Annotated in this window: 55 protein-coding genes and 1 tRNA gene (2 of these 56 running past the window's edge); 23 read left to right on the forward strand and 33 right to left on the reverse strand. The window is 62.7% G+C overall.

Annotated elements, in window-relative coordinates; genetic code table 11:
• The 7 genes from lapB to BLR25_RS07960 form a co-directional block, all read left to right on the forward strand.
• Positions 1-845 carry the 3' portion of a lipopolysaccharide assembly protein LapB gene (lapB, locus tag BLR25_RS07930; RefSeq protein ID WP_091936570.1) on the forward strand. 322 nt of this gene lie to the left of the window's left edge, so 845 of the gene's 1,167 nt are visible here — the last part of the coding sequence; its start codon lies off the left edge, out of view; the stop codon is at positions 843-845.
• Positions 846-854: 9 nt separating this feature from the next.
• The gene (gene rfaE1, locus BLR25_RS07935) at positions 855-1,787 is read left to right on the forward strand and encodes a D-glycero-beta-D-manno-heptose-7-phosphate kinase (protein ID WP_091936310.1); all 933 of its coding nucleotides are present in this window, start codon (positions 855-857) and stop codon (positions 1,785-1,787) included.
• A 9-nt stretch (positions 1,788-1,796) separates the two neighbouring features.
• Positions 1,797-2,792 carry an ADP-glyceromanno-heptose 6-epimerase gene (gene rfaD / locus BLR25_RS07940; RefSeq protein ID WP_091936312.1) on the forward strand — a complete coding sequence of 332 codons (996 nt, stop codon included), beginning with the start codon at positions 1,797-1,799 and terminating at the stop codon, positions 2,790-2,792.
• Positions 2,785-3,684 (forward strand): cysteine synthase CysM, encoded by a 900-nt coding sequence (gene cysM, locus BLR25_RS07945; protein ID WP_091936314.1) that lies wholly within the window; start codon positions 2,785-2,787, stop codon positions 3,682-3,684. The genes rfaD and cysM overlap by 8 nt, the downstream gene beginning before the upstream one ends.
• On the forward strand, positions 3,681-4,469 hold the full coding sequence (locus BLR25_RS07950; protein WP_091936316.1) for a 3'-5' exonuclease: 789 nt from the start codon (positions 3,681-3,683) through the stop codon (positions 4,467-4,469). The genes cysM and BLR25_RS07950 overlap by 4 nt, the downstream gene beginning before the upstream one ends.
• A gap of 322 nt (positions 4,470-4,791) precedes the next feature.
• Positions 4,792-6,375: an NAD+ synthase gene (locus tag BLR25_RS07955; RefSeq protein WP_245715497.1), complete on the forward strand. Its 1,584-nt coding sequence runs from the start codon at positions 4,792-4,794 to the stop codon at positions 6,373-6,375.
• Between the two features lie 53 nt (positions 6,376-6,428).
• The gene (locus BLR25_RS07960; RefSeq protein WP_091936320.1) at positions 6,429-6,767 is read left to right on the forward strand and encodes a P-II family nitrogen regulator; all 339 of its coding nucleotides are present in this window, start codon (positions 6,429-6,431) and stop codon (positions 6,765-6,767) included.
• Between the two features lie 51 nt (positions 6,768-6,818).
• Here the strand turns inward: BLR25_RS07960 and BLR25_RS07965 are convergent, their stop codons facing one another.
• Positions 6,819-7,382 carry a Smr/MutS family protein gene (locus BLR25_RS07965; RefSeq protein ID WP_091936322.1) on the reverse strand — a complete coding sequence of 188 codons (564 nt, stop codon included), beginning with the start codon at positions 7,380-7,382 and terminating at the stop codon, positions 6,819-6,821.
• Positions 7,383-7,474: 92 nt separating this feature from the next.
• The gene (gene trxB / locus BLR25_RS07970; protein WP_091936324.1) at positions 7,475-8,434 is read right to left on the reverse strand and encodes a thioredoxin-disulfide reductase; all 960 of its coding nucleotides are present in this window, start codon (positions 8,432-8,434) and stop codon (positions 7,475-7,477) included.
• 127 nt (positions 8,435-8,561) lie between these two features.
• Between trxB and BLR25_RS07975 the strand changes: the two genes are divergently transcribed.
• The 5 genes from BLR25_RS07975 (at position 8,562) to serS (ending at position 14,898) form a co-directional block, all read left to right on the forward strand.
• The gene (locus BLR25_RS07975) at positions 8,562-9,209 is read left to right on the forward strand and encodes a Crp/Fnr family transcriptional regulator (protein ID WP_091936326.1); all 648 of its coding nucleotides are present in this window, start codon (positions 8,562-8,564) and stop codon (positions 9,207-9,209) included.
• Positions 9,210-9,320: 111 nt separating this feature from the next.
• Positions 9,321-11,654, forward strand: a complete 2,334-nt coding sequence (locus BLR25_RS07980) for a DNA translocase FtsK (protein ID WP_091936328.1) — start codon at positions 9,321-9,323, stop codon at positions 11,652-11,654.
• Positions 11,654-12,277: an outer membrane lipoprotein periplasmic chaperone LolA gene (lolA, locus tag BLR25_RS07985; protein ID WP_091936329.1), complete on the forward strand. Its 624-nt coding sequence runs from the start codon at positions 11,654-11,656 to the stop codon at positions 12,275-12,277. The genes BLR25_RS07980 and lolA overlap by 1 nt, the downstream gene beginning before the upstream one ends.
• The gene (locus tag BLR25_RS07990) at positions 12,270-13,613 is read left to right on the forward strand and encodes a replication-associated recombination protein A (protein WP_245715498.1); all 1,344 of its coding nucleotides are present in this window, start codon (positions 12,270-12,272) and stop codon (positions 13,611-13,613) included. The genes lolA and BLR25_RS07990 overlap by 8 nt, the downstream gene beginning before the upstream one ends.
• Positions 13,614-13,617: 4 nt before the next feature.
• Complete coding sequence (gene serS / locus BLR25_RS07995) at positions 13,618-14,898, forward strand: serine--tRNA ligase (RefSeq protein ID WP_091936333.1); 1,281 nt, start codon at positions 13,618-13,620, stop codon at positions 14,896-14,898.
• On the opposite strand, the gene mltF is transcribed toward serS, so the two are convergent.
• Positions 14,840-16,252 carry a membrane-bound lytic murein transglycosylase MltF gene (gene mltF / locus BLR25_RS08000; RefSeq protein ID WP_091936334.1) on the reverse strand — a complete coding sequence of 471 codons (1,413 nt, stop codon included), beginning with the start codon at positions 16,250-16,252 and terminating at the stop codon, positions 14,840-14,842. The two genes, serS and mltF, sit on opposite strands and share 59 nt — an antisense overlap.
• Before the next feature lie 36 nt (positions 16,253-16,288).
• Between mltF and BLR25_RS08005 the strand changes: the two genes are divergently transcribed.
• From BLR25_RS08005 to BLR25_RS08015, 3 genes are all read left to right on the forward strand, one after another.
• Positions 16,289-16,376 (forward strand) — tRNA-Ser (locus BLR25_RS08005).
• A gap of 211 nt (positions 16,377-16,587) precedes the next feature.
• Positions 16,588-17,226: a DUF47 domain-containing protein gene (locus BLR25_RS08010; protein ID WP_091936336.1), complete on the forward strand. Its 639-nt coding sequence runs from the start codon at positions 16,588-16,590 to the stop codon at positions 17,224-17,226.
• 13 nt (positions 17,227-17,239) lie between these two features.
• Entirely contained in the window at positions 17,240-18,250 is a 1,011-nt protein-coding gene (locus BLR25_RS08015; protein WP_091936339.1) for an inorganic phosphate transporter, read from the forward strand.
• A 114-nt stretch (positions 18,251-18,364) separates the two neighbouring features.
• Here BLR25_RS08015 and BLR25_RS08020 read toward each other — a convergent pair whose 3' ends face one another.
• Entirely contained in the window at positions 18,365-18,580 is a 216-nt protein-coding gene (locus tag BLR25_RS08020) for a YdcH family protein (RefSeq protein ID WP_091936341.1), read from the reverse strand.
• A 442-nt stretch (positions 18,581-19,022) separates the two neighbouring features.
• Here BLR25_RS08020 and greB point away from each other — a divergent pair, with 442 nt between their 5' ends.
• The 3 genes from greB to BLR25_RS08035 all read left to right on the forward strand — a co-directional run bounded on the left by greB (position 19,023) and on the right by BLR25_RS08035 (position 22,343).
• Positions 19,023-19,583, forward strand: a complete 561-nt coding sequence (gene greB / locus BLR25_RS08025; RefSeq protein ID WP_091936343.1) for a transcription elongation factor GreB — start codon at positions 19,023-19,025, stop codon at positions 19,581-19,583.
• Positions 19,584-19,670: 87 nt separating this feature from the next.
• Complete coding sequence (locus BLR25_RS08030; RefSeq protein WP_091936345.1) at positions 19,671-21,272, forward strand: gluconokinase; 1,602 nt, start codon at positions 19,671-19,673, stop codon at positions 21,270-21,272.
• 39 nt (positions 21,273-21,311) lie between these two features.
• On the forward strand, positions 21,312-22,343 hold the full coding sequence (locus BLR25_RS08035; protein ID WP_091936348.1) for an NAD(P)-dependent oxidoreductase: 1,032 nt from the start codon (positions 21,312-21,314) through the stop codon (positions 22,341-22,343).
• A gap of 63 nt (positions 22,344-22,406) precedes the next feature.
• Here the strand turns inward: BLR25_RS08035 and gnd are convergent, their stop codons facing one another.
• A complete protein-coding gene (gnd, locus tag BLR25_RS08040; RefSeq protein WP_091936350.1) occupies positions 22,407-23,879 on the reverse strand; it encodes a decarboxylating NADP(+)-dependent phosphogluconate dehydrogenase in 1,473 nt (490 codons plus the stop codon).
• 188 nt (positions 23,880-24,067) lie between these two features.
• On the opposite strand from gnd, the gene htpG reads away from it, so the two are divergent.
• Both htpG and BLR25_RS08050 read left to right on the forward strand, forming a co-directional pair.
• Positions 24,068-25,978: a molecular chaperone HtpG gene (htpG, locus tag BLR25_RS08045; protein ID WP_091936352.1), complete on the forward strand. Its 1,911-nt coding sequence runs from the start codon at positions 24,068-24,070 to the stop codon at positions 25,976-25,978.
• A gap of 49 nt (positions 25,979-26,027) precedes the next feature.
• A complete protein-coding gene (locus tag BLR25_RS08050) occupies positions 26,028-26,516 on the forward strand; it encodes a DNA-deoxyinosine glycosylase (RefSeq protein ID WP_091936572.1) in 489 nt (162 codons plus the stop codon).
• Here BLR25_RS08050 and BLR25_RS08055 read toward each other — a convergent pair whose 3' ends face one another.
• The 3 genes from BLR25_RS08055 to BLR25_RS08065 are packed head-to-tail and all read right to left on the reverse strand — an operon-like array spanning position 26,517 to position 28,411.
• On the reverse strand, positions 26,517-26,993 hold the full coding sequence (locus BLR25_RS08055) for a hypothetical protein (protein ID WP_091936354.1): 477 nt from the start codon (positions 26,991-26,993) through the stop codon (positions 26,517-26,519).
• Positions 26,986-28,068: a lactate/malate family dehydrogenase gene (locus BLR25_RS08060; protein WP_091936357.1), complete on the reverse strand. Its 1,083-nt coding sequence runs from the start codon at positions 28,066-28,068 to the stop codon at positions 26,986-26,988. The genes BLR25_RS08055 and BLR25_RS08060 overlap by 8 nt, the downstream gene beginning before the upstream one ends.
• 28 nt (positions 28,069-28,096) lie before the next feature.
• Positions 28,097-28,411, reverse strand: a complete 315-nt coding sequence (locus BLR25_RS08065; RefSeq protein WP_091936359.1) for a hypothetical protein — start codon at positions 28,409-28,411, stop codon at positions 28,097-28,099.
• Positions 28,412-28,614: 203 nt separating this feature from the next.
• Between BLR25_RS08065 and tfpB the strand changes: the two genes are divergently transcribed.
• The 3 genes from tfpB (at position 28,615) to BLR25_RS08080 (ending at position 32,473) form a co-directional block, all read left to right on the forward strand.
• Entirely contained in the window at positions 28,615-30,408 is a 1,794-nt protein-coding gene (gene tfpB, locus BLR25_RS08070) for a type IV pilus assembly ATPase TfpB (protein WP_091936361.1), read from the forward strand.
• A 27-nt stretch (positions 30,409-30,435) separates the two neighbouring features.
• Complete coding sequence (locus tag BLR25_RS08075; protein ID WP_091936364.1) at positions 30,436-31,401, forward strand: MBL fold metallo-hydrolase; 966 nt, start codon at positions 30,436-30,438, stop codon at positions 31,399-31,401.
• A gap of 76 nt (positions 31,402-31,477) precedes the next feature.
• A complete protein-coding gene (locus BLR25_RS08080; RefSeq protein ID WP_091936366.1) occupies positions 31,478-32,473 on the forward strand; it encodes a sensor domain-containing diguanylate cyclase in 996 nt (331 codons plus the stop codon).
• Positions 32,474-32,497: 24 nt separating this feature from the next.
• Here the strand turns inward: BLR25_RS08080 and BLR25_RS08085 are convergent, their stop codons facing one another.
• The 25 genes from BLR25_RS08085 to BLR25_RS08200 form a co-directional block, all read right to left on the reverse strand.
• Complete coding sequence (locus BLR25_RS08085; protein WP_091936367.1) at positions 32,498-32,983, reverse strand: hypothetical protein; 486 nt, start codon at positions 32,981-32,983, stop codon at positions 32,498-32,500.
• On the reverse strand, positions 32,980-33,870 hold the full coding sequence (locus tag BLR25_RS08090) for a prepilin-type N-terminal cleavage/methylation domain-containing protein (protein ID WP_091936368.1): 891 nt from the start codon (positions 33,868-33,870) through the stop codon (positions 32,980-32,982). Before BLR25_RS08090 ends, BLR25_RS08085 begins: the two co-directional genes overlap by 4 nt.
• Positions 33,867-34,430: a type IV pilus modification PilV family protein gene (locus tag BLR25_RS08095; protein ID WP_091936369.1), complete on the reverse strand. Its 564-nt coding sequence runs from the start codon at positions 34,428-34,430 to the stop codon at positions 33,867-33,869. Before BLR25_RS08095 ends, BLR25_RS08090 begins: the two co-directional genes overlap by 4 nt.
• Positions 34,348-34,806, reverse strand: coding sequence for a GspH/FimT family pseudopilin (locus BLR25_RS08100; protein WP_176785803.1), 459 nt, complete (start codon positions 34,804-34,806; stop codon positions 34,348-34,350). The genes BLR25_RS08095 and BLR25_RS08100 overlap by 83 nt, the downstream gene beginning before the upstream one ends.
• Positions 34,787-37,633 (reverse strand): DUF6701 domain-containing protein, encoded by a 2,847-nt coding sequence (locus BLR25_RS21245; RefSeq protein WP_176785804.1) that lies wholly within the window; start codon positions 37,631-37,633, stop codon positions 34,787-34,789. Before BLR25_RS21245 ends, BLR25_RS08100 begins: the two co-directional genes overlap by 20 nt.
• A gap of 300 nt (positions 37,634-37,933) precedes the next feature.
• Positions 37,934-38,359: a DUF1841 family protein gene (locus tag BLR25_RS08105; RefSeq protein ID WP_091936373.1), complete on the reverse strand. Its 426-nt coding sequence runs from the start codon at positions 38,357-38,359 to the stop codon at positions 37,934-37,936.
• Between the two features lie 5 nt (positions 38,360-38,364).
• Positions 38,365-39,288 (reverse strand): dihydroorotate dehydrogenase, encoded by a 924-nt coding sequence (locus BLR25_RS08110; protein WP_091936375.1) that lies wholly within the window; start codon positions 39,286-39,288, stop codon positions 38,365-38,367.
• A complete protein-coding gene (locus tag BLR25_RS08115; RefSeq protein ID WP_091936377.1) occupies positions 39,285-40,109 on the reverse strand; it encodes a dihydroorotate dehydrogenase electron transfer subunit in 825 nt (274 codons plus the stop codon). Before BLR25_RS08115 ends, BLR25_RS08110 begins: the two co-directional genes overlap by 4 nt.
• 102 nt (positions 40,110-40,211) lie before the next feature.
• Complete coding sequence (locus tag BLR25_RS08120) at positions 40,212-40,538, reverse strand: hypothetical protein (RefSeq protein WP_091936379.1); 327 nt, start codon at positions 40,536-40,538, stop codon at positions 40,212-40,214.
• On the reverse strand, positions 40,535-41,254 hold the full coding sequence (locus tag BLR25_RS08125) for an orotate phosphoribosyltransferase (RefSeq protein ID WP_218122669.1): 720 nt from the start codon (positions 41,252-41,254) through the stop codon (positions 40,535-40,537). The genes BLR25_RS08120 and BLR25_RS08125 overlap by 4 nt, the downstream gene beginning before the upstream one ends.
• Positions 41,251-42,198, reverse strand: a complete 948-nt coding sequence (locus BLR25_RS08130; protein WP_091936381.1) for a helix-turn-helix domain-containing protein — start codon at positions 42,196-42,198, stop codon at positions 41,251-41,253. The genes BLR25_RS08125 and BLR25_RS08130 overlap by 4 nt, the downstream gene beginning before the upstream one ends.
• 10 nt (positions 42,199-42,208) lie before the next feature.
• Positions 42,209-43,465 carry an allantoate amidohydrolase gene (locus BLR25_RS08135; protein WP_091936383.1) on the reverse strand — a complete coding sequence of 419 codons (1,257 nt, stop codon included), beginning with the start codon at positions 43,463-43,465 and terminating at the stop codon, positions 42,209-42,211.
• Positions 43,466-43,650: 185 nt separating this feature from the next.
• On the reverse strand, positions 43,651-44,883 hold the full coding sequence (locus BLR25_RS08140; RefSeq protein WP_091936385.1) for an MFS transporter: 1,233 nt from the start codon (positions 44,881-44,883) through the stop codon (positions 43,651-43,653).
• Between the two features lie 258 nt (positions 44,884-45,141).
• On the reverse strand, positions 45,142-45,759 hold the full coding sequence (locus tag BLR25_RS08145; protein WP_091936387.1) for an HD domain-containing protein: 618 nt from the start codon (positions 45,757-45,759) through the stop codon (positions 45,142-45,144).
• Complete coding sequence (gene nth, locus BLR25_RS08150; RefSeq protein ID WP_091936389.1) at positions 45,756-46,433, reverse strand: endonuclease III; 678 nt, start codon at positions 46,431-46,433, stop codon at positions 45,756-45,758. The genes BLR25_RS08145 and nth overlap by 4 nt, the downstream gene beginning before the upstream one ends.
• Positions 46,434-46,438: 5 nt before the next feature.
• The gene (locus BLR25_RS08155; RefSeq protein ID WP_091936391.1) at positions 46,439-47,128 is read right to left on the reverse strand and encodes an electron transport complex subunit E; all 690 of its coding nucleotides are present in this window, start codon (positions 47,126-47,128) and stop codon (positions 46,439-46,441) included.
• A complete protein-coding gene (rsxG, locus tag BLR25_RS08160) occupies positions 47,125-47,775 on the reverse strand; it encodes an electron transport complex subunit RsxG (RefSeq protein ID WP_091936393.1) in 651 nt (216 codons plus the stop codon). The genes BLR25_RS08155 and rsxG overlap by 4 nt, the downstream gene beginning before the upstream one ends.
• Complete coding sequence (locus BLR25_RS08165; protein ID WP_091936395.1) at positions 47,772-48,785, reverse strand: RnfABCDGE type electron transport complex subunit D; 1,014 nt, start codon at positions 48,783-48,785, stop codon at positions 47,772-47,774. The genes rsxG and BLR25_RS08165 overlap by 4 nt, the downstream gene beginning before the upstream one ends.
• A 55-nt stretch (positions 48,786-48,840) precedes the next feature.
• Complete coding sequence (gene rsxC, locus BLR25_RS08170; protein WP_218122670.1) at positions 48,841-50,556, reverse strand: electron transport complex subunit RsxC; 1,716 nt, start codon at positions 50,554-50,556, stop codon at positions 48,841-48,843.
• Complete coding sequence (rsxB, locus tag BLR25_RS08175; RefSeq protein WP_091936399.1) at positions 50,556-51,098, reverse strand: electron transport complex subunit RsxB; 543 nt, start codon at positions 51,096-51,098, stop codon at positions 50,556-50,558. The genes rsxC and rsxB overlap by 1 nt, the downstream gene beginning before the upstream one ends.
• Positions 51,098-51,682 (reverse strand): electron transport complex subunit RsxA, encoded by a 585-nt coding sequence (rsxA, locus tag BLR25_RS08180; RefSeq protein ID WP_091936401.1) that lies wholly within the window; start codon positions 51,680-51,682, stop codon positions 51,098-51,100. The genes rsxB and rsxA overlap by 1 nt, the downstream gene beginning before the upstream one ends.
• A gap of 135 nt (positions 51,683-51,817) precedes the next feature.
• Positions 51,818-52,573: an arginyltransferase gene (locus BLR25_RS08185; RefSeq protein ID WP_091936403.1), complete on the reverse strand. Its 756-nt coding sequence runs from the start codon at positions 52,571-52,573 to the stop codon at positions 51,818-51,820.
• Between the two features lie 30 nt (positions 52,574-52,603).
• Entirely contained in the window at positions 52,604-53,311 is a 708-nt protein-coding gene (gene aat / locus BLR25_RS08190; RefSeq protein ID WP_091936576.1) for a leucyl/phenylalanyl-tRNA--protein transferase, read from the reverse strand.
• A 115-nt stretch (positions 53,312-53,426) separates the two neighbouring features.
• The gene (locus tag BLR25_RS08195; RefSeq protein ID WP_425438685.1) at positions 53,427-53,897 is read right to left on the reverse strand and encodes a C40 family peptidase; all 471 of its coding nucleotides are present in this window, start codon (positions 53,895-53,897) and stop codon (positions 53,427-53,429) included.
• Between the two features lie 138 nt (positions 53,898-54,035).
• Positions 54,036-55,571: the 3' portion of a diguanylate cyclase domain-containing protein gene (locus BLR25_RS08200; RefSeq protein ID WP_091936407.1), read on the reverse strand. The gene runs 282 nt beyond the window's last position; only the last 1,536 of its 1,818 coding nucleotides appear in the window; its start codon lies beyond the right edge, outside the window; the stop codon is at positions 54,036-54,038.

The raw sequence follows: 55,571 nt of genomic DNA on the forward strand, positions 1-55,571 counted from the left end.
TGCAGGCGATGTCCGAACTCGGTCAGGATTTTCTCAAGGCCGGTCTGCTTGATCGCGCCGAGGAAATTTTCGAAAAACTGCGCGAAAGCAGCATCGCCGAAGAGGCCAAGCGCTATCTGCTGGAAATCTACCAGCAGGAAAAGGATTGGGCGAAAGCGATCGCGATCGCCGCCGAACTGCCCGATGTCGCGACGCTCAAGGATGTCGCCGAATACTATTGCGAACTGGCAGCGGCCGAACAGATGCGCTCGCGGCCCGAGCAGGCGCGTCAGCATCTGCAGACGGCGCTGGAGAAGAATCGCAAGTGCGTGCGCGCCAGCCTGCTGACGGGTGACATCGACCTGCAACAGGAGCGTTATGCCGATGCGATCGCCAGCTGGCAGCGCATCGAACAGCAGGACCCGATTTACCTCGCGCTCGTTGCGCCGCGCCTGCTCGACGCCTTTCGCAAGATGGACCGGCGCAGCGAAGGCCTGCAACTGCTGCGCGGCTATCTCGACCGCTATCCCTCGCTCGATCTGCTCGACGTGGTCTTCGAACTGGTTCTCGAGAGCGACGGCCCGGAGGCGGCCTACGACCTTGTGCGCGACGAGTTGAAGCGCAACCCGACGCTGCTCGGGCTCGAGCGGCTGATCCAGGCCCGGTTGCTGACGGCGCCGCCCGAGACGCGGGTCGATCTCGACCTCGCCAAGGGCATCGTTCAGACGTATACCCGCCGCCTCGCGCGCTACCGGTGCGATAATTGCGGTTTCAAGGCGCGCCAGTTCTATTGGCGCTGTCCGGCGTGTGGCGGTTGGGAAACTTATTCGCCGAAACGCACCGAAGAATTTGAACTTACCCCGTAGGAAACTTTCATGGTTCTTGGAGATTTTTCGAAGGTCCGCCTGCTTGTCGTCGGCGACGTGATGCTCGACCGCTACTGGTTCGGCGACGTTTCGCGCATTTCGCCGGAAGCGCCGGTGCCGGTCGTCAAGATCGAGCGCAGCGAGGAACGCCCGGGCGGCGCGGCCAACGTCGCGCGCAACGCTGCGGCGCTCGGTGCCCAGGTTTCCCTGCTGGCGCTGGTCGGGAATGATGAGCCGGGCGACAGCTTGCGGCGACTTGTCGAAGCCGGTGGCATCGACGCCAGCTTGTATGTGGATGAAGGCATCACGACGACGGTCAAGCTGCGGGTCATCGGCCGTCAGCAACAATTGCTGCGCATCGATTTCGAGAATCCGCCGTCACACGAAGTCTTGCTCGCCAAGTTGTCCGAGTTCGAGCGGCGGTTGCCCGGCTGCGATGCTGTGCTGTTTTCCGATTACGGCAAGGGCGGGCTGACGCACATCAGCGAAATGATCCGGCTGGCCAAGGCGGCCGGGAAAGTGGTGCTCGTCGATCCCAAGGGCGATGACTACAGCATTTATGCCGGCGCGACGGTGATTACGCCGAACCGGTCGGAAATGCGCCAGGTCGTCGGGCGCTGGAAGGACGATGCCGAGCTTGAAAGCAAGGCCGTGGCACTGCGTCAGCAACTTGGCCTTGAAGCTTTGCTGGTCACGCGCAGCGAGGAAGGCATGTCGCTCTTCCACGCCGGCGGTGCCATTCATGAAAAAGCGGTGGCGCGCGAGGTGTTCGACGTTTCCGGTGCCGGTGACACCGTCATCGCCACGCTGGCGGTGATGCTTGCCTATGGCGCGCCGTGGGCCGAGGCGATCCATGTGGCGAATATCGCCGCCGGCATCGTCGTCGCAAAACTGGGTACGGCGGTCTGTCCGCGCGACGAACTCGACGCCGCCCTGAAATAAGGAGATTCCATGTATACCATCGTCACCGGCGCTGCCGGCTTTATCGGTTCCAACATCGTCAAGGCGCTGAACGAGCGCGGCGAAACCAACATCATCGCGGTCGACAACCTGACCCGCGCCGACAAGTTCCGCAATCTCGTCGATTGCGAAGTGGCCGACTATCTCGACAAGGAAGATTTCCTCGATCGCTTGCTGGCCGGCGACTTCGACGGCGACGTCAAGGCGATTTTCCACGAAGGTGCCTGCTCCGACACGATGGAGACCGACGGGCGCTACATGATGGAGAACAACTTCCGCTACTCGCAGGACATGCTCGACTGGTGTCTCGACCAGCAGGTCCAGTTCCTCTACGCTTCCAGCGCCGCAACCTACGGCGCCAGTAACGAATTCCGCGAGGAGCGGCCCTATGAGTCGCCGCTCAACGTCTACGGCTATTCCAAGTTCCTCTTCGACCAGGTCGTGCGGCAGCGTCTGCCGCAGGCGAAATCGCAGGTCGTCGGTTTCCGCTATTTCAACGTCTATGGTCCGCGCGAATCGCACAAGGGACGCATGGCGTCGGTGGCTTTCCACCATTACAACCAGTTCCGCGCCGAGGGCAAGGTCCGCTTGTTCGAAGGCTGCGACGGGTATGGTCACGGCGAGCAGAAGCGCGATTTCGTCTATGTCGGTGACGTTGCCAAGGTCAATCTCTTCTTCCTCGATCTTCCCGAGAAGTCGGGTATTTTCAACCTCGGCACCGGTCGTGCTCAAAGCTTCAACGAACTCGCCGCGGCCAACGTCAATAGCTGTCGCGGCCTCAAAGGCGGATCGCCGCTGCCGCTGGCTGATCTGCTCAAGCAGGGGCTGATCGAATATATTCCCTTCCCCGAAGCGCTCAAGGGCAAGTACCAGAGCTTTACCCAGGCCGATCTTTCGAAGCTGCGTGCCGCCGGCTACGAGGCGCCGTTCGCCAGTGTCGAGGAAGGCGTCGCGCAGTATGTCGATTGGATGAGCCGTCATGTATAAGACTCTTGAGGATACCGTCGGCCAGACGCCGCTGGTACGCCTGAAGCGCCTGCCCGGCAAACTCGTCGAGGCACGCGGCACGGTGGTGCTGGCCAAGCTCGAAGGCAACAATCCGGCCGGATCGGTGAAGGACCGGCCGGCGCTGTCGATGATCCGCCACGCCGAGCGGCGTGGCACGATTCGTCCCGGCGATACCCTGATCGAGGCGACCTCGGGCAATACCGGCATTGCGCTGGCGATGGCGGCGGCGACCTCGGGCTACCGGATGATCCTGGTGATGCCGGAAAACCAGAGCGTCGAGCGACGCCAGACGATGCGGGCCTTCGGTGCCGAACTGGTGCTGACGCCGAGGGATGGCGGCATGGAACTGGCACGTGACGTGGCCGAACGCATGCGCGACGAAGGTCGCGGCATCATCCTCGACCAGTTCGCCAATCCGGACAATCCGCTCGCGCACTACGAGGGGACCGGGCCGGAAATCTGGACGGAGACGCAGGGACGTGTGACCCACTTCGTCAGCAGCATGGGGACGACGGGGACGATCATGGGCGTCTCGCGCTATCTCAAGGAGCAGAATCCCGCCGTCTGCATCGTCGGTTGCCAGCCCGAAGACGGTTCGCAGATTCCCGGCATCCGCAAGTGGCCGGAAGAGTATTTGCCGAAGATCTACGAGCGGGCACGCGTTGACCGGATCGAGCCGGTGTCGCAGGCCGATGCCGAGGAAATGACGCGTCGCCTGGCGCGCGAAGAAGGTATTTTTGCCGGTATCTCGTCCGGTGGTGCAATCGCCGCCGCCTTGCGCGTAGCGGCAGAAGTCGAGAACGCGACGATCGTGACGATCGTTTGCGACCGCGGTGATCGCTATCTGTCGACGGGTGTGTTTCCGGGATGAGCGCTGTTCTCGTCTTCGACATCGAAACCATTCCCGACGTCGATGGGTTGCGGCGCTTGCATGGTCTGGATGCGTCGCTGTCCGACGCCGAGATCGCGGAAATGGCGTTCCAGCAGCGCCGGTCGCAGCATGGCAGCGATTTTCTGCCGCATTACCTGCAGCGCGTCGCCGTGATTTCCTGCGCGCTGCGTTCGGGCAAGGACCTCAAGGTATGGTCGCTGGCGGCGCCTGAGCAGGGCGAGGGCGAGATCATCCAGCGGTTTTTCGATGGCATCGAGAAGTACACGCCGCAACTGGTCTCATGGAACGGCGGTGGCTTCGACCTGCCGGTCCTGCATTACCGTGGTCTGGTGCATGGCGTGACGGCACCGCGCTACTGGGATCTCGGTGACGGCGATTTCGGCGACAGCCGCGAATTCAAGTGGAATAACTACATCAGTCGTTACCACACGCGTCACCTCGATCTCATGGACTTGCTCGCGCTGTATCAACCGCGGGCGAACGCGCCGCTCGACGACCTTGCCAAGATGATCGGCTTTCCCGGCAAGCTCGGCATGGACGGCAGCAAGGTGTGGGAGGCCTGGTTGGCGGGTGAAATCGCCGGAATCCGCGATTACTGCGAAACCGATGTGATGAATACCTATCTCGTCTATCAGCGTTTCCGCCTGATGCGCGGAGAGCTTACGCGTGAGGAATACGAGGCTGAAATGACCTTCGTCAGGAGCGAACTGTCGGCGATCGACAAGCCGCACTGGCGGGAATTCGTGGCGGCCTGGGCCGGATAGTCTCCGGCATGCCGCCCGGATTAGGCGTCGCGCGAACCGCGCAGCGTGTCGATGGCGACAGCCAGAGCTTGCGGCAGGGCGGCGATGGCGATGAAGAGAACGGCGAGCAGCGATTGACTCAGATGCATTCGTATTTCCTTTGATATGTGTCGTTGGTATGCAGGAGCCATTTTATCGACGGCGGCGCGGGCTGGCTGTTGGCTTTGTTCATGGCTTCGTTGTCGGTCTGTAACGGCCGGCGAACGCCGGTGCGGCGACCTTCTTTGGGCTGAGGCGGGGATCGTTTATAGTAGCGGTTATGCCAAAAATCGCCATTGCCCAAATGAACGCCACGGTCGGGGATATCCCCGGCAACGCGGCCAAAATTCTCGATTTCGCCCGCCGCGCCAAGGCGCTCGGTGCCGATGTCCTGCTGACGCCGGAACTCATGCTCTGTGGTTATCCGCCGGAGGATCTGCTCTTCCGTCAGGACTTTTATGCAGCATGCGAGCGCGAACTCGACGCCCTGGCGCTCGCCTTGCCCGATCTCGACATGATCGTCGGATATCCGCTGCTGCAGGACGGACGGAGTTTCAACGCCGCCAGCTTGTTGCGTGGCGGCCGTCGGGTTGCGACCTACCGCAAGCAGCGCCTGCCGAACTACGAAGTCTTCGACGAGGAGCGTTATTTCGACGCCTGCGACGAGGCTTGTGTCGTCGAGATCAAGGGCGTGCGCTGCGGAATCAATATTTGTGCCGACGTCTGGGAGGCCGGGTCGGCCGATCGGGCGCGCGACGCTGGTGCCGAGGTTCTGCTGGTGCTCAATGCCTCGCCGTATCACATCGGCAAGCGCGACTTGCGCGCGCAGGTCCTGCGCGAGCGGATCGCCGCCACCGGCTTGCCGGTGGTCTATGCCAATCTGGTTGGCGGACAGGATGAATTGGTGTTCGACGGCGGTTCGTTCGCGCTCGATGCGCAGGGCGAGGTGCGTTGTCGCTTGCCGCACTTCGAGGAAGCGCTGGAAATCGTCGAGATCGTCGATGGCGCGCCCTTGCCCGGGCCGATTGCCGAGCCGGCTTCGGTCGAAGGCGAGGTATATCAGGCGCTGGTGCTTGGTGTGCGCGACTATCTCGGCAAGAACGGATTTCCCGGTGCCATCATCGGCTTGTCCGGTGGCATCGATTCGGCCCTGACGCTCTGCGTCGCGGTCGATGCGCTCGGCGCCGACAAGGTTCGTGCGGTAATGATGCCATCGCCTTATACCGCGCAAATGAGCCTCGACGATTCGCGCGAAATGATCCGTCTGCTCGGCGTGCGTTATGACGAAATTCCGATCGAGCCGGCAATGACGACGTTCGCCGCCATGCTTGAGAAAGAATTCGCCGGATTGCCTGCCGATACGACCGAAGAAAACCTGCAGGCGCGCATCCGCGGCATGATTCTGATGGCATTGTCGAACAAGACCGGGTCGCTGGTGCTGACGACAGGCAACAAGTCGGAAATGGCGGTGGGATATTGCACGCTGTACGGCGATATGGCCGGTGGGTTCGCGGTAATCAAGGATATCGCCAAGACACTGGTCTATCGAATTTCCAACTGGCGTAATACGGTGTCGTATGCCATTCCTGAGCGCATCATCACGCGGCCGCCTTCAGCCGAGCTGAAGCCGGGTCAGACCGACCAGGATAGCCTGCCGCCGTACGAGGTGCTTGATGCGATCGTCGAAGCCTACATGGAGCGCGACGTCAGTCCCAAGGACATCATCGCCCGCGGTTATGCTGAGGCGGATGTGCGTCGTGTTGTGCGCCTGTTGAAGATCAACGAATACAAGCGGCGCCAGGCGCCGGTCGGTATTCGCGTCACCCAGCGCGGATTCGGCAAGGACTGGCGTTATCCGATAACCAATCGTTACCGCGATCCCTTCTGATTCTGTTAGGATTGGGACGGAATCCAGCCCTTATCTTTTCCGGGAGAAAGTGAATGAAGAAAATCGAAGCTGTCATCAAGCCGTTCAAGCTCGACGAGGTACGCGAGGCGTTGTCGGAAATTGGCGTATCCGGGTTGACGGTGACGGAGGTCAAAGGCTTCGGACGGCAGAAGGGGCATACCGAGCTGTATCGTGGTGCAGAATACGTCGTCGATTTCCTGCCCAAAGTTAAGATTGAGATCGTCGTGCCTGACGGGTCGGTCGATGCGGCGATCGAGTCGATCATCAAGGCGGCGCATACCGGAAAGATCGGCGACGGCAAGATTTTCGTCACCAACGTCGAACAGGTGGTCCGTATTCGCACTGGCGAAACCGGCGAAGAAGCGGTCTGATCGGCGGGTTCCCCGCTTTCTCCGCGACCCGCTGAGGCGGGTCGCGTCGTTTCAGCGCGGCGGGCGTCCCTCGCTCGCCTGCAGCAGTACCCACAGCGCGCCCTCGCCGCCGTCGGCCAGCGGGGCGTGGCAGAACGCCAGTACATGTTTGCTGCGCATCAGCCATCCCTTGACGAGGTGTCTTAGCACGCCTTCACGGCCTGGCGAGCCGAAGCCGCGGCCGTGCACGATGCGCAGGCAGCGCTTGCCGCTGGCAAGCGATTCGGCGACGAATTCACTGACGGCTTGGTGCGCTTCATGGCGATTCATGCCGTGCAGGTCGATATGGTTCTGGATCGACCAACGCCCGCGTCGCAGGTCGCGCAGCACGTTGCGCGGCAGTCCGGTGCGCAGGTAGGAGGTGACTTCGCCAAGTGTGACGAGGTCGTCGATTTCGAGCGGACCATGCAGCGATTCGGCAATGGCCGCCGCTTCGTCCTGTTCGCGCTGGCGCGCCCTCGGTCGTGGCTTGGGGGGCTCGTGGACGACGCGGGCGTCTGCCGGCAATGGCACCGCATCGGCGACGGCTGCGCGGAACGCGGCAATGTCGTCGGGAGTAGGAATCGGATGCTTCATGAGGGCGCGAGACTCGAAACGGGCAAGCCGACACCGGCCTTCCGTGGAAGGCGGTGTCGGCGGAACATCGGGGGCTGCGTGCGAGGCTTGGTTTAGCCGCTCAGTTGGTCGAGATAACGCTCGGCGTCCAGCGCGGCCATGCAGCCGCTGCCTGCCGAAGTGCAGGCCTGACGATAGATGTGATCCTGCACGTCGCCGGCAGCGAAAACGCCCTTGATGCTGGTCTGCGTGGCGTTGCCATGACGGCCGCCCTGGGTGACGATGTAGCCGTTGTCGAGTTCAAGCTGGCCGACGAACAGGTCAGTGTTCGGCTTGTGGCCGATCGCAACGAAAACGCCGTCGAGCGGGATGTCTTCCGTGGCGCCGGTTTGCGTGTTCTTGACGCGCAGACCGGTGACGCCGGTCTTGTCGCCAAGGATTTCGTCGACGGTCGAGTTCCACTTGAGCGTGACCTTGCCGGCTTCAGCTTTTTCGAACAGCTTGTCCTGCATGATTTTTTCGCTGCGTAGCTTGTCGCGGCGATGGACGAGCGTGACGTGACTGGCGATGTTGGCGAGATAAAGCGCCTCTTCGACAGCCGTGTTTCCGCCGCCGATGACTGCGACGCGCTTGTTGCGGTAGAAGAATCCGTCGCAGGTGGCGCAGGCGGACACACCGCGACCGGCGAAGGTTTCCTCGGAAGGCAGACCGAGATATTGAGCCGAAGCGCCGGTAGCGATGATCAGCGCGTCGCAGGTGTAGGTGCCGGCGTCGCCGATCAGCATGAACGGTTTCTCGCCCAGCTTTGCCGTGTGGATATGGTCAAAGACAATGTCGGTCTCGAAACGACGGGCGTGTGCCTCGAACTGCTGCATGAGTTCCGGACCTTGAATGCCTTCCGCTGCGGCCGGCCAGTTGTCGACTTCAGTGGTCGTCATCAACTGGCCGCCCTGGGCCATGCCCGTGATCAAGACGGGCTTCAAATTGGCACGCGCAGCATAGACGGCCGCCGTGTATCCAGCCGGACCGGAACCCAGAATCAGCAGAGGAGAATGGCGGGTAACGTGCGACATGTTGTTTTTCCTCCTAGAAATGGACTAGGATGATTATACCGGCTTGATCCGGACAATTAGAGGCAGCCAGTAGTGCGAAGCCTAATAATTATTTTGACATTTCGGGGTCTGTTTTAGGGGGTGTGATATGGCGTCTAATTTGGCGTCGCTAAGAGCCGTACCGCTGTTTGCTGGCGTGCCCGATGAGCAATTGGAATTGGTTGCTCGCGTGGCTGTGAAGCGAAAATTTCCCAAACATCGCACGGTGGTGTTTGCGGGCGATAAGACAAGCGCGCTTTATGTGATCGTAAGCGGCAGTGCCAAGGTGTTGAGCCGTGATTCGGAAGGAAGGGAAGTGATTCTTGCCTTTCTCTCCCAGGGCGAATGTTTTGGCGAAATGGGGTTGATCGACGGCGAACCGCGTTCAGCGGATGTCGTCGTGGTGGATCCTAGCGAATTGCTGGAGATTTCCAGAGATGATCTGGTGAAGGCCTTCAAGCAAAGCTCGGACCTCAGCCTGAATATCATGAAGAGCCTGGTTACGCGCCTGCGGCAGGCAAATTGGAAGATCGAAGGTTTGGCGCTGATGGATGTCTATGGTCGCGTCGCCAAGAATCTGTTCGATTTGTCCGAAGTCGTCGGCGGTGTGCGCATCATCCGGCACAAGGTCACCAAGCAGGATATGGCCAAGCTGGTCGGGGCGTCGCGCGAAATGGTGACTCGGGTGATGAAGGATCTGGAGAGAAGCGGTTATATCCGGATTAACGATGGCAACATCGTCATTACGATGGACTGAGACGCTGCGCTTCGGAATCGGGAGCCTCGCGGCAGTGGCCGCGAGGCTCCCGGTTGTCGGCATTGGGCAGTTATAATGCGACTTTGTTTGTCCTGACGAGTCGCAGTATCCATGGCCATCTCACGTAAGATATCCGGCGCTTCGGTCGGCGTCTCTGCTGCGACGCCGAGCCCCTTGCCCGAGAAAATCGCGGTGGTGCTGCAAGAATCACGCTGGTTGGCCCTGATCGCCTTCTCGGCGTTTCTTGCCCTGTCGTTGTGGGGCTATCAGAAGGGCGACCCCGGTTGGTCGCATGCGGTTCAGGGCAAGGTCTTGCAGAATCCCGCCGGTCGTGGTGGCGCCTGGCTGTCCGATTTGCTGCTCTATGTATTCGGCATTTCCGCCTGGTGGTGGGTGGTGTTGCTGCTTGCCTGCGTATGGTGGGGATACCGTCGTCTCGATGGTTTGCGGGGAGTGGATCGGCGTCCTCTCTACATCGCGCTGTTGGGTTTCGTCGCGGTGATCGTGTCGAGCTGCGGACTCGAGGCGCTACGGTTTTATTCGCTCAAGGCGCAGTTGCCCTTGGCGCCGGGAGGCGTTCTCGGCATGGAAATCGGGCGCGTCGCGGTGCGCTATCTCGGGTATACCGGGGCGACGCTGATTCTGCTGTCCGCCTGGATGCTCGGCTGGAGCATTTTCTCAGGGATGTCGTGGGTCAGTGCCGCCGAGCGCTTCGGTCGATTCATCGAAATGCTGCTGGGCGGTTCGTATCATCTGTTCGATCGTTGGCGCGATCGGCGCATCGGGCGCGAAGTTGCGCGCGAGCGCGATGCCGTCGTTGAAGTCGAGAAAAAACGGGTGGCGCCGCACGAGCCGATTGTGGTCGAGGCGCCGGAAGTGGAGATCAAGCGCTCGGTCAAGGTCGAAAAGCGGATCGAGCGCGAAAAGCAGGTGCTGCTCTTTCCGGAAGCTGTCGAGGGCGGGCTGTTGCCGCCCTTGCACCTGCTTGAACCGATCCCCGAACACAAAGAGCAGATCAGCGTCGAAGGCCTCGATACCACGTCACGGCTGATCGAGCGGAAACTCGCCGATTTCGGTGTCATCGTCAAAGTCCTGGCGGCGTATCCCGGGCCGGTCATTACCCGCTACGAAATCGAGCCGGCGGTCGGCGTCAAGGGGGCGCAGATCGTCAATCTCGCCAAGGACCTGGCACGCGCCTTGTCGATGGCGTCGATCCGTGTCGTCGAGACAGTGCCCGGAAAGTCCTGCATGGCGCTGGAATTGCCGAATGCCAAGCGGCAGACGGTACGCCTGTCCGAAATCATTTCGAGCGCGGCCTACCACGACATGAACTCGTCGCTCGCCATGACGCTCGGCAAGGACATCGGTGGGCAGCCGGTCGTCGTCGATCTCGCCAAGATGCCGCACCTGCTGGTCGCCGGGACGACCGGGTCGGGCAAGTCGGTCGGCATCAACGCGATGATTCTTTCCTTGCTTTACAAGTCGGAGCCGGAGAAGGTCCGGCTGATCCTCGTCGATCCGAAGATGCTTGAACTGTCGATCTACGAAGGAATTCCGCACCTTCTGGCGCCGGTCGTCGTCGACATGAAGCATGCCGCCAACGCACTCAACTGGTGTGTCGCCGAGATGGAGCGCCGCTACAAGCTGATGTCGGCGGTCGGCGTGCGCAACATTGCCGGTCTCAACCACCGCATTCGCGATGCGCAGAAACTCGGCAACCGGCTGCCGAATCCCTTGTCGCTGACACCGGAGACGCCGGAACCGCTCGAATTGATGCCGAACATCGTCGTCGTGATCGACGAGTTGGCCGACCTGATGATGGTCGCCGGCAAGAAGGTCGAACAGCTGATTGCGCGGCTCGCCCAGAAAGCGCGGGCGGCCGGCATTCACCTGATTCTGGCGACGCAGCGGCCGTCGGTCGACGTGATCACCGGTCTCATCAAGGCCAATATTCCGACGCGGATTTCTTTCCAGGTGTCGTCGAAGATCGATTCGCGCACGATTCTCGACCAGATGGGCGCCGAAGCGCTGCTCGGACAGGGCGATATGCTTTACCTCGCGCCGGGAGTCGGCTATCCGACGCGTGTTCACGGGGCCTTCGTTGCCGACGAGGAGGTGCATCGCGTCGTCGATTCGCTCAAGAAGGCGGCGGCGCCGCAGTATGTCGAGGGCGTGCTCTCGGGGGGGGGGCTCGATGACGACGGCGACGCCGGCGGCGCGAGCGGCGAGTTGGGGGGCGACGCCGAAGCAGACGCCTTGTACGACCAGGCCGTCGAGGTCGTGATGAAAAATCGCCGCGCCTCGATTTCGTTGGTGCAGCGGCATCTGCGTATCGGCTACAACCGTTCGGCGCGACTGATCGAAGCAATGGAGAAGGCCGGGCTGGTCTCGGCAATGGATGCGCGCGGCGGTCGCGAAGTGCTGGCGCGCAAGGAAGAGAACTGATGCGGAAATTGTGGTGTGTATTGGCATTGTTGTTGGTGAGCCAGGGAGCGGCGGCCGGCGCGATCGAGCGCTTGCATCAATTCCTCGATTCGACGCGGACCTTGCGGGCGGGATTCACGCAGATCGTCGTTGCCAAGAATGGCAAGCGACCGCAGCAATCGTCGGGCGTCATGATTTTTGTCCGTCCGGGAAAATTCCGCTGGCAGATCGAGAAGCCCTACAGTCAGCTCCTGGTTGGCGACGGTGAGAAGATCTGGATCTATGATCCGGACTTGCGCCAGGTGACGGTCAAGAAGGCCGGGCAGGCCTTGGGCGGCACACCGGCGTCCTTGCTGGCCGGCGAGAGCGGCGGCAAAGCGACGCTGGAACGCAACTTCAGCTTGCGCGAAGCCGGCGAGCGGGAAGGGCTGGAATGGGTCGAGGCCTTGCCGAAAACGCAGGAGAGCGGCTTCGAGAAGTTGCGACTGGGTTTTGCCGGCAGCGAATTGAAGGCGATGGAACTCTTCGATAACTTCGGCCAGACGACTTCGCTGTATTTCGAAAACCTCGAGCGCAATCCGTCGATTGCGCCGTCCTTATTACGGTTTACGCCGCCTAGCGGCGTCGATGTCATCAGTGAGTGATCTTTTTTCAACGCCGCACGTGGTGCCCTTGGCCGAAAGCCTGCGGCCCAGGACGCTGGACGATGTCATCGGCCAGCAGCATCTGCTCGGGCCGGGCAAACCGCTGCGCTTGGCGTTTGAAGCGCGCAAGCCGCATTCCCTGATCCTCTGGGGGCCGCCGGGGGTGGGCAAGACGACGCTGGCGCGGTTGATGGCCGATGCCTTCGATGCCGAATTCGTCGCGCTGTCGGCGGTTTTTTCCGGTGTCAAGGATATCCGCGAGGCAGTTGCCCATGCCGAGGCGGTGCGCGCGAACAGTGGTCGCTCGACGATTCTCTTCGTCGATGAGGTGCATCGCTTCAACAAGGCGCAGCAGGATGCCTTCTTGCCGTATGTCGAAGCCGGTTTGTTGACCCTGGTCGGCGCGACGACCGAGAATCCTTCGTTCGAAGTGAACTCGGCTCTGCTGTCGCGAGCGTCGGTGTATGTGCTGCATCCGCTGTCCGTCGATGAAATGGGGCTTTTGTTCGAACGTGCCTGCGCGCGGGCGCTGGATGGATTGAGCTTCGACGAGGCGGCGCGCGGCCGACTCATCGGGTGTGCCGACGGTGACGCACGGCGCCTCATCAATCTGCTCGAACAGACGCAGACGGCGGCGCTGACGGCGAAGCGCGCGCATGTCGATGGCGACTTCATCGACAATACGCTGGCGCAGAGTCTGCGCCGTTTCGACAAGGGCGGCGAAGCCTTCTACGACCAGATCTCGGCGTTGCATAAATCGGTGCGCGGGTCGAATCCCGATGCCGCGCTCTATTGGTTCTGCCGCATGCTTGATGGTGGCGCCGATCCGCGTTATCTGGCGCGGCGCATCGTGCGCATGGCCTGGGAGGACATCGGGCTGGCCGATCCGCGTGCGGCGCAGGTGGCAACCGCCGCTGCCGAAACCTACGAGCGGCTCGGGTCGCCGGAAGGCGAGTTGGCGCTGGCCGAGGCGGTCATTTACCTGGCGGTGGCGGCCAAGTCGAATGCCGCCTACGTCGCGTATAATGCCGCTCGGGCGTTCGTCGCCAACGATGGTTCCCGGGCGGTGCCGCTGCATCTGCGCAATGCGCCGACGCGGCTGATGCGCGATCTCGACTATGGCAAGCATTATCGCTATGCGCACGACGAGGCCGAAGCCTACGCGGCGGGCGAGAATTACTTTCCCGAGGGTATGCCGACGGTATCGTGGTACCAACCGGTGGCGCGCGGGATGGAATTGAAGATTGGCGAAAAGCTTGCGCACCTGCGCGAACTCGATCGCGAAGCGTTGAAGAACGCGAGAAAAACGAAAGAATCGAAAAACTCTAAGGACTAGCACCATGCTCGACATTCAATTGCTGCGGACCCAAATCGATGTGGTCTGCGAACGACTTGCAACGCGCGGCTATACGCTCGATACGGCCACTTTCCAGACGCTCGAGGCTGAGCGCAAGACGCTGCAGACGCGCACTCAGGATCTTCAGGCCTCGCGCAACAGCCTGTCGAAGCAGGTTGGCCAACTCAAAAGCAAGGGCGAGGACGCCTCGGCGGTGATGGCCGAAGTCGCCGCGCTCAAGAGCGAACTGGAAGCCAACGAGGCACGTCTGGGCGAATTGCTCAAGGAGCTTGAGGGATTCGTGGCGACGATCCCGAACCTGCCGCAGGAAAGCGTCCCGGTCGGCAAGTCGGAAGGCGATAATGTCGAAGTGCATCGCTGGGGGGCGCCGCGTCAGTTCGATTTTGCTGTCAAGGATCACGTCGATATCGGCGAGGGCTTGGGGCAGATCGATTTCGCCGCGGCAGCCAAGATTTCCGGCGCGCGCTTCTCGCTGCTCAAGGCCGGGATTGCCCGCCTGCATCGTGCGCTGTCGCAGTTCATGCTCGATGTGCATACCACCGAACACGGCTACACCGAAGTTTATACCCCCTATCTCGTCAATTCGGCGAGCATGTTCGGGACCGGGCAATTGCCGAAATTCGAGGCCGATCTCTTCAAGATCCTGCGCCCGGACGCCGAGCCGCTGTACCTGATCCCGACCGCCGAAGTGCCGGTGACCAACCTCGTGCGCGACGAAATCCTGGCGCACGATGCGCTGCCGCTGAAGCTTGTTTGTCATACGCCGTGCTTCCGCTCGGAAGCCGGGTCCTACGGCAAGGATACGCGTGGCATGATCCGTCAGCACCAGTTCGACAAGGTCGAGCTTGTCCAGGTCGTTGCGGCCGACAAGTCGAACGAGGCCCACGAGGCGCTTACGCGTCATGCCGAAGTCATTCTGGAAAAGCTGGGTCTGCCGTATCGTCGCGTGGCGCTGTGCACGGGCGACATGGGGTTCTCGTCCGCCAAGACCTACGATCTTGAAGTCTGGTTGCCGGCGCAGAATACCTACCGGGAAATTTCCTCGTGCTCGAATTTCGAGGCCTTCCAGGCGCGGCGCATGCAGGCGCGTTGCCGCAACGAGAAGAACAAGACCGAACTCGTCCATACCTTGAACGGTTCGGGTCTGGCGGTCGGGCGTACGCTCGTGGCGATTCTCGAAAACTACCAGAATGCCGATGGTAGCGTTACGGTGCCTCCGGTGCTTCGTCCCTATCTGGGGGGGCTTGAAACGATTTCCAAATAAATTTTTCGGATTTTCGTTTCATTGGTTCATACGGCGGTTCGAAGCGTTTGAGGATATCCGCGAAGACGCGGATGTTCTCGGTCATGATGACGGCTTCGCCGCCGCGCCCCTTGCCCGACTTGAGCCGCCGGTAATACTGCGGCTTGGCCAGCAGGGGCAGCACCTGCTTCATTTCATACCAGGCGTCCGGGTTCTTGCCGAGCGTTCGTGCGAGGTGGCGGGCGCCGTTGAGGTGTCCCATGCCGAGGTTATAGGCGGCGAGCGCGAGCCATGTCCGGTCGGGTTCGCGCGCGCTGGCCGGCAGCGCATCGCGCAATTCGACGAGGTATTGCGCGCCGGCGCGGACGCTCTGGGCCGCATTCAGCCGGTTGCCGACGCGCAGATGGTCGGCAGTCTCCGCCGTCAGCATCATCATGCCGCGCACGCCGGTCGCACTGGTGGCCAGCGGATCCCAGCGCGATTCCTGATAGGCGAGCGCCGCCAGCAGGCGCCAGTCGATGCCGGTGCGGATTTGTGCCTCCTGAAACATCGGTCTGTAGAGCGGCAGCGTGCTGCGCATGCGTTCGATGAATATCGCCGTGTCATCGGTGGTAAGGCGGTTGACGTGGCCGAAATAGCGATCCTTGAGCCGGTCGAGTTCACCGCTTGCTTCCATGCGGCGGAGAAAGTCGTCGCCGCGGGCGATGAAGTCCGGGGGTATCTCTTTCGCGTAGGTCCACACGATCGGATGGTCCGGCCCAAGTTGCAGCGAATCTTGAAGCTCCGGGTGGAAATTGCTGCCGATGTCATAGGCTGCCTCGCTGACCAGTGCGATCTCGTATCGCTGTTCGGCAACGCCCGCCATCAATTCGAGTTCGGTGGCATGCTCGACCGGGACGACGGTGAGTCGATGCACGCGCTTTCCGGCGGCGCGCAGGGCGGTTTCCTGGCGCGAGCCGGCGACGACATGGACCGTGCGACCGGCAAGCTGCTTGAGTTGCGTGATCGGCAATGAGGCCTCGTGCGTGACGATGACGTCGCGGCTTTGGGCGTACGCCTGGCTGTGGTGGGTGCCGAGTTCATTTTCCGGCGCCGACCAGGCAATGGCGAGGTGGCCTTCGCCGCGTTCGAGTCTTTCCTTGACATCCATGTCACTGCCGGCGACGACGAAGCGGCTGCGCAGGCCGATATCGGTGGCGAAGCGCTGCGCCAGGTCGTGTTCGAAGCCGCTCACCTCGCCGGGGGCGTCGCGCGTGTAGGTCGTGATCCCGACTCGGGTCAGGATCACGAGCTCCCGCGTCTTGTCCACGGGTTGCGGCACGCTGTTTTCACAACCGGCCAGAAAAAGCACTAAAAAAACGACAAGCAGGCGCATTGTTCAAAATACTTGTGTTAGAATCTTGCCCCTAACGGAGAGGTGGCAGAGTGGTCTAATGTACCTGACTCGAAATCAGGCGTACTGCAAGGTACCGAGGGTTCGAATCCCTCCCTCTCCGCCACCGGACATCAAGCCCTGACCAAAGCGTCAGGGCTTTGTTTTTGTGAGCGAAGTTTGCCACAAGCCTTCGGTGGGCGCACGTTTTTTGCCGGATAAGGCGAAGCGCGTTCGGGGTGGTTCGACGCCGTCGTGATGTTTCGGATGCAATCTTGTGACGTTCGCCAAGGCCAATGGTAGAATGCCGGCCATCTATTACGGCGACCAAATTAAACATGTTTGCACGATTCATGCCCCAGGAGGGGAAGTTTTTCGAACTTTTCAACGCGCATGCCGAGCAAGTGGTGCTCGGCAGCCGGACCTTGGTGAATCTGCTGACCGTCTTCAACCAATCCGATGAAGAAGCCGCCAAACAGTGTGACATCATCGACGAGGCGGAAGACCAGGCCGACCGGATCAAGCATGAAACGATGCGGCAGTTGCACAAGTCGTTCATCACACCGCTTGATCGCGAAGAAATCCACCAACTGATTACCGGCCTCGACGGCATCCTCGATCTCATTCAGGATGCGGCGCACACCATTTCGCTGTACAACATCCGTCACATCACGGTGGAGTCGGTCCGGCTCAGCGAACTGATCCTGGCCAGCGCCGAGTTTGTCCAGAAGGCCGTGGCGATGCTGCCGTCGATGGACAATGCTGCTGAAATCCTCAAGCTCTGCCGGGAGATCGATCAGCTCGAAACCGAAGCCGATCGCGAGATGCGCGGCGCGATGTCGCGTCTGTTCCGCGAGGAGCCGGATGTTCGTGAGCTGATCAAGTACAAGGCCATCTACGAACTCCTGGAAACCGTGACCGACCGTTGTGAAGATGTGGCGAACCTGATCGAAGGTATCGTCGTCGAAAACTCCTGACCGGTTCGCTTCCATGGAACATCTGAATATCAGCCTGGGAGTGCTGGCCTTCCTGGTCTTTCTGGCGCTCGCCTTCGATTTCATGAACGGGTTTCATGATGCCGCCAATGCGATTGCCACGGTCGTCTCAACCCGGGTCCTGAAGCCACACACTGCGGTGATTCTCGCGGCTGTCTGCAACGTCGCGGCGATCTTCATCTTTGAACTCAAGGTGGCAGCAACGGTCGGCAAGGGCACGATCGAACTCTTCGCCATCGATTATCACGTCGTGTTTGGCGCGCTCGTCGGTGCCATCGCGTGGAACGTCATCACCTGGTACTACGGCATTCCGTCATCGTCGTCGCACGCGCTGATCGGTGGACTGATCGGTTCGGCGCTGGCCAAGGCCGGTCCCTCGTCGCTGATTTCGACCGGCATCATCAAGGTGGTCTCCTTCATCCTCATTTCGCCCTTGCTCGGCATGGTCCTCGGCTCGTTGATGATGATCCTGGTGTCCTGGGCCTTCCGGCACACGACGCCGCGCCGCGTCGATACCTGGTCGCGGCGCTTGCAACTCATTTCGGCATCGGCGTATGCGCTTGGCCACGGCGGCAACGATGCACAGAAGACGATCGGCATCATCTGGATGTTGCTGATCGCTGCCGGAGTGACCGATGCGCACGCAGCGATGCCGCCGCTGTGGGTCGTGATCTCGTGCTATACGGCGATCGGCATCGGCACGGTATTCGGCGGCTGGCGGATCATCAAGCTGATGGGGCAGAAGATCACCAAACTGCGGCCGGTTGGAGGGTTCTGTGCGCAGACCGGCGGTGCGGCTACGCTGTTTTTCGCGACGGCGCTCGGTATTCCTGTCTCGACGACGCATACCATCACCGGCGCCATCGTTGGCGTGGGCGCTACCAAGCGGCTTTCGGCCGTGCGCTGGGGGATTGCCGGTACGATCGTCTGGGCGTGGGTGCTGACGATTCCCTGCAGCGCGCTGATCTCGGCGCTGTTCTGGTACCTCGGCGTGCAATTCCTGTAGTTGCTACAGAAATGCATCTTCCCAGGCCAGCAGGCCCGGGAGTGGTGGCTTCCCGGGGCTCTCTTGTCCCGGGAGTGGTGAATCCCCGGGCGCTGTCCCCGGGTCGTTCAAGCGTCAGGCGCGGACGTCTGGAACCAGCATCCGTTCGAGTTGATAGATTTTGTCCTTGAGCGAGAGTTTGCGCTTCTTCAAACGGTGGATGAGGAGTTGATCCTGCTCGGGAATCGGGGTCGCCGACAAATGCTCGACGATCAGGTTGAGATCGCGGTGCTCCACCCGGAGTTCGTTCAGGGTGGCTTGGGCATTGTTGATTTCTTCCTCGGTCAGCATGGGTGAAAATCCTCCGTTAGGTTGATGTCGACTTACGTTTAGGCGTGAGCCAGCCATTCAGAAAAAACCTGCCAAGGGCGACGGCGTTTGACTCGGTGTCGGCTTCGGTTTGTCGGGACCGAGCATTGCAACACGGTCAATCAACGGCGCGTCCGGGACTATGGTAGGCGCGCTGCCGAGAAAACACAACGCCATTTGCGTGCACCTGAATATGGTGGGCTTTATTCCTCGCAGGGAGACTTTGCCGGAGGCGTGGCGGATTCTCCACGTCTTTCGCGCAGAGGCTTCCGGACGATCGCCCAATGAAGATGGCGCAGGAAATTGCGCATAAAATGCGAGGTGAAAAGCGGCTGTCGAAGTTGTTGTCGGCCGATCTCCCGAGAAGAGTGTTGGCACGATGGCAACGCCAGTGCATCTGCGATTGATTCAGGAGGACTTGTGCATGAACAAGGCATTCGTTCGCGAATCCGAAGACGAGGAAGACGAGGAACTCGACGCCTCGCTCAAGCTGCCGCAGGGGACGCGTAACTACATTACGCCGGGAGGCTATGCCCGGATCAAGGAAGAGCTCGACCACTTGTTGCGCGTCGAGCGGCCGCACATCGTCGAAGTGGTGCATTGGGCGGCGTCGAACGGCGACCGCTCGGAGAACGGCGATTATCTCTACGGCAAGAAGCGCTTGCGTGAAATCGACCGCCGCATCCGCTTCCTGACCCGTCGTCTCGATCTCGCCGAAGTGGTCGATCCGGAGCGGCCGGGGAATCCCGAGCAGGTATTTTTCGGTGCGACCGTGACGATTTGCGACGAGGCGGGGAACGAGCAGACCTATCAGATTGTCGGTGTCGATGAGACCGATTTTGCACGTAACCGGATCAGTTGGGTGTCGCCATTGGCGCGCGCCTTGCTGCGCGCCCGCGAGGGCGATCCGGTACGTTTCCAGAGTCCGGCCGGCTGGCGCGAGGTGGAGGTCGTGACGATCGAATATCGGCGGATCGAGGCATAACATTTCCCGGACAAACTGGCGCAGGAGGCTGGACACAAGCGTGCGGTCGGCGGTTTAATCGCTTAATGTTCAGGACGGGGAGAGGCAATGGGTCTGATTCTGTCGGTGGATGTCGGGACGACCAATATCAAGGCGGCATTGGTCGATGAGGACGGGCGCATCGTCAGCGCGCCGTGCAACGTCGGTACCAAGATCGAGGGCGATACGTCCGGACGCGCCGAGCATGATCCGGCCAAGCTCGAAGCCGCCTTGTTCGAGGTCTGCGAGCGCGCGATCGGCGATCGCGGTGCCGACGTCGATGGACTCGCGCTGACCTCGTACCAGTTCGGTCTGGTGCTCGTCGATGCGGACGATCGGCCGCTGACGGCGATCTCGACCTTCGTCGATACGCAGGCACAGGCGCACCATCCGAAATTCCTCAAGGCGATCGGCAATGCCGATCAGATGTATCTGCGCACCGGTTGTCCGCCGATCTTCCAGTACCCGTCGAATCGTCTCCATTTCCTCGCCGCGCGCGATCCCGGCCTGCCGGGTCGGACGGCGCATGTGCTCGATTCGAAGGCCTTCCTGATGCACCTCCTGACCGGCGAGTACTTCACCGATTACAGTACCGCCAATTCGCTCGGTTGCCTCGACATCAATGGGCGCTGGGACGAGGCGATCATTCGCGCCACCGGTTTCGATGCTGGCGCTTTCCCGCGCGTGCTCGATGGTTTCAGCGAAAAGGTGCCGCTGCGCCCAGCTGTCTGTCAGCGGCTTGGCCTGCGTCCGGGGACGCAGATTTCGGCGGGGCTGTACGACGGTGCGGCGCTGGCCGCCGTGCTGACCGGGTTCTCGCCCGACATCGGTGTCGGCAATTTTGGCACGTCGGGCATGTTCCGCGTGCCGACCGCCTCGCCGGTCGAGGATCTCGAAGGCGGCGGTATCCAGAGCTGTCTGCTGACGCCGGGATTTTTCTTCACCGGGTCGGGCATCAACAACTGCACGATCGCCAGCAACCTGCTGCTCAACCTGCTCGGTCTCGAACTCGATTACCTCAAAGGCCAGGCCCTGTCGGTGCCCGGCTCGCACGGCGTCATGACCTTCCCGTATTTTGCCGGCGAGCGCGACAAGATGATCGGCAATATCGGCACCGGCATGGTCTTCGGTCTCGGTGTCGCGACCTCGCGTGACGATCTGGCGCGTTCTTTCCTCGAGGGCGTCGCGTTCTCGTATCTCTTCGTCAAGCAGAAGCTCGATCCTTCCGGTCGCATCCGCGAATTTCGACTGGGTGGCGGCGGTACGTCGAATCTGCCGTGGATGCAGATCATGGCCGATACGCTCAATTTGCCGATCCGGCTGACGCACGATCCCGAGGTGGGTATCGTCGGTGCCGCCAATCTGGCCCGTTACGGGCGCAGCGACGCGCTGCTTGAAAGCTCGCAGCGGGCGATGAAGGATACGCGGGTGATCGAGCCGATCGCCGAGAACGTCGCGATCTACGAGGAAATCGCCGGACGGTACTTCGCCATGCGGCAGTCCTTGCGCACGCCGCTGCTGGCGCGGCAGGGGCTCGCACCGCTGCGTCGCCTCAAGGTCAAACCGGTGCGCAAGGAAATCTCGCTGTCCAAGCGGGCCAAGCGCAAAGTCGCGTCCGAACCGGGCAAACCTGCGCCTGACCCGAGCAAGCTTGCGACTCAATCAAAATAGCACTGTCATCCCACTTCAACCCCAAAGCGGAAATATGCCATGAGCACCAAGATGCAGATCGCCATTGTCAATTCAAGTTCTTTTGGAATCTCCTTCCCCGAGCATTTGCGTGCGCTGGAGGCGTTCGCCGAGTTGCGCCGCGTTGAACTTCCCAATGACGCGCCGGCCTCGCTGTTCCATGAAAAGCTCGCCGATGTCGATGGCATCATCGCCAGCGTCACGCCGAAATATTCGCGCGAGGTCCTGCTGGGGCTGCCGAAGTTGCAATTGCTCGCCCGGCACGGCGTCGGCTGCGACAACGTCGATCTGCCGACCTGCACCGAGCTCGGTATCGCCGTGTCGCGCGTCGGGCCGCAGGTCGAGCGCGAGTCGGTGGCGCAGATGGCGCTCGGTCTGATGGATGCCTCGGCGCGCCGGATCGTCGAGGGCGCGACGATCGTCAAGGCCGGGCAGTGGGCGCGGCGGGCCAAGCTCTCGCTCGGTGTCGACTTCTGTGGTGCCACCATCGGCATCGTCGGCATCGGCGCGATCGGCAGCACCGTCGCCCGCATCCTCTCGCTCGGTTATCGGGCCAATGTCATTGCCTACGATCCCTACGTCGATGCGCAGGAAGTGGCGGCGCGTCACGCGACCAAGGTCAGTTTCGACGAGCTCCTGGCGCGCAGCGCCATCCTCACGCTGCATTGCCCGCTGACGCCCGAGACCTCGCGCATGTTCGGCGCCGAGCAGTTCGCTGCGATGAATGCCGGGACGATCATCGTCAATACCTGCCGCGGCGAGCTGTTCAAGCAGGAGGCGCTGGTGGCCGCGCTCAGTTCGGGCAAACTCGGCGGTTATGCCACCGACGTGGTCGAGGGCGAGCCGATCGGTGCCGATCACGTGCTGCTATCGACGCCGAACGTCATCGTCACGCCGCATCTCGGCGGCTATTCGGTGGTGTCGCTGCGCGGCATGGGGCAGACCATGGTCGACGACATGCGCCGCGTTTTCGTCGAGAAAAGTTATCCCGAGGTGCTGGCCAATCGCGACATCGATCTCGCTGCATCGCGCATTACCCGCTTCCGTCGGTAGTGGCGCCGCAATGAAAAATGGCGTGGATCGCTCCACGCCATTTTTGTTTGGACGGCCGCGTGTTTAAACGTTGTACGTGCCCGAGACGGTGTTGCCGCCCTTGCCGGTCCAGTTGGTGTGGAAGAACTGGCCGCGCGGCTTGTCGGTGCGCTCGTAGGTGTGTGCGCCGAAGTAGTCGCGTTGCGCCTGCAGCAGGTTGGCCGGCAGCACGGCGTTGCGGTACTGGTCGTAGAAGGCCAGCGCGGTGCTGAAAGCCGGGGCCGGGATGCCGTTCAGTGCGGCGGCGGCGACGACTTTGCGCCAACTGGCCTGCGAGGCGTGGATCTCGCCGCGGAAGTACTCGTCGAGCAGCAGGTTGGAGAGGTCCGGCTTCTTGTCGAAGGCTTCCTTGATCTTGCCGAGGAAACGCGAGCGGATGATGCAGCCGCCGCGCCACATCAGCGCGATGCCGCCGTAGTTGAGGTTCCAGCCGTAATCCTTGGCGGCCGCGCGCATCAGCATGTAGCCCTGGGCGTAACTGATGATCTTGGAGGCGTAGAGCGCCTGGCGGATGTCCTCGACGAAAGCGGCTTTCTTGGCCGGGTCGGCGGCGATGTCGGCGAGCAGCGGGTTCGGGCCGGTCAGGCTCTGCGCGGCGATGACGCGTTCGTCCTTGAGCGCCGAGACGCAGCGCGAATAGACGGCTTCGGCCATCAGCGTGATCGGAATGCCGAGGTCCTGCGAATTGATGACGGTCCACTTGCCGGTGCCCTTCTGGCCGGCCGTGTCGAGGATCTTGTCGACGAGCGGTGCGCCGTCCTCATCCTTCTTGGCCAGGATGTCGCGGCTGATTTCGACGAGGTAGCTGTCGAGCGCGCCGGTGTTCCAGTCGGCGAAGACCGTGTGCATCTCGTCGGCGCTCATGCCGAGGCCGTTCTTCATGATGTTGTAGGCTTCGCAGATCAGCTGCATGTCGCCGTATTCGATGCCGTTGTGCACCATCTTGACGTAGTGGCCGGCACCCATTTCGCCGACCCAGTCGCAGCACGGCACCTTGCCTTCGACCTTGGCCGAGACCGCCTGGAAGATGTCCTTGACGTGGGGCCAGGCCGCCGGCGAGCCGCCGGGCATGATGCTCGGGCCGTGGCGGGCGCCTTCTTCGCCGCCGGAGACGCCGGTGCCGATGTAGAGCAGGCCCTTGCTTTCGACGTATTTCTGGCGACGGTTGGTGTCGTCGAAGAGGGAATTGCCGCCGTCGATGATGATGTCGCCGGCTTCAAGGTGCGGGATCAGCTGGTCGATGAACTCGTCGACCGGCGCGCCGGCTTTGACCAGCATCATGACGCGGCGTGGCTTCTTGAGCTTGGCGACCATCTCGGCGATCGAGTGGGCGCCTTGAATCTTGGTGCCTTTGGCTTCGTTGGCGAGGAACTGGTCGACCTTGTCGGTCGAGCGGTTGTAGGCGACGACGGTAAAGCCGTGGTCGTCCATGTTCAGAATCAGGTTCTGGCCCATCACGGCCAGGCCGATCAATGCGATGTCTGCCTTGTTTTCCATCTATTCCTCTCGCGGTGGTTCGTTACGGGGGTTATTGCATAAGGATAACGCAGATTGGCCTGACCAGAGTTTCTTTCGGTCTTGAAAACGGCACGAGCGTCCCCAGATAGGCCTTTGTCGCCGGATTGGAGAAAACGTTCCGGCACCGTCTTATCCATCCGAAGAACAACGTATTTACGGAGTCTCTCATGAGTGCACCCAAGGAAACCCTGGGCTTTCAGGCCGAAGTCAAGCAACTGCTGAATCTGATGATCCACTCGCTCTACAGCAACAAGGAAATCTTCCTGCGCGAGCTGATCTCGAACGCCTCCGACGCCTGCGACAAGCTGCGTTTCGAGGCCTTGAACAATTCTGCGCTGTACGGCGACGATGCCGAACTCAAGATCCGCGTCAGTTTCGACAAGGATGCGCGCACGATCACCATTTCCGACAACGGCATCGGCCTGTCGCGCGAAGAGGCGATCGAGCATCTCGGTACCATCGCCAAGTCGGGGACGCGCGAGTTTTTCTCGGCACTGACCGGCGACCAGGCCAAGGATGCGCATCTGATCGGCCAGTTCGGCGTCGGTTTCTATTCGTCCTTCATCATCGCCGACAAGGTTACCGTCGTCTCGCGCCGTGCCGGCCTGGAAGCGAATCAGGCAGTGTGCTGGGAGTCGGCCGGTGAGGGCGATTTCTCGGTCGAGATGGTCGACAAGGCCGGTCGTGGCACCGACGTGATCCTGCATCTGCGCGACGGCGAGGACGAATTCCTGTCGAGCTGGAAGCTGCGCCAGACGATCCGCAAGTATTCGGACCACATCACGCTGCCGATCGTCATGAAGAAGGAATCCTGGGACGAAGAGAAGAAAGCGCAAGTCGAAACCGACGAGGACGAGTCGGTCAACAAAGCCTCGGCGCTGTGGGCGCGGCCGAAATCGGAGATCGGCGACGAGGAGTACAAGGAGTTCTACAAGCACGTCGCGCACGACTTCGAGGACCCGCTTGCCTACGTGCACGCCAAGGTCGAGGGCAAGCAGGAATACACGCAGCTGCTCTACATCCCGCAGCGCGCGCCCTTCGATCTCTGGGATCGCAACGCGCGTCACGGCATCAAGCTGTATGTGCGCCGCGTCTTCATCATGGACGATGCCGAGAAGCTGATGCCGGTGTACTTGCGCTTCGTCCGCGGCGTCGTCGATTCGAACGACCTGCCGCTCAACGTCTCGCGTGAAATCCTGCAGGAATCGAAGGACATCGAGACGATCCGCGGCGGTTGCGTCAAGAAGGTGCTGTCGATGCTCGAAAGCCTGGCCGACAGCGAGGACGCCGCCGAGAAGGAAAAGTACGCGAACTTCTGGAAGGAATTTGGCCGCGTGCTCAAGGAAGGCGTCGGCGAGGACTTCGCCAACAAGGATCGCATCGCCAAGCTGCTGCGTTTTGCCTCGACGCAGTCGGATACGCCGGACGAGACGGTCTCGCTCGCCGATTATGTGTCGCGCATGAAGGAAGGCCAGGAGAAGATCTACTACGTCACCGCCGAAACCTTCACGGCCGCCAAGAACAGCCCGCATCTCGAAATCTTCCGCAAGAAGGGCATCGAAGTGCTGCTGCTGTCCGATCGCGTCGATGAGTGGGTGATCGGCTACCTGACCGAGTTCGACGGCAAGTCGCTGCAGTCCGTCGCCAAGGGCGGGCTCGATCTCGGCAAGCTCGAGGACGAGGCCGAGAAGAAGGAAGCCGAGCAGGCCGCCGACGAGTACAAGGAACTGATCGAGAAGATCAAGACGGCGCTGGGCGAGAAGGTCAAGGACGTGCGCGTGACGCACCGCCTGACCGATTCGCCGTCCTGCGTCGTTGCCGACGAGAACGACATGGGCGGCAACCTGGCGCGCATCCTCAAGGCGGCCGGGCAGAAAGCGCCGGAAATGAAGCCGATCCTCGAGATCAACCCGAAGCATCCGGCCGTCATGCGCCTCAAGTACGAAGAGACGCGCTTCGACGACTGGGCGGCACTGCTGCTCGAGCAGGCGATGCTGGCCGAGGGCGGTACGCTCGACGACCCGGCTGGCTTCGTCCGTCGTATCAACGACCTGATGATGGCGTTGTCGGCCAAGTAAGCGTGGTTTGCGCCGGCAGGAGGCGCAGGCCTCCTCCGGCGCCCATCTCATGCCAACCGATTCCGCGCGCCTGGAAGGTTTTTCGCCGATCCTCGATGCCGGCGTCGAGACGCTGGTGCTCGGCAGCTTTCCGTCGCCGGTGTCGCTGGCAGCGCAGGGTTACTACGCCCATCCGCAGAACCAGTTCTGGCGGATCATGGCGGCGGTGCTCGCGGTGCCGCTCGTCGAGCTCGACTATGCCGACAGGGTCGTGAGCCTGTTGCGTCATCGTGTCGGCGTCTGGGATGTGTATCGTGGCTGCCAACGCGAAGGCGCGCTCGATTCCGCCATCGAGGCCGCCGAAGCCAACGATTTTTCGCGCCTCGCCGTCGAGGCGCCGCGCTTGCGCCGTGTCTGTTTCAACGGCAAGACGGCGGCGAAATTCGAGCGGCATTTTGCCGCGCTCGGCTATGAAACCCGGGTGCTGCCATCGACCAGTCCGGCCTACACGCTGGCGTTCGAGCGCAAGCTCGACGCCTGGCGCGCCGCCTTGTCCTGATCAGATCCCGGGACTGCGCTCGATCACGTCGAGACGCACGGCGCCGAAACGGACGGGGGCGTTCTCCGACTGCAACCAGGCGAGCAAGTCGCCCGGCATGCCGATCGCCAGCGCGGTCTGCGCGTCGATGCTGACGAGATGAACCGATGCGGGCGGTGTCGGACCTGCTGCGACGAGGACCGACAGCCGCAGGCGCGGATCGCCGGCGTCGATCAGTTCGGCATCGCGCACGCTGGAGAGGCGCCGCAGCACGCGGGTGACGAGGGCGGCGCGTTCGGGTGTGGCACGGAAAAGGATCAGCAGGGTGGCGTGCCCGTCCGGGCTGAGGCTGTCCGAGGTTCCCTGGAATGCCTCCATCTGCAGGCCGCGCGCCGAAAAGACGTCGGCGACGCTGTGCGCGGCGCCGGGCCGATCGTGCAGGCCGATGACGATGACGTGGAGCGGAAAAGCGCTTTTTCTGACGCTGGCCTCAGTCACCGATCCACTCCTTGAGCTTGGCGCGGCAGCGCCCGGCGCAGGCCTGCAGCTGAGCGATTTCCTCGTCACTCAGGTCGTCGCCGGGAACGATGCGGGTGACGGCGCCTTCGAGGATCAGGCGGTTGCCGATCGGACCGTCGATGCCCATTTCACCGCGGTGTTCGTACTGGGCGCAGATGCCGACGGCGCGGCCTTCGCAGAGTGCCTTGACGAGTTCGACGGTGGCGTTGGCCGTCGCCGAGACGGTCTTGGCCTGCGAGTAGTGGATCGGGAAAGGTTTCAGTGCGACGCGCAGGTCCGGTGGCAGGCGCGAGACGCGCTCAAGCGCCCTGACCGGGCCGTGGATCGGATCGGCGCCCATCTCGGCGATCAGCGCCGCGTGTTCGGCCATCAGCCGCGCCGAGAAATCAGCCGTATGCGTGCCGGCGCGCATGCGGCGAATGGCGGCGTCGAGTTCGGTGCCGCGCAGCCCCTGGATGCGTACCGTCGACCACAGCGGCACCATGCCGAGGCCGTGTTCGCCGCCCATCGCCGCATGGACGCGCTGGCGGCCGATGCCGAGCTGACTGGCGATTTCCCAGCGGAAACGCTGCGAGTCGCTGAACGCGCCCATGCCAAGCACGTACTCGCGCGGGAGGTGGCGCGCAAAGATGTGGACGCCCAGTTCGACCGGATTGCTGACGACGATGACGACGGGCGGGTTGCTGGCGCGATGGCGCGCAACGGCGCGGGCGAAATGCTCGAAGAGAATGGCGTTGGCGCGCCCGAGGTCGTCGCGGCTCTGCAGCTTGCCAATGTTGCCGGCATCGGTGGGGAAGGTCGTTCCTGCCGCCATGACGACAATGTCGCCGACGATTTCGTCGGCATCGTCGGAGACGTCGATCTCGGCGATGTTCTCGGCATAGGCGTCCTGCAGGTCGGCGCGCAGGCCATGCAGGTAACTTGGCCTGCGCGTGCCGGGATTGCCGCCGATCAGTTGCAGCAGTTCGCCGCGTCCGAGAACGCGGGCGCTGACAAGCTGGGTGACGATTTCGCGGCCGCAGCTGCCGCTGGCGCCGATGACGGAAATATCCATTCCGGGAAACCTGGTCTGGTGCTTTGCCTTACTTGCCCTTCGGGAGTTTTTCGTCGAGGCATTGGCGGCGTTCGGCGCCTGTCAGCGGCTTGCAGGCGTCGCGCGCCTGCCGGCGGGCTTCCTGTCGGGCTTTGCACAGTTCGACATCCTTGGCCTTGGTGCAATCGGCGCCGGCGCGCTTGCGCGGCTGCGGCGGTTTGCTGTCCTTGACCGGCGCCGGCGGTGGCGCGATCGAGGCGCCGATCAACGGTGCGCCCGGAACGCCCGCCGGTCCTTGCTGTGCCATGGCCGGAACGGCGAGCAGGGCAGCAATCGAGGCAAGAACAGGCAGTGCGTTTTTCATCGGGGGGCTCCTGGAATAGGTCAGAAATTAGGCGGTCGTCGCGAGTCGCTTAGTGTGAACGGAAATGGCATATAAATACAAGCGCAATAATGCAACAATGCGTGACACCCTGTCGCCGGGCGAAGCCAGACGCTTGCGGGCATTGAGCCGTTTGCGCCTTGTCGGGTATAGTTCTCGGATATCATCGCGCTGGATAGTTCGTCATGATCAAGAAAGTCGACGCGTCGACACCCGACCACCGTCTCACCGTTGCCGAGTTGCTCGGCATGCTGGTGGCGGATGGGCTGGTGGAACAGCGCGATGCCGATGCGCTGATCGCCGAGAGCCGCCTCAAGCGCCAGTCGGCGCATCCCTTGCTGGTCGTTGCCGAGCAGAAATGGAAGTCGCGTCGGCCACCGCACCGGCCGCTGACGATCGACGAACTTGGCGAGTGGCTGGCAAGCCGGGTTGATCTCGAGTACATCCACATCGACCCGCTCAAGATCGATTTCACCGCGGTCACCGATGTGATGTCGAGCGCATATGCCACGCGCTTCGGTATCCTGCCGGTCGAGGTCAGTGCTGGTGAGGTCGTCGTGGCGACGATCGAGCCCTTCCTGCGCGATTGGGAGAAGGAGATCGGCGCCATCGTCAAGAAGCGCATCCGGCGCGTCCTGGCGAGCCCGGCCGATGTCGCGCGCTATCTCGTCGAGTTCTACAACCTTGCGCGTTCGGTCAAGAAGGCGGCGCAGACCGGTGGCCAGAGCGGTGGCCTGTCGTCGTTCGAGCAACTCGTCGAACTGGGACGCACCAACCGGCAGTTCGACGCCAACGACCAGCACATCGTCAATATCGTCGACTGGCTCTGGCAGTATGCCTTCGAGCAACGCGCCAGCGACATCCACATCGAACCGCGGCGGGAGATGGGCATCGTCCGCTTCCGCATCGACGGCGTGCTGCATCAGGTTTACCAGATCCCGATGAGCGTCATGGCTGCGATGGTCAGCCGCATCAAGATCCTCGGTCGCATGGATCTCGTCGAGAAACGCCGCCCGCAGGACGGACGCATCAAGACGCGGACGGCCGACGGGCAGGAAGCCGAGTTGCGCCTGTCGACGCTGCCGACGGCTTTTGGCGAGAAGCTGGTGATGCGGATCTTCGACCCTGAAGTGCTGGTGCGCAGCTTCGGCGAACTCGGTTTCGGCGACGACGAACTCGGCCGCTGGCGGACGATGACGGAAAATCCGAATGGCATCATCTTCGTGACCGGGCCGACGGGTTCCGGCAAGACGACGACGCTCTATTCGACGCTCAAGCAACTGGCGACGACAGCGGTCAATGTGTGCACGATCGAAGACCCGATCGAGATGGTCGAGCCCGCGTTCAACCAGATGCAGGTGCAGACGGCGATCGATCTCGGGTTTGCCGAGGGAGTGCGCGCGCTGATGCGCCAGGATCCCGACATCATCATGGTCGGCGAGGTGCGCGATCTCGAGACGGCCGAAGTTGCCATCCAGGCGGCATTGACCGGGCATCTCGTGCTGTCGACCTTGCACACCAACGATGCGCCGTCGGCGGTGACGCGCCTGCTCGATCTCGGCGTACCCTCGTACCTGCTCGGTGCCACCGTGCTCGGTGTCATGGCCCAGCGCCTGGTGCGTGTGCTCTGTCCGAGTTGCAAGCGGGCCGCGGCGGCGACGGCCGAGGACGAACTGCTCTGGGATCGTCTCGTCGCGCCGTGGAAAGCCAATCGTCCGACACAGTTCTTCCATCCGGTCGGCTGTCTCGACTGTCGCATGACCGGCTATCGCGGGCGCATCGGCCTGTACGAGATCCTGACGATGTCGTCGGAAATCAAGCAGGCGATTGGCGAGGGCGCCGATCTCCCGAAGATTCGCGATCAGGCCTATCGTGAAGGCATGAAGCCCTTGCGTATCGCCGGGGCGATGAAAGTCGCCGCCGGTATCACGACACTGGCCGAGGTTTTCAAAGTGGCGCCGCCGTCCGAGCGGTCGTAATCGATATCTTTGTCATAGGGGCGAAAAATGCAATTGTCACGTCGCGATTTCCTGGTGGCCGGCGCTGCGCTGGTCGGTGGCAGCATGCTGGGCGGCTTGAGCGCATGCGCCGGAACGGTGCCGCGGGCGCAGTCGCTCGTGCCGGGGGTGGCGCGCGTCGATCTGGGTGGCGGTGTGACGGTGACGGCGATTTCGGATGGCTACGGTAGCCGCGCCGTCGATGCCGCGTTTGTGCGTAACGCCGCGCTCAGCGAGGTGCAGGCGGCGCTGGCCGAGGCCGGTTTACCGACCGATCGTCTGGCGATTCCCTATACGGTGCAGCTCGTCGATATCGGCGGTCAGCGCGTGCTCTTCGATACCGGCAACGGCGAGTTCGGCGCGGCGACCGCCGGCAAGGTGCTGGAAAACATGACGCGCGCCGGGATCGATCCGGCGTCGGTGACGGCGGTCGTTATTTCGCATTTTCATGGAGATCACATCAACGGTTTGCGCAACAAGGCTGGGCAGCTGGTGTATCCGAACGCGAAGGTGTTCGTGCCGGCGCCGGAATGGGCCTGGTGGATGGATGACGCACGCATGGCGGCGGCGCCGGCGGCGATGCAGGGCGCGTATGCGGCGCCGCGTCGCGTGTTTGGGCCGATGGCCGCGAATGTCGTGCGTTTCGAGCCGGGATCCGAAGTGCTGCCAGGGGTCGCTTCGGTCGCTGCCCATGGGCATACGCCGGGACATACCGCGTTCATTGTCGCTGGCGGCGATCGGAAGTTGATGCTCTGGGGCGACAACACCAATGTCGCCGCGCTGTTCGTGCGTCACCCTGACTGGTCGGTGGCCTTCGATCTCGATGCCGAGGTGGCGCGGGCGACGCGTCGGCGTCTTGCCGAACAGGTGCTGGCGCAACGCTTGTTGCTGGCCGGTTATCATCTGCCGGGAGCGGCGATCGGGACCCTGGTACGACGCGGCGATGGCTACGATTTCTTGCCGCTGAGCGCGTGAGCGTCAGGGTGTACAGAATGAAGCCTTGCACTAGAGTGAGTGTTGGAGAGCGGGCCGTTCCGCGACAGAGCTAAGGATGCCGACCAGAGCACAACTTCTCGATATCATTCACTTCCAGAGCGAACTGGCCAGGATCGGGCTGGATCTGGGGGAGGTGATGACGCACGTCGTTGACCGGGTCATCGCCTTTACCAAGGCCGAGGGGGCGGCGATCGAGCTCGCCGAGGACGGCGACATGGTCTATCGCGCGACTTCCGGCATTGCCAAAAAGTACCTGGGACTTCGCCTCAAGCAGTCCGACAGTATCTCCGGTCAGTGCGTCGAACTCGGCGAAACGCTCTATTGTGCCGACAGCGAACGTGATCCGCGTGTGAATCGTCGGGCGTGCCGCACCATCGGCCTGCGTTCGATGGTCGTCGTGCCGCTCAAGTATCACGAGCGCACGGTCGGAATTCTCAAGGCGATGTCGACGCGAGTGAGCGGTTTCGGGCGTCGCGACCGGGCACTGCTCGAACTGCTTTCGGAGGTGATCGGCGCGTCGATTCATTTTGCCGTCGAGTTCGGCGGCAAGGACCTGTTCTACAAGGCGACGCACGATGGTCTGACCGATCTCGCCAACCGCTCGCTGTTCATGGATCGCCTGCGCAATGTCTTGACCCGTTGCCAGCGTGAGCGGGGCAAGGCTGCAGTGGCGGTGATCGACATGGACGGTCTCAAGCAGGTCAATGACACCTTCGGACATCGCTCTGGCGATGCAGTGATCCGCGAATTCGCGGCGCGGATCAAGCGGGTGTCGCGTCAATCGGACACCGTTGCCCGGATTGGTGGCGACGAGTTCGCCATGATCCTGACGCCGATAGACCTGCCGGTTGGGCCACGGGTGTTTCTGGAACGCTTCGACCGGGAGACGGCAGCCCCCTTCTTTTTCGAGGAGCGCCGGTTCTCCTTGCGTGGCAGTGTCGGTATCGCCGTTTATCCCGACGACGGCGGCTCGCTCGACAGCTTGATCGAGTCCGCCGACCGACGCATGTATGCGGCGAAGAAGGCGGCGTATGCGCGGCTGGGGGGGTGAGGGTGGAGGTCGTGCGCCCGCGCTTCAGTTGTCGGTAACCTGCACCCGGCGGGAGCGTTCGACGTAGCCGGGATTGGCCGCGGTAGCACTTGTGTCCGGGCAAGCGGCGGCATTGCATGCAACAGCGAGAATGGTGTAGATGCGAACGGTTTTGTCGACGCCGGGAACGGTTTCGCCTTCCTTGTAAAGTTGCGAAGGCGTGCAGGTCACCGTGACCCGGAAACCGGTTTGGGCGGTGAGGTCGAGTTCCGCCTTACGTGTTCCGGTATCGCAGTTCTCCCCAATATTCGCCGTCCAGTCCGATTTTTTGCGGGCTTTGTACAGCCCCCATTCGTTGCCGGCGCGCGCTGCCTGCCAGGCGTTGGCAGCGAGCAGGTCTTGGGCTGACGTCACTTGCTGCACCGAACCGACAGTGACCATTGCTGCGCCGAACAGCGCCAGGATAACCAGCACGACGATCGCCATGATGGCGCCGAAACCGCGTTGGTTTGTGCGGGTGGCGGCGCTCATGGCACGTTATCCACGTGTACGCCGTAGTTCAGCGCCACGCTTTCACCGTCGAGGCCGAGTTCCAGCCGCATCCAGAGCAGACCATTCTGCGATGTCATGCCGGTGCTCGGGCTATAGACGAAAGTGCAGTTGCTCACGTTCGTGGCGACGACGGCGCCATCCGTAGGGCAGCTATTTGTCGTACCCGTGTCGAAAGTGGCTACGGTTCGATAGAGCGTCCTACCGATGCAGTTATAGAAGACCGTCTGCTCGGCGTCGGCCACTGTAAAAAAGCGTCCGCCATCGTAGCCGGAGGGGAATTGCTTCGGCGTGACGGTCAGGCGAACCGTGCCGTCGCCAACCCGTGGTGCGCCGTTTGGCGAGGCCTGAGTGATGGCAGCGATCTGAGCGCGGTTGGTGCCTGCGTAAACATCATCGGCGTTCTGATTGTTGACGACGACCCAGTCGTTCTTTGCAGGTTGTCTCGGCAAGTCGGAGAGGATGTCGAAAGCGTCGCTCGCCTGCGTCGTATCAAGCGGTGCACTGCAGGTTGTCGGCGTACAGGACGTGACGTCGCTGGCGCGGTCCGGACCCGTACGATAGCGTCCGCCAACCTGAATCGGAACCAACTGGAAACAGTTGGCGCTGACCGAACGGATAGAATTGGGGACGGCGCGGCGGATGTCGTCGGCCATGCGCCGCAAGGCGGTATCGGCGGCGTCGGTGAGCGCAGCGCGGTTGCCGACGCTGGCATAGGCGTCGGTCGCAGGTTTCAGAAACATTGTCAGCGAACTGGCCAGGATACCGGTCAGTACGATGACAACGACGATCTCGACCAGCGTGAAGCCTTTCGGCCTGGCGCGGCCGAAGCGGTGCGCATCGAGACAATGGGGGCTGAGCGGGTTCATTGCGCGTAGTTGGTTCGCCAACCGCTGAGCAGAATGTGCTCAGTGCCATGAACGACTGAGACGACCACCTGCGCGGCGGCGCCACTTTGTGTTGTGATGTCGCCGAGCGCGTTATCGATCACGGTGACATGGACATTGTAGTTAACAAGCCCGGTGACAGGCTGCCCATCAACATCGCAGATGCCAACGGTCTGGTAGTTGTTGTAGTCCTTGATGTCGTCGAACGTGGTGCGGGAGGGGGGGGGAGACACGCCGCAAGCCTTGGCAACATTTACCGGCGCGTCACCGGAAACCGCAAAAGGCTTGATCAGCACCTCCTCGAGCATTTCCTCGGCAATTGCCAGCATCTGCTTGCGCACGAGCGGATCGGCGCTGTTGCGTACCGTGCTGTTGATGGCCATCAGCACGCCGGCAAAGCCGATGCTGATGATGACAATGGCAATCACCATCTCGATTAGCGTGAACCCACGTGTTGTCTTAGAACACACCGCCCGTTGCTCCGACGATGGTAATGCGTGCGCCACCGACGAAATCAATCGTCCGATTGCTCGTTGTGCCATTGGCAGCGAATGTGAACGATTCCGGTATTTCTGAAAACAGCGCTGTCGCAGCGCCACTGGCGATCTGGTTGCTGTTTGCGCTCGGGATCAGGAGTATGGTTTTGCAATCGTCATTTGCAGCGACGTCGATGTTGAGCGACACACTATGCAAACCGGGAAAAGTGACACATACCGGTCGCCGGTGACTGACTGCCGTTTTCTGGGCGTAGCGCAAGGCCGCAAGAACACGGGTGTGGAATGCCGCCTGTTGAAAGGTCTCGGTTTCCATGCGCGGTATGGCGACGGCGGCGAGGATGCCGAGCACGGTGATGACCGAAACGAGTTCGACCAGCGTGAAACCGCGCGCCAGTCGCCGTTCAGAAGGCGTCGTGAACATAGATGATTCTCCGCGTTTCCGGCGCATACACGCCGAAGGTTGCACGGGCCCAGGGGTCGCGGTCGTAGCTATTGGCGCAGTCGCCGTTGCGCGAACGCAGCCAGGGCATCGCGGCACCGGTGCCGCCATGGTTGTTGAGGCAGGAAACGTCGTTGCCCGAACTGCCGAGATTGACCGCGACATCGACACTGCCGGCCTTTCCGTCATTGGGGGCGCTCAATGTGATGTTGGCATTGCCCCCGAAGAAGGTGACCGCGGACAGGACGTTGGTATTTGCCGCCAGACCGCCCGAGAGCGCGAAAGCCCCGCTTGGCAGCGCGGTGCAACTGTCGTCGCTGTTGATCACCCAGGACTTGCCGCTCCAGTATTGCGTCTGGAGCGGCATATTCAGATCGGTCTTGTTCGACCCGAGCGCGCTGAATAGTACGAGGCGGCCGCTGCGGATCTTGGTCGTTGCCTCGGTGTGGTCGCTTGAGGTCACGCCGTCTGTGTCGATTGCGCGCAGGCCGATGTTTGCCGGCGCACTGAGCTTGTCGGCGAAGGTATAGGTCGGCTTGAGGGTGGCGACGCCTCCGGCGATGGCGGCTGCCGCAATGGTGTTGTTGATCAGGTGTTGGGTCGAGTCGCTGGTATCGGACAGAGTGACAGCCTTGGCCCAGTCTCCGCCATAGTTTCCGGTGGTCTTTCCTTGGCGTTCCCTAGCCGTGACTGTGACGGATTGAATTGCCTGGCCGGAATAGGTGAAGGCGGTGCCGCAGGCCGGGACGATCGGGGCGACGTCGAAATAGGCCGGCTTGAAGCCCCCGACATTAGCCTTAGTGCCGCTGACGTTAAGCACCGAGCCGAGATAGGCGGTAGTTGTCGCTGTCAGGTCGACGGTGCCGACCTCTTGCCAGATCGCGTTCGTGCTGGCGCCACCGCTGTTAAAGCCGGAGAGCGTGGTGCTGATTGCTGCGGCATTACCCTGTGCTGGCAATGGATTGCTCGACGTCAGCGTTGCGGTTGCCGCGCTTGTCTCTTTGCCGAAATTCGGTGTCACCGTGTTACAGGCGTTTTGCGCGGTGACGGTGACATTGAACGGATCGCCAGCGACCAGCGGTGCCGGTGGGAGGTCGGTGAGGGCGAAGTTGTCTGGTGCGACGACGAAGGGATTGCTCTTCCCCGAAAGCGATGATGTCTTTGCAAACAGGCTGACTTGTCCGGCATCAGCGTAGTAATTGAAGGTGATCTGTGCGTTGCCATTGGCGTCGAAATTCAGAGTTTTTGTCGTGGCTTTGGCTGTTAAGCCATTTTCGTTGCCGGCAATAGCGTCGCCGTTCAGAACCATCGCGTTGGTCAGACTACACGTTGTCGGATTATTACATTGATACCCAAAGTCAACGTTGCTTTGTCCGGTCAGCGCAGCTTTGCAAGTGCCATCGGTTGAACCGTTCTGTACGGCGCGAAGATAATAGTTCGTGTTGGTTTCGTGACCAGCGCAACCCGCTTTGATTGCCGGCAATGTTGTTGCCATCCCGCCGGGCGTGGACGAAATAATGAAACCTGAGGTCTTGAGAATTTCATAGCAACTGCTGGCGGTGGAACAGGTGCTTTCGTCCTGGCAGCATTTGACGGTTTCTGTGACGTCCATCAGGGATACTTTGGCGGTGGTGTCGTCCGTAGCCGTTGGATAACTGAGCGTTGTACTGGCACTGCCGTTGGCGTCGAAAGTGAGTGATGTCGCGCCAAGTGTGCCCGCGGTCGTCGTCACTCTCACGCTGGAACCGTTGACAGCCGTGAAAGCGAATATGCAAGGCGCGGTAGCGCTTGCGCAGGCAGTCACCTTGATCGGCGATTTCTCGCAGGCGATGCCCACCGAAGGGAGTGAGAGTTCGTAGTGATCGGGGGTGTATTGGATACATCCAGGGATCGCTATGCCGCCGATCGCCGATCGGACAGCGCTGCTGAAATTGATGTCATTCGAGTTGTGGAGAAAGACTGTGCTTCCACTGAGAATAGCACCCGTGATGGTGCTGTTGTCATGAAAAAAAATGCAGTTGTTGGAAGTGTCATTGTCGGAACATGAAGCAGCGTTGGGCGCGTAGATCAGGCCGTTGAAGATACCTCTGTCGTGGAAAAAGGCGGTGGCGCCGGCGTAAAGGTAGAGCTGGAGATTGGCGGTGGCGCCGGCGCTGTTGAAATCAAACGCGTCATGGACGGCAAGGCTGGAACCGATGAAGAGTCGCGTTACGCCGTTCGTCCTGATCGTAACGTCGTTATTTCCCTGGCCCGAGTCGAAATGCCGGATGAAATAGTCGCCAGCGCCGAGCGTGAGCGTTGTGGTGTTGCTGTTTATTTTTAATGCGTTGATGTAATAGGTGCCGGTGCCAAATGTGTAGTTGCCACCATTGCTCAGTGTGACCGTGTCGTACGAGCCAGCAGGTAGCGACTGCCCCGAAGATAGTGAGACATTTGTGTTGCCGGTATTCGGAAATGTACTGGGAGAAAACAGCGGCAAGGTCAGGGTGCCGGTTTGCACACTGGCGTTAACGGCATCGAGTGATCCTCCGTTTCCTTTCGTAATCTTCGAGTAACTGGTGCCATTGGTGCTGACCGTGTTGTCGTTTTCGGAAATGCTTAATCCGCCGCTTCCTGCGATGATTGGCGTCAGGACGTCATTGATCGTGATCGGAACCAGACAGGACGTCGCCCAGGCTGACGCAGGCAAACCAACCCCTCCGACAGCGAGCGTCACGAGTGTCGCTGTCAGCAATGGGATGCCAAACTGCGCAAGCCGGGCCGAGCAGCCCATCGACATCGGCCGAGAGATACGAAAGATCATGGTCATGATAGGGAGGGCAAGCTATCATTCCCAGAAAACTTAGACTGTTAATAAAGTCACATCGGAGGTGTGGATCGCCTTCTGCTGAATGTGCTTTCATTTGGCGCACGCGTGTCCCTCGTCGCGATGAATATGCGTCGGGCATGACGCACTGGGTCATTACACATGCGTCAGGCTGAGGGGCTGCGTTTTTGCACGCACGTCCTGCGCGGCGCTCAGGAAGATTTAGTCGATGTCGGCTGACCGGCGGCGAACGGCCGGGCGGCGCCGTGGCCTGCGGCGGAGAGTCGTGCGGTATGGGAATCCTCAGCCCGCCGCGCGCCTCACGCACTCAAGATACTGCATGCCGTCCAGCGTGCCGCCGCTGCGCTGGGCGCGCCAGAGCGCTTCGCCCAGGCATTCCATGATCGCGTGTTCGGCATCGTGCACATCGAGGCGCTGGCGCAACGCCTGGTAGGCGGCGAGGATGCCGGGGGGTTGGTCGATGCTGATCTGCTCGGCGATGGCGAGGTGCAGCGAGAGGTGCAGGAAAGGATTGGTCTGCCCGCCGTCGGGCGTGAATTCCTTTTCCTGCGCCTCTTCCGGACGCAAGAGCAGCGCGTGGTATTCCGGATGCTCGGCGATCAGGTCCGCCGCCGTGACCTCGGCGCCGTCGAGCGGCAGTCGCTCGACGTGCTTGCGCCACGCTCCGCAGAAGAACTGGCGAACCTGTTCGCGCGTCGGATTGAACATGTGCGTCAGACCTTCAGCGCGCCGATCAGGTTGCGGATGTCGGTCTCGCCCTGCGCCAGCATCCAGGCTTCCATGTCCTCGACAATTTTTTGCGCCGCGCCCGGATTGATGAAGCTGGCCGTGCCAACCTGAATGGCCGAGGCGCCGGCAAGCAGGAATTCGAGCGCGTCGGTGGCGTTCATGATGCCGCCGATGCCGATCACCGGCACCTTGACCGACTTGGCGACGAGCCAGACCATGCGCAGCGCGACCGGTTTCACTGCCGGGCCGGAGAGGCCGCCGGTGACGTTGGCGAGGATCGGCTTGCGCTTGTTGAGATCGATGGCCATGCCGATCAGCGTGTTGATCAACGACAGCGCGTCGGCGCCGGCGTCCTCGCAGGCCTTTGCCATCGCGACGATGTCAGTGACATTGGGCGAGAGCTTGACGAAGAGCGGCTTCTTCGTCGCCGCGCGGCAGGCCTTGACGATGCTGCCGGCGCAGTCGGGGTCGGTGCCGAAGATGATGCCGCCCTGGCGTACGTTGGGGCAGGATATGTTCATTTCCAGTGCGGCGACTTCCGGCAGGGCGTCGAGGCGTGCCGCCATTTCGGCGTATTCCTCGGGTGTCTCGCCGAAGAAGTTGACGATGCACGGCGTGTCGACCGAGCGGATGAAGGGCAGCTTCTTCTCGATGAAGGCGTCTATGCCGACGTTCTGAAGGCCGATGGCGTTGAGCATGCCGCCAGGGGTCTCGACGATGCGCGGTGTCGGGTTGCCGGTGCGCGGATGCAGGCAGAGGCCCTTGGTGATGTAGGCGCCGAGCCGGGTGAGGTCGACGTATTCGGAGAACTCTTCGCCGTAGCCGAAGGTGCCGGAGGCGGTCATGACCGGGTTGCGCAGGTCGAGGCCGGCGACGCGGACATTCATGTTGACGGTCTTCTCGCTCATGCAGAGGCTCCCCACTTCAGTTCGCTGGATTCGAATACCGGTCCCTCGGCGCAGACGCAGCGGTAGTCCGGGGTGTGCGCCGAGTGGTTCTTGCCCGGCGTGACGCAACCGAGGCAGGCGCCGACGCCGCAGGCCATCGCTGCTTCGAGCGAGACCTGGCAAGGCAGCGCACGGTCGGCGGCGATCTTGGCGACGGCGCGCAGCATCGGGTCGGGGCCGCAGGCGTAGAGCGTCGCCTTCTTGCCGGCGAGTGCATCGAGGTGCTGGTTCAGGGCGACGGTGACGAAGCCGGTGGCGCCGTGCGAGCCGTCTTCGGTCGCCGTGTGGCAGTCGACGCCGAGTCGTTCGAACTCGTCGAGGCAGAGCAGGTCGTTGCGGCTGCGACCGCCGGCGAACAGGCGCACCGGCGAGTTGCGCTTGACGAGTTCGCGCGCCAGCAGGTAGAGCGGTGCAAGGCCGATGCCGCCGCCGACGAGCAGTTTTTCCTCATCGTCATCGCCGAAAACGAAGCCCTGACCGAGCGGACCGAGGATGTCGACGCTGTCGCCGCCGTGCAGGCGCGAGAGCAGCGTCGTGCCTTTGCCGACGACCTTGTAGAGCATCTCGAAATGGACCGTCGTCGTGCCGTCGGCCTTGGTTGTGCTGCCGACGTCATAGACGGCGAAGGGGCGGCGCAGCAGCGGGTCGATGCTGCCGCCGACGCGGACCATGACGAACTGTCCCGGCGTGGCTGCGGCGAAGGCCGCTGGCGCGGTCAGACGAATGCGCCAGTAATTCGGCGACATCTCGACGTTGGACAGGATTGTCGAATTGAATTCCATGAAACTTCTCCAGATGAGGCGTTGCGCGGCCCCGGCGCGCGACCGGAGCGGGTCCGGGCGGCGCGGTGTTGGCGCGTCTTGCGGAAATGACGTCGGGGTGGCTTAGAAACTTGGAACGCGGAACTGGTAGTCGCTTGCCACTTCGCCGAGCAGCGTCAGCCGCGTCGTCGGGTCGGCGGCGAGCGCCGCGCAGATTTTCTGGCAGAAACCGACCATCGTCGCCTTGGCGCCTTCGGCAAATTCGGTCGTCACCGCCTGGTCTTCGTAGCGAATGACGTAGGCATGGGCGGCGACGCCGATGACGAAATAGAGCGCGGCGTTGGCGGCGTCGCTTTTCATGAGTTCGAAGGCGTCCTTGTAGAGGCGCTTGAAATCGTCGGTGCCGCCGCCGGAGCGTTCGAATTGGGCTGCAGTGTCTTGGAAGTTCATAGGAGTCCTTTCGTTTCGGTTTTGGCGGATGACTTGCCTCCGTGGACGTGCGACCACTGGATCGGATCGGCCAGGAAGGTTTCCAGTTCGGCCAGTTCGCGCGTCTGGAAGCTCGCGCTTTCGCGCGCGGCGACGAGGATGTCCTGCCACGTCGCCAACGAGTGGACGGTGACGCCCATCGTGTCGAGTACGTTCCTGGTCGGGAACGTACCGTAATCGAATATAACGAAAACGTCCTTGACCAGCAATTCGGCTTCGGCGATCGCCAGGCAGCAGTTGACGATCGAGCGTCCGCCCGACATCAGGTCATCGACGAGGACGACCGATTCGCCCGGCCGGACGACGCCGACGACCTGGCGTCCCGGGCCGAGGCCCTTGCGCTGCTTGCGCACGTATTGCATCGGCAGTTCGAGCGCGTCGGCGATCCAGGCCGCCAGTGCGATGCCGCTGGCCTCGGCGCCGGCGACCGCGGAGACGCCGTCGAGGCCATGACGTTTGCGCAGCAGGTTGAGGGCGTAGCCGACCAGCGTGCGGCGGATTTCCGGAAATGAAATCAGGCGGCGGCATTCGATATAGACCGGGCTTGCCCAGCCCGACGGCAGTCGGAACGGTTCGTCGGTATGAACTTCGATGCAGCCGGTGGACAGCAGGGCGAGCGATACTTCGCGCGCGATGCGGGCGTCTTCGGCGTCTCGGGGCGGAAGGGCGGATGTCACGGCATACCTCCGGGGGTGGGTGAAATCGGGTCTCGGGTTCGTTTCAACAGTTTACGCAGTTGCGCCGCGCCCGTCTTGCCTTTCAGCGCTTCCTGCCAGAGACGGTTGGCCATCGCTTCGTAGAGCCGGACGGCTTCGGGCGCCGCGGTGATCGTCGCGATGCCGTTGCGGATGCTTGGCATTTCGCCGAGGCGGAAAGGGCTGACGGCGAGCATCGTGCGCTGCGGCGTGGTCAGAAGCTGGAATGAGGTCGCCGGCATGGCTTCCTCGACGAGCGCGATCTGCGTATTCATCGGGGCGTTTTCCATCAACGTCGCGATGCGCTCGATTTCCTTGCGGGCAGCGAGGATGCGCTGCTGACGGACGGCTTCGTCGAGCGAGAGCGTGCCGACGAGGCCGGTCTCGAGGAAGCGCTCGAGTTCGCGCAGGCCGATCAGGCTGACGATGTTCGGGTGGCGCGACGAGAACGTGGTCTTGCGCTCGCGCAGGAGATTGATAATGCCATTGACCTCCTCGCGATGCGGATCGCGCCCGGCTTCCGTCGCCGGGCTCGATTCCATCAGCATCGTGCGAAGATAGTCGAGATAGGCGTCGGAGGCGAGCAGGAGGGAGATCGGCTCGAAATGCGCGACGATCCGTTCGGCATTTTCCTCGATCTGGCGCACGCGTTCGAGGAAGCCGAGCGCGGTCGGGTAATACTCGACTTCGACGCCGAGCAGCGAGGGCATCGAGGTGCCGAGTACTTCGGCGAGTCGCTCCAGCGTCTCGATCTTGACGATCTTGCCCTGTTCCATGCGGTAGAGCGCGGCGCGCGAGATGCCGAGCTGCGCCGCGACTTCCTCGGCGAGCATCGATGTGCCGATGCGGTGCGCACGCAGGCGGCGACCGAGTTCCTCGTAGTCGATCGACGAGGGCGCGGGGTGTTGGGCGGCGGTCGGCGTCATCGGCGTATGCTCAGCGGATCTCCTGGATGCCCTGATGCAGTACCTGGACGCCGGCCATGAAGTCGCCGATGTCCATCGCTTCCTCGGGATTGTGCGAGCCGTTCTGGTTGCGCACGAAGACCATGCCGCTCGGGATGCCGGCGTTGGCGAACATCGAGGCGTCGTGACCGGCGCCGCTCGGCAGAACTTCGAAGGGCGTGCCGAGTTCGGTGCAGACCTTGGACAGCAGCGTGCACAGGCTGGGGTCCATCGTCGCCGGGCTCGACAGGATGCGGCGGTCGAATTCGAAGCGCACCTGGCGCTCGCGGCTGATCGCCGTGCATTCGGCGCGCATCAGCTGGTAGAAGGCTTCGAGCGTGTCGATGCTCTTGCTGCGCACTTCGAAGCTGAACTTGACGTGGCCGGGGATGCGCGAGGCGGCATGCTCGGCGGCATTGGTCGACAGCATGCCGGTGGTGACGACGAGGTCGGTGCCGCGTTCGAGCAGTTCGCTCCAGTGTTCGTCGACGCGCATGATCAGGTCGGCGACGGCGAACATGGCGTCGCGTCGCAGCCAGCGCGGGATCGCGCCCGAGTGGCCGGAGGCGCCGAAACACTGCACGTGGTTGTGGCGGATATTGCCGCGGATGCCCGAGACGACGGCGACCGGCAGCTTGCGCGCTTCCATGACCGGGCCTTGCTCGATATGCAATTCGAGAAAGGCGCGAACCTTCTTCGGATCGAAGAGCAGGCGCTGGGCGGCGATAGCCTCCATGTCGGCGCCGATGCGTTCCATGCACTGGCCGAGCGTTTCGCCGCTGTCGCGGTGGCGCAGCGCCAGGTCTTCGGCTTCGAGTTGGCCGAGCAGCGCGCCGGAGCCGACATAGGCTTTGCCGAACCAGGCGCTTTCTTCGCCGCGGAAACCGAGGACCTGCAGCGGGATCGGTGAGCGGACGCCGCTACGCTGCTGTTCGAGCAGGCAGAGCAGGCCGGCGACGACGCCGGCGAGGCCATCGAAATTGCCGCCCTGCGGCACCGAGTCGATGTGCGAGCCGCACCAGATCGTTGGCGCATCGGCCGGCGTGTCGGCAAAACCGATGACGAGGTTGCCGGCGCGGTCGGCGCTGACCTTGAATCCGGCATCGGTGGCAAAAGCGCGCAGGAAGTCGGCCGTTGCCGTTTCCTTGGTGCCGTAGCTGTCGCGCGAGACGCCGACGCCGTCGAAACTGAGGGCGCGGATGTCGTCGAAGAGCTTTTCCGCGATCGGGCGTAGTGTCTTGGTATCCATGAAGAGTCCCCGGGAATTTCTCCGCGCTGCGGTCAGTGATGTCGCCGTCCGCCGGCGGCCGGTGTTGGCAAATGCGTTGGTAAATGAGTCGGTTGGGCGTTCATGACGTTGATTTCAGGAAACACCGGCCCCGCGGGGCAGGCGCGAGGCCTGCCGCCGTCGGGTTCGGCGCGTTGAAAGTTGGCTTACTTGAGTTCGCTGCCCTTGAGTTCGGGAACGAGGAAGATCGTCGCGATCATGTCGATGATGTAGATCGCCGCCAGTGTGCCGATGGCGATCGGGAACGAGTACGACTGGACCAGCATGCCGACAACAACCGGGCCGAAACCGCCGACACCGCGGCCGATGTTGAACAGCGTATTCTGCGCCGTGGCGCGGGCTTCGGTCGGGTAGGCCTCGGCCATCAGCGCACCGTAGCCGCCGAGCATGCCGTTGACGAACATGCCGAGCAGGGCGCCGGCCCAGAGCATCGTGTTCGGGTCGTTCAGGCTCGAATAGAACAGCACCATGACAACGGCGCCGGCCTGGAAGAGCAGGAAGCTCGGCTTGCGGCCGATGCGGTCGGCAAGCTGGCCGAAAGCCCAGATCCCGGCCATCATGCCGAGGATGGTGACGGCGGTCCACATCGACGAGCGGGTGAGGTTGAAGCCGAGTTGCTTGGACAGGAAATTCGGCATCCAGATCATGATGCCGTAGTAACCGAAGTTCTGCACCGAGCAGAGTACGACGATGCCGGCACTGATCTTGGTGGTGGCCTTGTCCTTGATCAGCAGCTTGAAGGACTCGACGAAGGTACGGCGCTTGGCGGTGCTCTTGACGAAGAGTTCCGGCTCATGCAGACGGCTCCGGATGACCCAGGCGATCAAGGCCGGGATGACGCCGACGAGGAACATGCCGCGCCAGCCGATGGTTGGCAACAGCGCCGGAGTGATCAGCGCGGCGCCAAGCACGCCGACCTGCCAGCCAAGGCCGACGTACGAGGTGGCACGGGCACGGGCGTGGGCCGGCCATGCTTCGGCGGCCAGCGCCATGCCGATGCCGAATTCGCCGCCAAGGCCGATACCGGCGATGGTGCGATAGACGAGCAGGTCCCAGTAGCCGTTGGCGAAGGCGCAGAGACCGGTGAAGAGGGCGAACATGACGATCGTCCAGGTCAGCACGCGGATACGTCCATAGACGTCGCTGAGCGCGCCGAAGATGATGCCGCCGGCAACGGCGCCGATCAGCGTCCAGGTCACCAGCGACCCGGCCTGCGCTGCCGTCAGGTGCAGATCGGCCGATATCGCCGAGAGCATGAAGCCGAGAATCAGCAGGTCAAAGCCGTCCATCGCGTACCCGACCGTCGATCCGGCCAGCGCTTTCCAGCCGTAACTGCTGACCTTGCCGTCGGCGGGCGGAGGATTGGAATTCGTTTCCATGTCGTGTGTCTCCCAAAGAGGTAATGAAATAGTGCCGGTCGGGTGATGCAGGTTACGTGCCAATGGAAAGCGCGGCGTGTACAAAAAAAGATACCAGTCTAATTTTATAGACGCAAGTGTCCTATGGCATCTGGATGAGCGAAAGATGCCGGGTAATGCGATTCGGATGGACGCGAGTGGCGCCGGATGCCGTCCGGGGGTCGGCGGCGCACCACTTCAGGGCCGCTGCACCGCGGTGGGGCGGGGCTAAGGGGAAATCTAGGCGAGCGATTCCGGCAGATGGCCGGCCTGGACGGCGGCGTCGATCAGGCGGTTGGCGAGCGCGCCCAGCGCCGGCGCGCCGCGCGTGATCGATTCGGCGCGGCGGCGCACCTGGCCGGCGACGACGTGATTGGTGCGCCAGGCGCTGCCCTGGGTCATGACGTTATGGACCATCGGCATCAACCGGTCGATCGCCAGCGCGAAGCGTGCTTCCGGCGTTTCGTTGGCGGCGAACTCGTCCCAGCGGGCGCGCAGGTGTGCGGCCTGGGTGTCGGGGAGCAGGCCGAAAATGCGTTGGGCCGCTTCTTCCTCGCGTTGCGCCTGCGTTTCGGCGCCGCGCACGTCGTAGGCGAAGGTGTCGCCGGCGTCGATCTCGACGAGGTCGTGGATCAGCAGCATCTCGACGACGCGGCCGACATCGATGGCGCTACCGGCGTGTTCGGCGAGGATCGTCGCCATCAATGCCACGTGCCAGCTGTGTTCGGCGCTGTTCTCGCGTCGGCTGGCGTCGACCAGCGAGTTCTGGCGTAAGACCGATTTCAGGCGGTCGATCTCGAGGATGAAGGCGAACTGGCGGTCGAGCGGGCTGCTTTCGGGCGTCGGGAGCTGGGTCATGGCAGGGGCGGGAGTGGTGAGGAAGGGGCATCGGACGATTCGCCGACGTTCTTGTCCGGGTATTCGCACAGGTCGGTCAGGTCGCAGCGCCAGCATTCCGGCTTGCGCGCCTTGCAGACGTAACGACCGTGCAGGATCAACCAGTGGTGGGCGTCGCGCTTGAATTCGTCGGGAACGGCCTTGAGCAGCTTGAGTTCGACGGCCAGCGGCGTCTTTCCCGGGGCGAGCTTGGTGCGGTTGGCGACGCGGAAAATGTGCGTATCGACAGCGATCGTTGCTTCGCCGAAGGCAGTGTTGAGCACGACGTTGGCGGTCTTGCGGCCGACGCCGGGCAGCGCTTCGAGCGCCTCGCGGTCGCGCGGCACCTCGCTGCCGTGCTGTTCGATCAGCTGACGACAGGTGGCGATGACGTTCTTCGCCTTGGTGTTGAAGAGGCCGATGCGGTTGATGTAGGCCGAGAGCCCGGCTTCGCCGAGCGCCAGGATGTCGGCCGGGCCGGGGGCGTCGGCGAAGAGCTTGCGCGTCGCAAGGTTGACGCTCTTGTCGGTGGCCTGCGCCGAGAGGATGACGGCGATCAGCAGCTGGAACGGCGTCGCGTACTCGAGTTCGGTCGTCGGCGCCGGATTGGCGGCGCGCAGACGCCGGAAGATTTCGGCGCGACGGGTGGCGTTCATTTCATTCAGTGACAGCCACCCGCGGACACTGCGGCGGGTGGGGTGTGGCGCTGCCGGTTCGCCTGGCGCGCTTCGAGCCAGTTTTTCGAGGCGACGAGGCAGCCGAGCAGGATGAAGGCGCCGGGCGGCAGCATGGCGAGCAGGAAGCCCGGATAGTCGGCAGGCAGCAGTTGCAGTGGCGAGAGTCCCGGCACGACGAGGTCGATACCCGAGAAGAGCGTGCCGTTGCCGATGAGTTCGCGCAGGCCGCCAAGCAGCGATAGCGTCCACAACATGCCGACGCCCATGAAGACGCCGTCGGCGATCGACTGGAGCGGCGGGTTCTTGGCGGCGTAGGCTTCGACGCGGGCGAGCACGATGCAGTTGGTGACGATCAGCGGAATGAAGATGCCAAGAATCAGGTAGAGCTCGTGCAGCTTGGCGTTGAAGAGCAGATCGATGACTGTGACCAGCGCGGCGACAATCAGGATGAAGACCGGGATGCGGATTTCATGGGGGATGAGGTTGCGCAGGCTGGCGATGGCAAACCCCGAGAGCGCCATGACGATGATCGTCGCGAGCGAGAGCATGGCACCGTTGACGAGGTTGGTAGTGACGGCCAGCAAGGGGCACAAGCCGAGGATCTGGACGAGACTGGTGTTTTGTTTCCAGATGCCGTTGAACGCGATCTTGCGGAATTCTTCGCGGGTAATCATGGCTGTCCTTCCTTCCTTGCTGCGGCAAACAGGTCGTCGCGGTGTGCGACGACTTCAAGCACGGCCTTGCGCACGGCCTTGATCACCGCGCGCGGTGTCACGGTGGCGCCGGCCATCGAGTCGAAGCGTCCGCCATCCTTCTTGACGCGCCATTCCTGCGCGTCGATCTCGGCCGGGTTGGTGCCATCGAACTGGGTGATCCAGGGGTGTGTCTTGTTCTTGTCCTTCTTCGGTTCGATATAGTCGCCGAGGCCAGGTGTCTCTTTGTGCTCGGTGACGCGAACGCCGAAGAGCGTGCCGCCGGGGGCGACGGCGAGCAACAGGCGGATCTTTCCGGCATATCCGTCCGGGGCGACGGCTTCGACCACCAGCGCGACGGCCTTGCCGTCCTTGCGGGCGCGGTAGGCGGTCAGGCCATTGTCGAGGACGATGCTGTCCTCAAGCAGGGCGTTGTCATAGCGTGAGCGCGGCAGCACTTCGTCGATCAGGCGCATCTGTTCTTCCCTGGCGGCGGCAGCCAGCGCCGGACGCGTCCACAGATAAGCGGCCGACAGCAGGCCAGTAAAGAGCGTGACGAAGACGAGCAGGATGACGGCCGTGCGGATGGCCATTTTCGGGGCGGTGATCGGCTTGTGCGGGGTCGTCATTTCTTCATGCCAAAAATGGCGGGCTGGGTCGAGTGGTCGATCAGCGGCGCGCAGATGTTGAGCAGCAGCACCGCGAAGGCGACGCCATCCGGATAGCCGCCGAAGACGCGGATGATGTAGGCGAGCAGTCCGGCCGCAAAACCGAAAATCAGCTTGCCGCGCGGCGTCGTGCAGCCGGAGACGGGATCGGTGACGATGAAGAAGGCGCCGAGCATCGTGCCGCCCGAGACGAGATGGAAGAGCGGATTGGCGAACTGATCCGGATGCAGCAGCCAGAGTGCCGTCGCGATCAGCGCCATGCCGGCGAGGAAAGCGGCTGAGACCTGGCCGCCGATGATCTTGCGTTGCCACATCCAGAGACCGCCGACGAGGTAGGCGAGCGATACCCATTCCCAGCCTTTGCCGCCGACATGGCCAAAGACGGCGCGATTATCGAGCACTGACGCGACGGTCAGGCCGCTGTCGGCGCCCTTGAGCGCTGTCTTGAGGGCATCGAGCGGCGTCGCGCCGCTCATCGCGTCGAGGCGCGGCGCCTGGCCGAAGATGAGCGCGAGTTGCTCGCCGATGCCGTTGCCCGCGTCGACCGGTGGCCACTGCGACATCAGCGACGGATAGGCGACGATGCAGACGGCGAAAGCGATCATCGCCGGGTTGAACGGATTCTGGCCGAGGCCGCCGTAGAGATGCTTGGCGATGACGATGGCAAACAGCGTGCCGACCGTGATGAGCCACCAGGGCGCCAGCGGCGGGAAGGCCAGCGCCACCAGCCAGGCGGTGACGACGGCGCTGCCGTCGCCGAGGAAGAGGGCGAGCGGCTTGTCGCGCAGCTTGAGCATCGCCGCTTCGCCGAGCAGGGCAACCAGCGTCGCGATGCCGAGTTGCACCAGCACGGCCGGTCCGATCAGCGCGACGTAGACAGCAATCGCCGGCACCAGGGCGGCGAGCACGTGCAGCATGATGCGCCGGACGCTGACGTCTTGCGTGAGGTAGGGTGGGGTCGTGAACGTCATCGGTTCAGCCTTCTCGTTTCGAAGCGTACGGGCGTGGGGTCGGGAAGCTCACGGATCATTGCTCCTGCGCCGGGGGCGGCGCGACGTCGGTCTGTTCCACCGCCTGGTGCGCCGGGGCGCGCGCGCGCCGCGCGTCGATCCGGGCGATTTCCTCGCGTTGCTCGGTACTCAGGTTGTCGGTGTTCTTGACTTGGGCCGCCTCGCGTTGCAGGCGTGCGCGTTCCATGGCGGCGGCAATCGCGGCCTTCTTGGCGGCGTCGGCGTCGACCGGCGCGTTTGCCGGCGGCGTTTCCTCTGCCGGTACGGTGGCCGCCGGTTTTTCGGCAGCGGGCTTTTCCGTGGCTTTCGCTGCGGCAGCGCGCGCCAGCCGTTCGGCTTTTTCCGCCTTTTCGCGTTCGTCGCGCTCATTGCGGAATTCAAAGCGTGACTTGGCGGCGTCGGCCTGGTTCTTGTCGCGTTCGCGCGCCCAGATCTCGCTCTTGGCGAAGCGGAAATACTGGACCAGCGGAATGTGTGAGGGGCAGACATAGCTGCAGCAGCCACATTCGATGCAGTCGAAGAGATTGTATTCTTGCGTCTTGCCGAAGTTCCTGGCGCGCGAGAACCAGTACAGTTCGAAAGGCTGCAATTCGTGCGGGCACGCCTCCGCACAGGCGCCGCAGCGGATACAGGGCATTTCCGGCGCCGGCGGCGGGAACAGCGCCGGCGAGCCGGCGATGATGCAGTTGCTGGCCTTGACGAGCGGCGCCTCGAGACCGGGCATTTCGAAACCCATCATCGGGCCGCCCATCAGGTAGCGGTCGGTATCGGGTTTGGGGGCGCCCAGCCGGATGAATTCGCCGAGCGGTGTGCCGAGCAGCGTTTCCCAATTGCGCGGCGTCTCAACGTTGCCGGTCAGCGTGACGATGCGGGAAATGACCGGTTCGCCGAAGGCCAGCGCCCGCCAGGCGGTGTAGGCGGTGGCGACGTTGAAGCACTGCACGCCCATTTCAGGGGAGCGGCGGCTGGCCGGGACTTCCTTGCCAGTCAGGACGCGGATCAGTTGCTTGGCGCCACCGGCCGGATAGCGCGTCGGTACGGCGGTGACCGTGAAGTCGACTCCGAGACGGGCGACCGCCTCGCGCATCGACTGGAGCGCTTCGGGCTTGTTGTCCTCGATGCCGATCAGGACCTTGCGCGGTTCGAGCAGGTCGCGGAAAACGGTGATGCCGCGCACGATTTCCTCGGCGCGTTCGCGCATCAGCAGATCGTCGCAGGTCATGAACGGCTCGCATTCGGCGCCGTTGATGACGAGTTCTTCCATCGGCACCGATTTGGCCGCCGACAGTTTGGCGTGGCTCGGGAAGACGGCGCCGCCGAGGCCGACGACACCGGCATCGCGCAGGTGTTCACGCAGACGTTCCGGGGCCAGCGTGTGGTAGTCGACCGGCTGCCGGTCGATCCACTCTTCGCGGCCGTCCGGGGCGATGACAACCGAAGCGGTCGTGAGTCCCGACGGATGCGCGGCGAGCCGGGGTTCGACGGCGATGACGGTGCCCGAGGTGGGCGCGTGCACCGCGGCCGAGACCCACTGGTCGGCAGCGCCGATGCGTTGTCCCTTGAGAACGTGTTGGCCCACTTCGACGAGCGGTTGCGGCACACCGCCGATGCTCTGATGCAGCGGCACGATCAGCTGTTCGGGCAACGGCGCTTTGGCGATCGGGGCCTGGAGCGACGGTGCCTTGTGCGTTTCGGGCTTGACGCCGCCCTTGAATTTGAACAGTTGCAACATCAACTCGCTCGCTTGATTTCGAAGATGGGGTAACGCCACTTCCAGGTTTCCAGGCTTTCGCCGATGACTTCCATGCGGATGCACTCGACCGGGCAGGGTTTGACGCAGAGTTCGCAGCCGGTACAGAGCGCGCTGACGACGGTATGCATCTGTTTGGCCGCGCCGACGATGGCGTCGACCGGGCAGGCCTGGATGCAGAGGGTGCAGCCGATGCAGGTGTGCTCGTCGATGATCGCCAATTGCTTGGGCTTTTCCTCGGCGTCGAGCGGCGTGATTTCCCGGCCGAGCAGGTCGGCGAGCTTGGCAACGCCTTCCTGTCCGCCCGGCGGGCAGCGGTTGATGTCGGCCTCGCCGGCAGCGATCGCTTCGGCGTAGGGCTTACATCCGGCAAAGCCGCACTGGCCGCACTGCGTTTGCGGCAGGATGGCCTCGATCTTTTCGACGAGCGGGTTGCCTTCGGTCTTGAACTTGATTGAGGCAAAGCCCAGTGCGGCGCCAAGTACAACGGCGCCGAGCGCCATGATGAGGATTGCGGTCAGCATTATTGGTACTTGTCCAGTCCGGCGAATCCCATGAAGGCCAGTGACATCAATCCTGCGGTGACGAGGGCGATGGCGACACCACGGAACGGGGGCGGCACGTCGGCGCCATCAATGCGTTCGCGGATGCCGGCGAAGAGCACAAGGACCAGCGAGAAGCCGACCGCGCTGCCGGCGCCGAAGAGCAGGGATTCAACAAAATTATGTTTGTTGGCGACGTTGAGCAGTGGGACGCCAAGTACTGCGCAGTTGGTGGTGATCAGAGGCAGGTAGATGCCGAGCACCTGATGCAGCACCGGGCTGGTTTTCTGGATGACCATTTCGGTCAGTTGCACGATGGCGGCGATGGTGACGATGAAGGAGATCGTGCGCAGGTAGTCGAGCTCGAAGGGGATGAGCAGGAAATGATCGATCACGTAGCTGGCGCCAGTCGCCAGCGTCAGCACGAAAGTTGTCGCGGCGCCCATGCCCAGCGCGGTTTCAAGCTTTTTGGAAACGCCCATGAATGGGCACAGGCCGAGGATTCTCACCAGCACGACGTTATTGACGAGCACGGCGCCGACGATGAGAAATAAATAGTGGGTCATGTTTTAAGGGGGGGCGAAAGGCGGTGCCCGGAACGGTCAGGGGCGCAAAGGCGGCTGTAAAACCTGACGATTATCCCATTCCCGGCGAAGGCCTTCAACCATGCCACCGGCGAGGGTTTGGGCCGGGGCCGATGTTCAATCCGGCGGTGTGCCGATCTCCAGTCGTCGCCAGCGTCCGTTGATCAGGCCCTCGATCGGGCGGTAGTCGGCCTTGTACGCCATCTTGCGGCAATCGGCGATCCAGTAGCCGAGGTACAGGTAGGGAAGATCGTTGGCCAGGCACTGGTCGATTTGCCAGAGGATGCCATAACTGCCGAAGCCGGCGCCCGGCAGGTCCGGATCGAAGAAGGTATATACCGACGACAGGCCGTCGTCGAGCACGTCGATCAGACTGACCATGCGCAGCGTTGCCGCCGCGTCGGGTTCGCGGAACTCGATCAGGCGCGTCTCGACATGGCTGCGCAGTAGGAAGTCGGCGTATTGCTCGTGGTCGCCGACGTCCATGCCGCCGCCGGGATGGCGCGTCGATTGGTAGTGCTGGTAGAGGGCGAAATGGGCCTCGTTCTCGATCAGCGGTTGTTCGCTCGCGCAGAGGTGGGCATTGCGCTTGCGGCAACGCAGCTGACTCCGGTTGGCAACGAATTCAGCGACCGGGATGCGCACCGGAACGCAGGCCTGGCAGGCATCGCAGTCGGGACGGTAGGTGAACAGGCCGCTGCGGCGGAACCCGCGGCGAACGAGGTGGCTGTAGATCGGCGTGTCGATCAGGTACGGCGGCGCCGCGACGAGCGAACGCGCTGGACGGTCGGGCAGATAGCTGCAGGGATAGCCGGCGGTCTGGTAGAACTGCAGCAGCGAGAAGGGAAGCTCGGAATCGTCAGGGTGCGACATGGTGTCTAGGCGGTTAATTGAGAATACACCCTAATTCCAGGGAGCGCGGGTGTCGGCATCGGACCAGTGCCCGGGTTGGACAGCTTCGGCGGTCAGGGCGTTCACCCGGGCGATGAATTCGCGGCGCGGCATTTCGCGGGCGCCGAGCGAGGCGAGGTGCGCCGTACTCATCTGGCAGTCGATCAGGCCGAAGCCTTCGGCGGCGAGATGGCGGGCGAGGTGGGCGAGAGCGATTTTCGAGGCGTCGGTGACGAGCGAGAACATCGATTCGCCGTAGAACATCCGGCCGATGGCGATGCCGTAGAGACCGCCGACGAGTTCGCCGTCGATCCGGGTTTCGACCGAATGGGCGTAGCCGAGCGCGTGCAGGCGCCGGTAGGCCGCCTGCATTTCCGGCGTGATCCAGGTGCCGTTCTGGCCGGCGCGCGGAACGCTGGCGCAGGCGAGGATGACATTGGCGAAGTCGTGGTCGAGACGGACCTCGTAGCCACCCTGGCGCAAGCGCCGGCGTAACGAGCGCGAGATGTTCAATGCCGACGGGTCTAGCGTCATGCGTGGATCGGGCGACCACCAGAGGATCGGTTCGCCCGGCGAGAACCAGGGGAAGATGCCGCGCCGGTAGGCGAGCAGCAGGCGTTGCGGCGACAGGTCGGCGCCCGCGCACAGGAGCCCGTTCGGTGCCTGCAGGGCGCGTTCGAGCGGTGGAAAATCGTCGTGGGTGTCAAGCCATGGAATCATGGGGCGGTCGCGGTCGTCCGGCGGCGCCGGTCGTGAGGGTTGACCGCGAGTATAGAGGGTTGCCGCCAAACAAAAAAGGACGCCGCAGCGTCCTTTTGGGTGGAACGTACGTGTGCTATTCCAGGATACGGCGCGCGCCGTTGTAACGCTTGACCCAGTAGCTCTGGCTCATGTCTTCGACGCGGATTTCGGCGCCGGTGCGCGGTGCATGCACGAAACGGTTGTCGCCGAGGTAGATGCCGACGTGCGAGAAGGCGCGGCGCATCGTGTTGAAGAAGACGAGGTCGCCGGGCTTGAGTTCGTTCCGGTCGATGGCGTCGCCGACCTGGCTTTGTTCCTTGGCCGTGCGCGGCAGGAGCTTGCCGATCGCTTCCTTGAAGACGACCTGGACATAGCCGCTGCAGTCGAGTCCGATATCCGGATTGGTGCCGCCGCGGCGATAGTTGATGCCGACAAGCTCCAGTCCCTTGAGGATCAGGTCCTGGGCGCTGGTCGCGTAGCGCTCGAAAATCGAGGGTTCTTCGCGTGTGGACTGCTGCTCGGTGGCGACGGCGGAACCGGTCGAACCGAGACAGAGGGCAAGCACGCAAAGAAGCGTGGTGAGGGTATGGCGAAAATACATGGGGCCGGAATGTAAGGGAATTTGGCCCGTCTGTAAAGCCCTTGTCGTGACGTGGCTATGCGCCGGTCTGCCGTAATTTCCGGTAAGTTATTGACTGAAAGGTCATTTGTTTTCGATGGGTGGGTCGCCAAAAAAAGTGGGCCGATTGCGTCCGGCGCTCTTGGCGCGGTACATCGCCGTGTCGGCATGCATCGAGAGCGTCTCCAGGGATTCTCCGTCATCGGGGTAGAGGGCGATGCCGATGGAGGTGGTGCACGCGAGTTCCTGCGCGTCGATCATGAACGGCGTCGAGATGGACGCGATGATCTTCTCGGCGACGCTGGCGGCACCGGCTGCGTCGGTGTCGGGCAGCACCAGAATGAATTCGTCGCCGCCGAGCCGGGAGAGCGTGTCCTCCTCGCGCAGAATGGCGCGCAGTCGTTGCGCGAACTCGATCAGCAACTGGTCGCCGGCGCTGTGGCCGAGCGTGTCGTTGACGCGCTTGAAGCGGTCGATGTCGAGGAACAGCACGGCGAATTGGCCGCGCTGGCGTCGGGCGCGGCTGATCGCGGCGCGCAGGCGGTCGTCGAGTACCGTACGATTGGGCAGGCCGGTCAGCGGGTCGTGGTGGGCCAGTTGCCGGATTGCCGCCTCGGCCTCGCGACGGGCGGTGATGTCGCGCGCAATGACGACGAAGCGGGCGTCGCTGCCGGTGCGATGGCCTTTCCTCGCGACCGAGAGTTCGATCCAGCGCTTTTCACCGGGGGCATCGAGTTCGATTTCGAAGCCGCCGGCGCGTCCTCGGCGCTCCGCTTCCTTGAGGGCATTGAGCCAGATAGTCGCGGCATCCGGTGGCAGGACGGCGTCGACCTTGCGGCCGTCGAGTCTGTTTATCGGTGAGACGGCGGTATGGCCGGTGGGCGTGGCGGCGAAGCTTTGGTGACAATAGCCGCGGGGGTCGCATTCAAACATCGGATCGGGGATGGCTTCGAGTGTCGCGATGAGTTCTTCGGTGCGCTGCCGGACGGCGCGCCGGAGCGAGACGACCCAGACGATCAGCAGGATGCCGGCGCCGGCGAGGCCGTCGAGCGCATAGAGCACTGCCGGTGGCAGGTCGGACGCTTGCAGCGGCTGGCCCATCCACTTTTCCGCGAGCGCCTGTTTCTCCTGTGGCGAGAATGCGGCGAAGCCGGCTTCGATCCGGGTGCGCATTGCGCTGTCACCCTTGTGGTAGGCGCGGTGGAATTCGCCACTGTACAGGCGGAAAGCGCGCCGGAAGTCCTGCTCGGCATTTTCGCGGTAGAGCAGGTAGTTGGCTGGCGGTTCGTCGAGACAGAAAACGCGGATCTCACCGCGGATGGCCGATTGTACGAGCGCTTCGTAGCTCGGATAGGCCTGCAGTGAATTGATCCCTTGCGCGTTGAGCGTATTGACGCAGGCGTCGCCGTCCTTGACGCCGACGAGGAGACCGCGCAGCGTCTCGATACTGGCGATGCCGCCGATGCCGCGGTGACTGTAGATCGAGACGGGGACGTCGGCGTACGGCGGGCCGAAGTCATGAGTTTTCAGGCGTTCGTCGTTCTCGAACATGGTGTCGATGACGTCGGCCTGATGCCGCTGCATGCGCTGCTGGGCGAGGTTCCAGTCGGAGGCGAGCAG

It is taken from the genome of Propionivibrio dicarboxylicus (assembly GCF_900099695.1).
Taxonomy (GTDB): domain Bacteria; phylum Pseudomonadota; class Gammaproteobacteria; order Burkholderiales; family Rhodocyclaceae; genus Propionivibrio; species Propionivibrio dicarboxylicus.

Coding starts and splice junctions, on each gene's coding strand:
- BLR25_RS08165 (WP_091936395.1), bottom strand. CDS start 48,785: ATGACGTTCACGACCCCACCCTACCTCACGCAAGACGTCAGCGTCCGG.
- cysM (WP_091936314.1), top strand. CDS start 2,785: ATGTATAAGACTCTTGAGGATACCGTCGGCCAGACGCCGCTGGTACGC.
- rfaD (WP_091936312.1), top strand. CDS start 1,797: ATGTATACCATCGTCACCGGCGCTGCCGGCTTTATCGGTTCCAACATC.
- BLR25_RS08065 (WP_091936359.1), bottom strand. CDS start 28,411: ATGAAAAACGCACTGCCTGTTCTTGCCTCGATTGCTGCCCTGCTCGCC.
- BLR25_RS08095 (WP_091936369.1), bottom strand. CDS start 34,430: ATGGCACAACGAGCAATCGGACGATTGATTTCGTCGGTGGCGCACGCA.
- lolA (WP_091936329.1), top strand. CDS start 11,654: ATGCGGAAATTGTGGTGTGTATTGGCATTGTTGTTGGTGAGCCAGGGA.
- BLR25_RS07955 (WP_245715497.1), top strand. CDS start 4,792: ATGAACGCCACGGTCGGGGATATCCCCGGCAACGCGGCCAAAATTCTC.
- BLR25_RS07975 (WP_091936326.1), top strand. CDS start 8,562: ATGGCGTCTAATTTGGCGTCGCTAAGAGCCGTACCGCTGTTTGCTGGC.
- gnd (WP_091936350.1), bottom strand. CDS start 23,879: ATGGAAAACAAGGCAGACATCGCATTGATCGGCCTGGCCGTGATGGGC.
- rsxA (WP_091936401.1), bottom strand. CDS start 51,682: ATGACCCACTATTTATTTCTCATCGTCGGCGCCGTGCTCGTCAATAAC.
- BLR25_RS07950 (WP_091936316.1), top strand. CDS start 3,681: ATGAGCGCTGTTCTCGTCTTCGACATCGAAACCATTCCCGACGTCGAT.
- BLR25_RS08050 (WP_091936572.1), top strand. CDS start 26,028: ATGCCAACCGATTCCGCGCGCCTGGAAGGTTTTTCGCCGATCCTCGAT.
- BLR25_RS08185 (WP_091936403.1), bottom strand. CDS start 52,573: ATGTCGCACCCTGACGATTCCGAGCTTCCCTTCTCGCTGCTGCAGTTC.
- BLR25_RS08090 (WP_091936368.1), bottom strand. CDS start 33,870: ATGAACCCGCTCAGCCCCCATTGTCTCGATGCGCACCGCTTCGGCCGC.
- BLR25_RS08010 (WP_091936336.1), top strand. CDS start 16,588: ATGTTTGCACGATTCATGCCCCAGGAGGGGAAGTTTTTCGAACTTTTC.
- BLR25_RS08120 (WP_091936379.1), bottom strand. CDS start 40,538: ATGAACTTCCAAGACACTGCAGCCCAATTCGAACGCTCCGGCGGCGGC.
- nth (WP_091936389.1), bottom strand. CDS start 46,433: ATGAACGCCACCCGTCGCGCCGAAATCTTCCGGCGTCTGCGCGCCGCC.
- BLR25_RS08060 (WP_091936357.1), bottom strand. CDS start 28,068: ATGGATATTTCCGTCATCGGCGCCAGCGGCAGCTGCGGCCGCGAAATC.
- BLR25_RS08085 (WP_091936367.1), bottom strand. CDS start 32,983: ATGAGCGCCGCCACCCGCACAAACCAACGCGGTTTCGGCGCCATCATG.
- BLR25_RS21245 (WP_176785804.1), bottom strand. CDS start 37,633: ATGACCATGATCTTTCGTATCTCTCGGCCGATGTCGATGGGCTGCTCG.
- tfpB (WP_091936361.1), top strand. CDS start 28,615: ATGATCAAGAAAGTCGACGCGTCGACACCCGACCACCGTCTCACCGTT.
- BLR25_RS08100 (WP_176785803.1), bottom strand. CDS start 34,806: ATGTTCACGACGCCTTCTGAACGGCGACTGGCGCGCGGTTTCACGCTG.
- aat (WP_091936576.1), bottom strand. CDS start 53,311: ATGATTCCATGGCTTGACACCCACGACGATTTTCCACCGCTCGAACGC.
- BLR25_RS08135 (WP_091936383.1), bottom strand. CDS start 43,465: ATGGATACCAAGACACTACGCCCGATCGCGGAAAAGCTCTTCGACGAC.
- mltF (WP_091936334.1), bottom strand. CDS start 16,252: ATGCGCCTGCTTGTCGTTTTTTTAGTGCTTTTTCTGGCCGGTTGTGAA.
- BLR25_RS07980 (WP_091936328.1), top strand. CDS start 9,321: ATGGCCATCTCACGTAAGATATCCGGCGCTTCGGTCGGCGTCTCTGCT.
- BLR25_RS08130 (WP_091936381.1), bottom strand. CDS start 42,198: ATGACGCCGACCGCCGCCCAACACCCCGCGCCCTCGTCGATCGACTAC.
- htpG (WP_091936352.1), top strand. CDS start 24,068: ATGAGTGCACCCAAGGAAACCCTGGGCTTTCAGGCCGAAGTCAAGCAA.
- greB (WP_091936343.1), top strand. CDS start 19,023: ATGAACAAGGCATTCGTTCGCGAATCCGAAGACGAGGAAGACGAGGAA.
- BLR25_RS08020 (WP_091936341.1), bottom strand. CDS start 18,580: ATGCTGACCGAGGAAGAAATCAACAATGCCCAAGCCACCCTGAACGAA.
- trxB (WP_091936324.1), bottom strand. CDS start 8,434: ATGTCGCACGTTACCCGCCATTCTCCTCTGCTGATTCTGGGTTCCGGT.
- BLR25_RS08080 (WP_091936366.1), top strand. CDS start 31,478: ATGCCGACCAGAGCACAACTTCTCGATATCATTCACTTCCAGAGCGAA.
- BLR25_RS08015 (WP_091936339.1), top strand. CDS start 17,240: ATGGAACATCTGAATATCAGCCTGGGAGTGCTGGCCTTCCTGGTCTTT.
- serS (WP_091936333.1), top strand. CDS start 13,618: ATGCTCGACATTCAATTGCTGCGGACCCAAATCGATGTGGTCTGCGAA.
- rsxB (WP_091936399.1), bottom strand. CDS start 51,098: ATGCTGACCGCAATCCTCATCATGGCGCTCGGCGCCGTTGTACTTGGC.
- BLR25_RS07965 (WP_091936322.1), bottom strand. CDS start 7,382: ATGAAGCATCCGATTCCTACTCCCGACGACATTGCCGCGTTCCGCGCA.
- rfaE1 (WP_091936310.1), top strand. CDS start 855: ATGGTTCTTGGAGATTTTTCGAAGGTCCGCCTGCTTGTCGTCGGCGAC.
- BLR25_RS08035 (WP_091936348.1), top strand. CDS start 21,312: ATGAGCACCAAGATGCAGATCGCCATTGTCAATTCAAGTTCTTTTGGA.
- BLR25_RS07960 (WP_091936320.1), top strand. CDS start 6,429: ATGAAGAAAATCGAAGCTGTCATCAAGCCGTTCAAGCTCGACGAGGTA.
- BLR25_RS08030 (WP_091936345.1), top strand. CDS start 19,671: ATGGGTCTGATTCTGTCGGTGGATGTCGGGACGACCAATATCAAGGCG.
- BLR25_RS08105 (WP_091936373.1), bottom strand. CDS start 38,359: ATGTTCAATCCGACGCGCGAACAGGTTCGCCAGTTCTTCTGCGGAGCG.
- BLR25_RS08140 (WP_091936385.1), bottom strand. CDS start 44,883: ATGGAAACGAATTCCAATCCTCCGCCCGCCGACGGCAAGGTCAGCAGT.
- BLR25_RS08155 (WP_091936391.1), bottom strand. CDS start 47,128: ATGATTACCCGCGAAGAATTCCGCAAGATCGCGTTCAACGGCATCTGG.
- rsxG (WP_091936393.1), bottom strand. CDS start 47,775: ATGACGACCCCGCACAAGCCGATCACCGCCCCGAAAATGGCCATCCGC.
- BLR25_RS08145 (WP_091936387.1), bottom strand. CDS start 45,759: ATGACCCAGCTCCCGACGCCCGAAAGCAGCCCGCTCGACCGCCAGTTC.
- BLR25_RS08110 (WP_091936375.1), bottom strand. CDS start 39,288: ATGAGCGAGAAGACCGTCAACATGAATGTCCGCGTCGCCGGCCTCGAC.
- BLR25_RS08075 (WP_091936364.1), top strand. CDS start 30,436: ATGCAATTGTCACGTCGCGATTTCCTGGTGGCCGGCGCTGCGCTGGTC.
- BLR25_RS08115 (WP_091936377.1), bottom strand. CDS start 40,109: ATGGAATTCAATTCGACAATCCTGTCCAACGTCGAGATGTCGCCGAAT.
- rsxC (WP_218122670.1), bottom strand. CDS start 50,556: ATGTTGCAACTGTTCAAATTCAAGGGCGGCGTCAAGCCCGAAACGCAC.